48 protein-coding genes and 1 pseudogene (1 of these 49 cut by a window edge) are annotated in these 54,177 nt (G+C 66.9%); 28 read left to right on the top strand and 21 right to left on the bottom strand.

Annotated features, from left to right (window positions below):
* Positions 1–128 precede the first annotated feature (128 nt).
* A pseudogene (locus P2PM1_RS25495) lies at positions 129–672 on the bottom strand (transposase); the annotation flags it as partial.
* A gap of 227 nt (positions 673–899) precedes the next feature.
* Positions 900–1,904 carry an AraC family transcriptional regulator gene (locus P2PM1_RS13810; RefSeq protein WP_186399429.1) on the bottom strand — a complete coding sequence of 335 codons (1,005 nt, stop codon included), beginning with the start codon at positions 1,902–1,904 and terminating at the stop codon, positions 900–902.
* Positions 1,905–2,400: 496 nt separating this feature from the next.
* Here P2PM1_RS13810 and P2PM1_RS13805 point away from each other — a divergent pair, with 496 nt between their 5' ends.
* The 3 genes from P2PM1_RS13805 to P2PM1_RS13795 are packed head-to-tail and all read left to right on the top strand — an operon-like array spanning position 2,401 to position 6,846.
* Positions 2,401–3,666 (top strand): MFS transporter, encoded by a 1,266-nt coding sequence (locus tag P2PM1_RS13805; RefSeq protein WP_186399428.1) that lies wholly within the window; start codon positions 2,401–2,403, stop codon positions 3,664–3,666.
* Positions 3,663–5,681 (top strand): TonB-dependent receptor, encoded by a 2,019-nt coding sequence (locus P2PM1_RS13800; protein ID WP_186399427.1) that lies wholly within the window; start codon positions 3,663–3,665, stop codon positions 5,679–5,681. Before P2PM1_RS13805 ends, P2PM1_RS13800 begins: the two co-directional genes overlap by 4 nt.
* Positions 5,682–5,691: 10 nt before the next feature.
* Positions 5,692–6,846 carry an FAD-dependent monooxygenase gene (locus P2PM1_RS13795; protein WP_186399426.1) on the top strand — a complete coding sequence of 385 codons (1,155 nt, stop codon included), beginning with the start codon at positions 5,692–5,694 and terminating at the stop codon, positions 6,844–6,846.
* A gap of 621 nt (positions 6,847–7,467) precedes the next feature.
* Here P2PM1_RS13795 and P2PM1_RS13790 read toward each other — a convergent pair.
* The gene (locus P2PM1_RS13790; protein WP_186386125.1) at positions 7,468–8,472 is read right to left on the bottom strand and encodes a sugar-binding transcriptional regulator; all 1,005 of its coding nucleotides are present in this window, start codon (positions 8,470–8,472) and stop codon (positions 7,468–7,470) included.
* Positions 8,473–8,651: 179 nt separating this feature from the next.
* Between P2PM1_RS13790 and P2PM1_RS13785 the strand changes: the two genes are divergently transcribed.
* From P2PM1_RS13785 to P2PM1_RS13740, 10 genes are all read left to right on the top strand, one after another.
* Complete coding sequence (locus P2PM1_RS13785) at positions 8,652–9,992, top strand: sn-glycerol-1-phosphate dehydrogenase (protein WP_186386124.1); 1,341 nt, start codon at positions 8,652–8,654, stop codon at positions 9,990–9,992.
* Entirely contained in the window at positions 9,992–10,819 is an 828-nt protein-coding gene (locus P2PM1_RS13780) for an HAD-IIB family hydrolase (RefSeq protein ID WP_186399425.1), read from the top strand. Before P2PM1_RS13785 ends, P2PM1_RS13780 begins: the two co-directional genes overlap by 1 nt.
* Positions 10,812–12,350 (top strand): glycerol-3-phosphate dehydrogenase, encoded by a 1,539-nt coding sequence (glpD, locus tag P2PM1_RS13775; protein ID WP_186399424.1) that lies wholly within the window; start codon positions 10,812–10,814, stop codon positions 12,348–12,350. Before P2PM1_RS13780 ends, glpD begins: the two co-directional genes overlap by 8 nt.
* The gene (xylB, locus tag P2PM1_RS13770; RefSeq protein WP_371636724.1) at positions 12,322–13,905 is read left to right on the top strand and encodes a xylulokinase; all 1,584 of its coding nucleotides are present in this window, start codon (positions 12,322–12,324) and stop codon (positions 13,903–13,905) included. The genes glpD and xylB overlap by 29 nt, the downstream gene beginning before the upstream one ends.
* A 140-nt stretch (positions 13,906–14,045) precedes the next feature.
* Entirely contained in the window at positions 14,046–15,008 is a 963-nt protein-coding gene (locus tag P2PM1_RS13765; protein WP_244301504.1) for a sugar ABC transporter substrate-binding protein, read from the top strand.
* Between the two features lie 62 nt (positions 15,009–15,070).
* The gene (locus P2PM1_RS13760; protein ID WP_186399423.1) at positions 15,071–16,588 is read left to right on the top strand and encodes a sugar ABC transporter ATP-binding protein; all 1,518 of its coding nucleotides are present in this window, start codon (positions 15,071–15,073) and stop codon (positions 16,586–16,588) included.
* Positions 16,585–17,598, top strand: coding sequence for an ABC transporter permease (locus P2PM1_RS13755; RefSeq protein WP_186399422.1), 1,014 nt, complete (start codon positions 16,585–16,587; stop codon positions 17,596–17,598). The genes P2PM1_RS13760 and P2PM1_RS13755 overlap by 4 nt, the downstream gene beginning before the upstream one ends.
* The gene (locus P2PM1_RS13750) at positions 17,595–18,605 is read left to right on the top strand and encodes an ABC transporter permease (protein WP_186399421.1); all 1,011 of its coding nucleotides are present in this window, start codon (positions 17,595–17,597) and stop codon (positions 18,603–18,605) included. The genes P2PM1_RS13755 and P2PM1_RS13750 overlap by 4 nt, the downstream gene beginning before the upstream one ends.
* Positions 18,602–20,149 carry a ribulokinase gene (locus P2PM1_RS13745; protein ID WP_186399420.1) on the top strand — a complete coding sequence of 516 codons (1,548 nt, stop codon included), beginning with the start codon at positions 18,602–18,604 and terminating at the stop codon, positions 20,147–20,149. The genes P2PM1_RS13750 and P2PM1_RS13745 overlap by 4 nt, the downstream gene beginning before the upstream one ends.
* A 109-nt stretch (positions 20,150–20,258) precedes the next feature.
* A complete protein-coding gene (locus P2PM1_RS13740) occupies positions 20,259–22,070 on the top strand; it encodes a thiamine pyrophosphate-binding protein (RefSeq protein WP_208985270.1) in 1,812 nt (603 codons plus the stop codon).
* 254 nt (positions 22,071–22,324) lie between these two features.
* Here P2PM1_RS13740 and P2PM1_RS13735 read toward each other — a convergent pair whose 3' ends face one another.
* From P2PM1_RS13735 to P2PM1_RS13725, 3 genes are read right to left on the bottom strand one after another with little or no spacing between them, the layout of a single operon-like run.
* Positions 22,325–23,284, bottom strand: a complete 960-nt coding sequence (locus P2PM1_RS13735; RefSeq protein WP_186399419.1) for a hypothetical protein — start codon at positions 23,282–23,284, stop codon at positions 22,325–22,327.
* A 21-nt stretch (positions 23,285–23,305) separates the two neighbouring features.
* Positions 23,306–23,665: a DUF995 domain-containing protein gene (locus P2PM1_RS13730; protein ID WP_186399418.1), complete on the bottom strand. Its 360-nt coding sequence runs from the start codon at positions 23,663–23,665 to the stop codon at positions 23,306–23,308.
* Positions 23,666–23,668: 3 nt separating this feature from the next.
* Positions 23,669–23,839, bottom strand: a complete 171-nt coding sequence (locus tag P2PM1_RS13725) for a hypothetical protein (RefSeq protein ID WP_186386114.1) — start codon at positions 23,837–23,839, stop codon at positions 23,669–23,671.
* Positions 23,840–24,284: 445 nt separating this feature from the next.
* Here P2PM1_RS13725 and P2PM1_RS13720 point away from each other — a divergent pair, with 445 nt between their 5' ends.
* From P2PM1_RS13720 to P2PM1_RS13690, 7 genes are all read left to right on the top strand, one after another.
* Complete coding sequence (locus P2PM1_RS13720; protein WP_186399417.1) at positions 24,285–25,037, top strand: hypothetical protein; 753 nt, start codon at positions 24,285–24,287, stop codon at positions 25,035–25,037.
* Positions 25,038–25,373: 336 nt separating this feature from the next.
* On the top strand, positions 25,374–26,948 hold the full coding sequence (locus P2PM1_RS13715; protein WP_186399416.1) for an ABC transporter substrate-binding protein: 1,575 nt from the start codon (positions 25,374–25,376) through the stop codon (positions 26,946–26,948).
* A gap of 10 nt (positions 26,949–26,958) precedes the next feature.
* Positions 26,959–27,936, top strand: coding sequence for an ABC transporter permease (locus tag P2PM1_RS13710; protein ID WP_186399415.1), 978 nt, complete (start codon positions 26,959–26,961; stop codon positions 27,934–27,936).
* Between the two features lie 90 nt (positions 27,937–28,026).
* Complete coding sequence (locus tag P2PM1_RS13705) at positions 28,027–28,806, top strand: ABC transporter permease (protein WP_186399414.1); 780 nt, start codon at positions 28,027–28,029, stop codon at positions 28,804–28,806.
* Complete coding sequence (locus P2PM1_RS13700) at positions 28,803–30,368, top strand: ABC transporter ATP-binding protein (RefSeq protein ID WP_186399413.1); 1,566 nt, start codon at positions 28,803–28,805, stop codon at positions 30,366–30,368. The genes P2PM1_RS13705 and P2PM1_RS13700 overlap by 4 nt, the downstream gene beginning before the upstream one ends.
* A gap of 90 nt (positions 30,369–30,458) precedes the next feature.
* Positions 30,459–31,517, top strand: a complete 1,059-nt coding sequence (locus tag P2PM1_RS13695; protein WP_186399412.1) for an NAD-dependent epimerase/dehydratase family protein — start codon at positions 30,459–30,461, stop codon at positions 31,515–31,517.
* Positions 31,495–32,736 (top strand): MalY/PatB family protein, encoded by a 1,242-nt coding sequence (locus tag P2PM1_RS13690; RefSeq protein WP_186399411.1) that lies wholly within the window; start codon positions 31,495–31,497, stop codon positions 32,734–32,736. The genes P2PM1_RS13695 and P2PM1_RS13690 overlap by 23 nt, the downstream gene beginning before the upstream one ends.
* A gap of 27 nt (positions 32,737–32,763) precedes the next feature.
* On the opposite strand, the gene P2PM1_RS13685 is transcribed toward P2PM1_RS13690, so the two are convergent.
* The 9 genes from P2PM1_RS13685 to P2PM1_RS13645 form a co-directional block, all read right to left on the bottom strand.
* Complete coding sequence (locus tag P2PM1_RS13685) at positions 32,764–33,471, bottom strand: glutathione S-transferase family protein (protein ID WP_186399410.1); 708 nt, start codon at positions 33,469–33,471, stop codon at positions 32,764–32,766.
* A 26-nt stretch (positions 33,472–33,497) separates the two neighbouring features.
* The gene (locus tag P2PM1_RS13680; RefSeq protein WP_186399409.1) at positions 33,498–34,112 is read right to left on the bottom strand and encodes a flavoprotein; all 615 of its coding nucleotides are present in this window, start codon (positions 34,110–34,112) and stop codon (positions 33,498–33,500) included.
* Positions 34,109–35,098: a glutathione synthase gene (gene gshB / locus P2PM1_RS13675; RefSeq protein WP_186399408.1), complete on the bottom strand. Its 990-nt coding sequence runs from the start codon at positions 35,096–35,098 to the stop codon at positions 34,109–34,111. The genes P2PM1_RS13680 and gshB overlap by 4 nt, the downstream gene beginning before the upstream one ends.
* Positions 35,095–35,916 (bottom strand): glutamine amidotransferase, encoded by an 822-nt coding sequence (locus P2PM1_RS13670; RefSeq protein WP_186399407.1) that lies wholly within the window; start codon positions 35,914–35,916, stop codon positions 35,095–35,097. Before P2PM1_RS13670 ends, gshB begins: the two co-directional genes overlap by 4 nt.
* A gap of 66 nt (positions 35,917–35,982) precedes the next feature.
* Complete coding sequence (locus P2PM1_RS13665) at positions 35,983–36,660, bottom strand: M23 family metallopeptidase (protein WP_208985269.1); 678 nt, start codon at positions 36,658–36,660, stop codon at positions 35,983–35,985.
* Entirely contained in the window at positions 36,657–37,196 is a 540-nt protein-coding gene (locus P2PM1_RS13660) for a hypothetical protein (protein WP_186399406.1), read from the bottom strand. Before P2PM1_RS13660 ends, P2PM1_RS13665 begins: the two co-directional genes overlap by 4 nt.
* A gap of 45 nt (positions 37,197–37,241) precedes the next feature.
* Positions 37,242–38,459 (bottom strand): acyl-CoA dehydrogenase family protein, encoded by a 1,218-nt coding sequence (locus P2PM1_RS13655; RefSeq protein WP_186399405.1) that lies wholly within the window; start codon positions 38,457–38,459, stop codon positions 37,242–37,244.
* 18 nt (positions 38,460–38,477) lie between these two features.
* Positions 38,478–38,894, bottom strand: coding sequence for a thioesterase family protein (locus P2PM1_RS13650; protein WP_186385995.1), 417 nt, complete (start codon positions 38,892–38,894; stop codon positions 38,478–38,480).
* Positions 38,895–38,905: 11 nt separating this feature from the next.
* Positions 38,906–39,565 (bottom strand): prephenate dehydratase, encoded by a 660-nt coding sequence (locus tag P2PM1_RS13645; protein WP_186399404.1) that lies wholly within the window; start codon positions 39,563–39,565, stop codon positions 38,906–38,908.
* A 357-nt stretch (positions 39,566–39,922) separates the two neighbouring features.
* Here P2PM1_RS13645 and P2PM1_RS13640 point away from each other — a divergent pair, with 357 nt between their 5' ends.
* A complete protein-coding gene (locus P2PM1_RS13640; protein ID WP_186399403.1) occupies positions 39,923–41,401 on the top strand; it encodes an SLC13 family permease in 1,479 nt (492 codons plus the stop codon).
* Positions 41,402–41,708: 307 nt separating this feature from the next.
* On the top strand, positions 41,709–42,572 hold the full coding sequence (locus P2PM1_RS13635; RefSeq protein WP_186399402.1) for a LysR family transcriptional regulator: 864 nt from the start codon (positions 41,709–41,711) through the stop codon (positions 42,570–42,572).
* A 132-nt stretch (positions 42,573–42,704) separates the two neighbouring features.
* Here the strand turns inward: P2PM1_RS13635 and P2PM1_RS13630 are convergent, their stop codons facing one another.
* The 5 genes from P2PM1_RS13630 to P2PM1_RS13610 form a co-directional block, all read right to left on the bottom strand.
* Positions 42,705–43,988, bottom strand: coding sequence for a vanadium-dependent haloperoxidase (locus P2PM1_RS13630; protein ID WP_186399401.1), 1,284 nt, complete (start codon positions 43,986–43,988; stop codon positions 42,705–42,707).
* 80 nt (positions 43,989–44,068) lie between these two features.
* On the bottom strand, positions 44,069–45,493 hold the full coding sequence (locus P2PM1_RS13625; protein WP_244301503.1) for an MFS transporter: 1,425 nt from the start codon (positions 45,491–45,493) through the stop codon (positions 44,069–44,071).
* A gap of 19 nt (positions 45,494–45,512) precedes the next feature.
* A complete protein-coding gene (locus P2PM1_RS13620; protein WP_186386001.1) occupies positions 45,513–45,746 on the bottom strand; it encodes a DUF2798 domain-containing protein in 234 nt (77 codons plus the stop codon).
* A complete protein-coding gene (locus tag P2PM1_RS13615) occupies positions 45,743–46,309 on the bottom strand; it encodes a DUF2938 domain-containing protein (protein ID WP_186399400.1) in 567 nt (188 codons plus the stop codon). Before P2PM1_RS13615 ends, P2PM1_RS13620 begins: the two co-directional genes overlap by 4 nt.
* On the bottom strand, positions 46,306–46,920 hold the full coding sequence (locus P2PM1_RS13610) for a bifunctional 2-polyprenyl-6-hydroxyphenol methylase/3-demethylubiquinol 3-O-methyltransferase UbiG (protein WP_186399399.1): 615 nt from the start codon (positions 46,918–46,920) through the stop codon (positions 46,306–46,308). The genes P2PM1_RS13615 and P2PM1_RS13610 overlap by 4 nt, the downstream gene beginning before the upstream one ends.
* A 182-nt stretch (positions 46,921–47,102) precedes the next feature.
* Here P2PM1_RS13610 and P2PM1_RS13605 point away from each other — a divergent pair, with 182 nt between their 5' ends.
* Positions 47,103–48,050: a LysR family transcriptional regulator gene (locus P2PM1_RS13605; RefSeq protein WP_186399398.1), complete on the top strand. Its 948-nt coding sequence runs from the start codon at positions 47,103–47,105 to the stop codon at positions 48,048–48,050.
* 20 nt (positions 48,051–48,070) lie between these two features.
* On the opposite strand, the gene P2PM1_RS13600 is transcribed toward P2PM1_RS13605, so the two are convergent.
* Positions 48,071–49,288 carry a LysR substrate-binding domain-containing protein gene (locus P2PM1_RS13600; protein ID WP_186399397.1) on the bottom strand — a complete coding sequence of 406 codons (1,218 nt, stop codon included), beginning with the start codon at positions 49,286–49,288 and terminating at the stop codon, positions 48,071–48,073.
* A gap of 132 nt (positions 49,289–49,420) precedes the next feature.
* Here P2PM1_RS13600 and P2PM1_RS13595 point away from each other — a divergent pair, with 132 nt between their 5' ends.
* The 5 genes from P2PM1_RS13595 to P2PM1_RS13575 all read left to right on the top strand — a co-directional run.
* Complete coding sequence (locus P2PM1_RS13595; protein ID WP_186386092.1) at positions 49,421–50,155, top strand: PIG-L deacetylase family protein; 735 nt, start codon at positions 49,421–49,423, stop codon at positions 50,153–50,155.
* Positions 50,152–50,823: a 4-carboxy-4-hydroxy-2-oxoadipate aldolase/oxaloacetate decarboxylase gene (locus tag P2PM1_RS13590; protein WP_186399396.1), complete on the top strand. Its 672-nt coding sequence runs from the start codon at positions 50,152–50,154 to the stop codon at positions 50,821–50,823. Before P2PM1_RS13595 ends, P2PM1_RS13590 begins: the two co-directional genes overlap by 4 nt.
* Before the next feature lie 199 nt (positions 50,824–51,022).
* On the top strand, positions 51,023–51,925 hold the full coding sequence (locus P2PM1_RS13585) for an NAD(P)-dependent oxidoreductase (protein ID WP_186399395.1): 903 nt from the start codon (positions 51,023–51,025) through the stop codon (positions 51,923–51,925).
* A 1-nt stretch (position 51,926) separates the two neighbouring features.
* Positions 51,927–53,414, top strand: coding sequence for a tripartite tricarboxylate transporter permease (locus tag P2PM1_RS13580; protein WP_186399394.1), 1,488 nt, complete (start codon positions 51,927–51,929; stop codon positions 53,412–53,414).
* 36 nt (positions 53,415–53,450) lie between these two features.
* A protein-coding gene (locus P2PM1_RS13575; protein ID WP_371636730.1) for a tripartite tricarboxylate transporter substrate binding protein crosses the window boundary here: on the top strand, positions 53,451–54,177 show its 5' portion. 233 nt of this gene lie beyond the right edge of the window; only the first 727 of its 960 coding nucleotides appear in the window; its start codon is at positions 53,451–53,453; its stop codon lies beyond the right edge, outside the window.

The raw sequence follows: 54,177 nt of genomic DNA, 5'->3' as shown, positions 1-54,177 counted from the left end.
ATAATCTCAACCGACCGCACACGAGCCTCGACGGCCTCACCCCGAACGAATTTGCAACCCGGTCCGAAAGGGACCACAACCTGAACAGGGCTAACTTATAGACGCGGACAAAACGGGGAGCAGGTCAAGACGACAAATGACGGCTTGCCACCGCTGCTGCCTGGCCGACGTTGTAGCCGATCTGGGCCTTGATGCCTGCCAAACTGGCGAGATGCGCAACGCGGTTCGGGCAGATCGTCTCGCCCTGATCCAGAAGGTTATCGTGGAGCTTGCGATAGCCATACACCTTGCCGCTGTCCTTCCATGCTGTCCGGAGGAGCTCGGTCTGGCGAGCGTCTTCCTTCGCTCGTTTGCTCAGCAAGTTCTTCAGCCAGGCGTAAAAACCACTGGGATGGATGCGGAGACACCGACACATCGTCCGCACAGAACAGCGGACGATGCTCGGCGACGAACGCGTATCTCACTTTGCATCCTTGGCGAAATACGCGTTGGTTTTTTGGATGTCGCGCTGCCTAGCTGACCCTCGCCAGATCGCGCTCAACTGCCTGATCTCGGCATCCTTGTCGTCTTGGCCGGGTGGCTGCAAAATTTCCTCTTCCACGCGTGGAGAGAGTGCGGACTGATGCCCTGCCGCTTCGAAACCTCCGCGACCGGATAGCCTCGCTCGGTGATCTACGCCACCGCGTCTCGTTTGAAATCGTCGCTGAGATTGGCCTTGCCCATCATGACCTCCTTGCCTCAAAAATACGGAAGGAGGCGCCCAGAAATCTAGGGGTTATTCAGACAGTCATCAGTCATTCCCGGCTGAAACCATCATTGATGCAAACAGTTCGGAGGTGCCGCCCCTCGCCGCTGCGATCCATCTCGTTGCCGAGCGGGCTTGATACCGGTCATCCCTTCTATGTGCCGGATGCCTCCAGCCGCTTGCCGCGGACGAAGTCGGAGGGCGTCATGCCGTATTCGCGCAGGAACAGCTGCGAGAAGCGGCTGGGATTCGCATAGCCGACCGCCAGCGCCGTTTCGGTCACCGTCGCCCCGTCGCGCGCCAGCAGCATGCGTGCCTCCTCCATCCGCGACTTCTGCAGGAAGCTGTAGACCGGCAGGCCGAATTGCTGGCGGAAGCCGTCCTTCAGCCGCTTGTCGCTGAGGCCGACGCAGGTGGCGAGGTCGTGGATCGTCCAACTCCGGTCGAGCTGGCGCAGCAGCGTGTTCTTGGCGTCGTTGAGCTTGCGCGAGTCGCGCAGGATCTTGGTCCTGTGGCAGAGCAGCGGCTCGCGCACCATCGAGATGGCGGCGGTGAGCAGGTCGAGGCAGCGCGCCTCGATGGCGAGATCCTCGCAGCAGCGGTCGAGCCCGCTGGCGACCAGGCCGGCGGCGAGCGCGTCGATCATCTCCGTTGCCGGGAACCGCCCGACCCAGAACGAGCCGGTGGCCGCGACGGTGAGCGGATGCCCGCCGAGCGCCTGTTCGAACAGTGCCGTCGCGTCGAGCCGGCGCAGGAACGCCTCGCTGGCGCGGATCTCGATGCCGCGGAACCGCGTGTCCGCCGGCACGTCGTAGACTCCGCAGATCGGTGTCCTGGAGAAGATCATCAGCGCCGAGCGCGGGTCGTAGTCCAGCCGCACGGCGCGTGGATCGCCGTCCAGCGCCTTGAGGATGCTGCTGCCGGTGGCGTGTTGCAGAAGGACGATGGTCAGGCCCGGCGCCATGTTGGCCGTCCGGCGGAAGCGGTCCTGCAACTGCAGGTCATAGACGGACAGTTCCAGCCCGAGGCGGATGCCGAAGCGGCGGAAGTCTCCGTCGATCGCCGTTTCCGTCAGGCCGCTGTGGCTTGGCTGCCGGGCCGCGAGATCGAGCTCGCTGGCAGCCTGGCTCAAAGGGCGCTCTTCGATGTTCAGAGCCATTCGAACCTCTCCCGGGGCTGTGCACCAGAAAAGTGCCTAGTGTGGTGAATTTGAAATACGCCTCACTTCGGCAGCACGCCCAGAGCGTATTTCAGATTCGAAAACCACACTAGAAACATAGACTTGCTGGTCACCCTTTTTTGAATCTGAAGTTCGTTCGGAGCATGCCGCCAAAGGTGACGACCTTCAGATTCGGGTGACCAGGGCGGCAGGTGCACGCGAAAATAAGTACCGATTGGGGGCCTGCGGACCCTGATCGGGGTAGCGGACACGTCCATGATCTCCAATTCTTGACTGAAAAAGTCAACATTTAATCGCGCGTCCCCGAAACCCGCCTGTTCCACCAAATGCGCCATGCGGGATTGGCGTGACATGCGGGCAACGGTTCGCACGAGGGGACACGAAAGGCCCCGATCAGGGCTGAAGCAGGGCCGATCCGGGTGGCAGACCTTGCGAGGGGCAATTAAGGCCGAACTGTGGTCGGGGTAAGCACTTTATGACATCGCATCCGCGCGCTTCAGGCGCCTTCACCTTCAGGGTCGTCAGCCTGTTCATCGGGCTCTACGCGGCGCAGGCCATCACCGGCAGCCTCGTGCAGACCGGTCTTCCGACCGTGCTGCGGGAGGAGGGGATGGGGCTCGACCGCATCGGCCTGCTGTCGCTGCTGTTCCTGCCCTGGGCGCTGAAATTCCTGTGGGCGCCGCTGGTCGACCGTTTCTGCGTCGTCCGCCTCGGCCGCCGGCGGTCCTGGCTGTTGCTGTGCCAGTCCCTGATCGTCGCAAGTTTTCTCGTCCTGTCGCAGGTATCCCCGGCCGACCATTTCGAGCTGATGCTCTGCGTTCTTCTGGCCGTTGCCGTCTTCGCGGCGACCCAGGACATCGCCACCGATGCGCTGGCGGTCGAGGCGGTCGACGAAAGCCGCCGCGCCACCGTCAGCAGCGCCGGGGTCTTCGGCGGCTATGTCGGCTTCCTTCTCGGCGTCGGGGCGTGGCTGCCGGTCTATGCCGCGTTCGGCTGGCAGGCCTCGATGCTGTTCATGGCGGGCGTCGTCGCGGTGCTGACGATCCCGGCCGTCGCAGCGCGGGGGATCGAGGCCGGCGCGCCGGTGCCGGTTGCGGCGGGGCTGTCGCGTCCGCGCCTGTCGGCGTCGTTTCGCAGGATGGAGTATCGCCGCGGCCTCGGCTTCATGCTGGTCTATCAGTCGGGCCTGCGGCTCGGCATCGCCTTGATCGGGCCGTTCCTCGTCGATGCCGGGCTGACGCTTGCCGAGATCGGCTGGCTCAAGGGGGCGGGCGGCGCCGCCGCCGGGCTCGCCGCCGCGCTGGCGATGATGGCGGTGCTGCGGCGTCCTTCCGCGCGTGCCCTGATGCTCGCCGCCCTCGCCAACGCGGCGCTGTTCCTGGCGCTCGCGGGCGTGTGGAGCGGTATCGTCCCCAAGGATCTCGTCGCGCCGCTGATCCTGGCCCAGTCCGCCGCCGCGGCGACGTCGATGATCGCGCTTTACGCTGTGATGATCGGCTGGTGCTCGCCGCGTCAGGCCGGCACCGATTTCGCCCTGCTGCAGAGCGCCGACGCGGTGATGGCCATCGCCTTCGGCATTGCCGCCGGCTTCATCGGCCAGACCTTCGGGCATGCTGCCGTCTTTGCCCTTGCCGCTGTTCTGCTTCTCGTCGGTGCGGGTCTCGCCCGGCGCCTCTCGATTGCTTCGGAACCGCCTCTGTCTGTCGACGGGGCGCTGGAAATACAAGGAAATCAACAATGAGAAGCCGTGCTCTGCTGGGTGTTTCCCTCGTCGCGCTGATCGCCGTCCTGCGACCGTTCCCTTCGCACGCCCAGGAGGGTGCCGCGTCCGGCGAACCGACGGCGCTTCCCCGCATTCTCGTCTCGGCCACCAAGCGCTTGCAGGAGGCCTTCGAGGCGATCGGCGAGATCGCGACCGTTGAAGCGGATGAACTCGAGGAGCGCGGTTTCACCACCATCGACCGGATCGACCGGGTGTTCCCGGACGTGCTGGTCCGTCAGCGTTCGAGCCGGGCCTATTCCGGCATCACCGTGCGCGGCCAGTCGTCGGTCGACTTCTACAATCCGGCGACCCAGCTCTATGTCGACGGGCTGCCGCAGGACCAGGCGCTGTTCAGCCAGTTGCTGCCGCAAACCCTGGAGCGGGTCGAACTGCTCTACGGCCCGCAAGGCACGCTCTATGGCCGCAACGCCATCGGCGGCGTGATCAACGTCGTCACCCGCAAGCCGGGCAACGACTATTTCCTCAGCCCGGTCCTGAACGTGACCAATCTCGGCGCGCTTGGCGGCGTCGCCTTCGGCGGCGCGCTGATCGAGGACGTGCTCTACGGCGATGCCTGGTTCAGCGCCGAACACGAGGACGGCGAGATGCGCGACATGTTCACCGGCGAGCGCACCGGCGACAGCGAGACGCTGGCCGGCCAGGCCCGACTGCGCTACGCCCCCGTCGGCAGCCCGCTCGACATCATGCTCTCCTACGGCCGCAGCCAGCGCACGTCCGACGAGGAACGTTTCGTGATGCAGTCGATGCTGGACAGCCGCATCTCGCTGCCGGTGCCCTCGCACTACGAATTGACGACGGACAGCTACGGCCTGACCGCCTCCTACGACCTGGGTCCGGCGACGATCACCGCGCTGACCGGCTATCAGGACCGCTCGCTGCTGCGGACGATCTTCGGTTCCTACACGCCCGAATGGCAGAAGACGTTCAACCAGGAACTGCGCATCGCCTCCAACCCGGAGGAGGGCGCGATGTTCGACTATGTCGCCGGCCTCTACTTCCAGGATCTCGACTTCCGCCGCGAGGTGCCGGCCGCAACCCTCGCCTCGCATCAGGAAATCCGCTCCTACGCGGCCTTCGGCGAAGTCACCTGGCATGCGAGCGAGCGGATCGACCTGACCGGCGGACTGCGCTTCGATTATGAGCAGGTCGATGCCGCCACGACGCTGGCCGGTATCCGGCAGACCAACAGCGCCAATTTCTCGGCGCTCTCGCCCAAGGTGGGCGCCAGCTACAAGGTCACCGACGATGTGCTCGTCTACGCGCTGTTCAGCACGGGCTTCAAGGCCGGCGGCTTCACGCGCGCGGTGACCCCGGCCAATATCGGTTTCTCCTACCAGCCGCAGCACAGCTACAACTATGAGGCCGGCATCAAGGCGGGTCTCTTCGACGACACGCTGGAGCTTGGCTCCTCCGTCTATTTCACGATGACGGACGACTACCAGCTTTCCGTCGGCCCGGTCACCGGCCAGTATCTGCAGAATGTCGGCAAGGTGGAGAGCAAGGGCGTCAGCCTGACGGCCCGCTGGCAGCCGGTGCAGCCGTTCTCGCTGTCGGGCGGGATCGCCTTCAACGACACCTATTTCAGCCGCTACCGGAACCCCGCCAATCCGGGCGTCAACCTCACCGGCAACAAGGTGCCCTACGCGCCGGATGTCACGGCCAACCTGACCGCGGCCTATACGTTCGGCCTGCCGGGCGACTTCGGCGACCTGACCGCGCGCGCCGGCGTTTCCTATGTCGGCAAGACCTGGTTCGACGAAGCCAACACCGTGGGGCAGGGCGCCTACGCGCTGTTCGACGCGGGGGTGTCGTGGAAGCATGGCGAGAATGTCGTCGCCGACTTCTACGTCGATAACATCGCCGACAAGACCTATACGGTCTATGGGTTCGATGCGAGCTCCAGCGGCTTCGGCAATGTCTACCAACTGGGCAAGGGCCGCACCATCGGCGGCCGCCTCAAGATCACCTTCTGAGGCGGCAGGCATGCGGATCCTGATCTCCGGCGCCGGCCCGGCGGGCCTTGCGCTTGCCAACTGCCTGCTCGACGCCGGCATGGCGCCGGTCATCGTCGAGAAGGCACCGGCGCTGCGCACCGCCGGCTATGCGGTCGGCCTGCATCTTGGCGGCTGGGAGGTCGCCGAGCGGCTCGGCCTGATCGATGCCCTGAAGGCCCGGGCCATCTCGATCCAGCAGGCCGACTATCGGGACGCGCGAGGCCGCAAGCTGTTCTCCTACAATTATCGCCATCTGTCGGGGGCCTGCGGCGAGCGCATGCTGGTGATCCTGCGCGATGCCTTGCAGGAGGTTCTGGTCGAGCGACTGGCGGGCCGGGTGCCGATCCGCTATGGCACCACCATCACCGCCCTTGCCGACGAGGGCGAGGCGGTGGAGGTGGGGTTCTCGGACGGGTCGAGCGAGCATTTCGACCTTGTGGTGGCGGCTGACGGCTATCGCAGCGGCGTGCGGGAGCTGCAGTTTGGCCCACATTCCGAGTTCCTGAAACCGCTCGGCTATCGCAGCGCCGCGTGGCGCTTGCCCTCGTCGCAGGCGATGGACTGCGACTATGCCGCCTTCATGGATATCGACCTGCAGGCCGGTCTCTACCAGGTCGGCGACGGCACGGTGTCGACCCTGTTCTGCTGGCGCGACGAGGAGATCTCCCGCGTGCCTGCGGATCAGCGCACGGCCCAGATCGCCAGCCGGTTCTCGCACTGGCCGGCGCTGATTTCCGACACGTTCCGGGAGAATGTCGACTGGTCGAACGGCTTCTTCGACACGATCTGTCAGGTCGAGGTGCCGCAATGGTCGCGCGGCCGGGTGGTTCTGATTGGCGATGCGGCGCATTGCATGACCTTCCTGTCGGGGCAGGGCACCTCCACGGCCGTCGTCGGGGCCTATGTGCTGGCGGCCGAACTGGCGTCGCGGCCGCCGGCCGAGGCGCTGGCTGCCTATGAGGCGCGGCTGCGCCCCGTGGCGACGAGGCTGCAGAAGCAGTCGGAGAAGATCGGCGGGCATTACGTGCCGCGCAGCCGCTTCGGCCTTGCGGTCCAGTCCTGGGTCATTCCGGCGTTGATGCGTCCGCCGCTGGTCCGCCTGATGGCGCGCAAGATGCAGGCGTCCGCGCCCTCGATTGCGTGAGGACCTGCCCGCACGTGTTCGGCTACCAGCACCATCTTGCGATTTTCTGCAGGAGTGCAATCGACCCTTTACCCGTCGACAGCTGAAGTTCTTTGTTTGCTGACTTGACCCCAATCGACAATGATCGTCGTCGAAGCATAGGTACGCCGATAAAAGCACAACTCGACATGTGGGATCATTGAGTCTGTTCCCTACGCTGCTGTGCGAAATAATTCTCCAAGGAGCGCCGTGTCCATCTGGAGCAGCGTGGCGTGAAGAGGGGAGGGCGGTCGCAAGTAATGATGATTGCACGCCCCCGCAACCAGAATACCTAAGAAAATCAACGTTTCAGACGAAAGCCCCGATCCTCACGGACGGGGCTTTCGTCGTTTTTGGCACAAATTTAGAACAAAGAATGAACTGAGAAAGCCCTGCCGGATGCGCCGCCTCAGCCCGTTCGACATTGAGGACATCGACACGCCCGACGCCGACCGCTGTGGCGTTGTGATCGGTGCCCCGGGGGCAGTTCGCTTCGGCCGGCCAATGATAATCGGCCACTGATAATCGGCCATTGTCACGGCAGTTGGACCGCCTCTTCACCGCCGCCCTCGACATCGAGGTGTGAAAAGGTTCTGGTCCCCTTTAAAGACTGAGGATGCCCAAGGCTGTGGCTTCATCGGTAACGAGGATGCTGGCAAGGCGGGACTGGAGCATGGCGTGGATGGCCTCGATTTTTTCCGGGCCGCCTCCCACACAGATGCGCTCGGGCACGTTGCACATTTCCTCCTCGTCCATGGTGATGTGCCGTTCATCGAACTCGCTGATCACGATCTCTCCATCGCGATTGAAGAAATAGCCGGAGGCGAAGCCGACCGCGCCAAGGTCGAGATAGCACTGGATTTCCTCCTGGGTCATGAAACCGCCCTGCACCAACAGGGTGGGGCCGGTCAACTGGGTCACGCCAAAAAGGATCTTGCTGCAGTGTCGCAGCATTTCGAAATGCTCGCGTATGGCCGGTTCCGCCATGAGGATATCTTTCACGTGCGGTGACGACACCACGCCCGGCGCATGCAGGTTGACGGCGCGAGCATTCAGCTTTGCTGCGATGTTGGACGTGCACAGAACCGGTGAGAAGTCGAAGGTCGCCGCAGAACTGCCGGTGGTCTGGGCGACTGTGATACCCGGGAAGCGGCCTGGGGTCAGGGTGCGGGACAGGCTCAGCACAGTGCGGCCCCAGGCAACGCCGATAGTGTCGTCCGGCTGCAGGCGGGTTTCCAGAACCCGGGCGCCGAGCTGGCCGATCAGCTCTGTCAGCGGCGCGGCCCCGCCCGCATGCGGCAGCAGATAGCACTCGTTGAGCCCCGTCTTTTCGCACAGCTTCTGCGCCATCTCGATCCGCGCCATGCGGGTCGGGTCGATGGCGATTGTCACAACGCCCTCATCCTTGGCCCGTTGCAGCAGATTGAACACCGAAGCGCGGGATATGCGCAGCTCCTCGGCAATCTGGTCCTGCTTGTAGCCCTGCTCATAGTAGAGCCAGGCCGCCCACAGCACCTCGTCCATGGCGAATTGCGAGGGCACTGCCCGTCGTGGTGCGCCGCCGCGGACCTCCGCCGTGCTCTTCCCCTGATTGTACTTCTTCGACATGCAGGCTCCTTCCGTCCTGAGCCGTCCTTGGCAGATTTTCGCGCCGGTTTCCATTGTTTAGAGCGGCCTCCCGCATTTTTTGGCATATGCCACATAATTCTGAAATACGTCATTGACATATGCCAACTAGAACTGGCAACTTTCATACAAGAGGCAGGGTTCAAGCTTGGGAGGGGTGAATGAACGTGCCGCGCATGACAGGCCATGCGCTGAGCGGGGGCTGGAACGCCCTTATCGGCGACGTGACGCAAGGCCGGTGGCGTGACCCGGACACGGGCGCTCCCGTTTCCGTTCCCTTCCGCCACATCGACATTGGTGACGGGTTCGCCGAGGCCGCGCCGGACATGCTGAACAGCGTGATGCCGGCGGAAAGCTATGCGGTGGTCTGTGACAGCCATACGGCCGATGCCATGGGCTCGCGCATTGCCAGCCGTATCGGCAACCGGGCCGAGCTTGTGCTTCTCGACCATCCCCATGCAGACATGGCTTGTGTCCGCGCCCTTCAGGAGCGGACGAAGAAGCACGCGGCGCTGGTGGCTGTCGGGTCCGGCACGATCAACGACCTTTGCAAATACGCGACCTATCTCGACGGCCGGTCCTACAGCGTGTTCGGCACCGCGCCCTCCATGAACGGATACACCTCATCCACGGCCTCGATCACGCTCGATTCCGGCCTGAAGACCACTCGCAACGCCCATGCGGCCAAGGGGGTTTTCATCGACATCGCTGTGTCCGCCGGAGCGCCGCAATATCTGATCGGGGCAGGGCTGGGCGACAGCCTGTGCCGGCCGACAGCCCAGGTAGACTGGTATTTCTCTCATGTCATGCTCAGCACACGCTATGCCACTGCACCCTATGTGTTGCAGCAGGACGATGAGCGGGCGGTGCTGGAGCGCACCGCCGGACTTGGTGCACGGGACCACGAGGCCATCGGCTATCTGCAGCGCTTGCTGACCCTCGGCGGCCTCGGCATTGCAGTGGTGGGCATGAGCCATCCGGGCTCCATGGGCGAGCACCAGATTTCCCATTGGATCGACAGTTTCGCAGGCAGCCGTCATCCAGGCACCGTGCATGGACAGCAGGTGGGGGTCGCCTCCATCACCATGGCCCGTTTGCAAGACCGGATCCTGTCCAGGGACGAAGCGCCCCGAGTGAAGCCCTGGCAGCCGGATGAGGCCGCCATCCGCGCCCGCTATCCCGACGCGGCCGTCGAAGACTGCCTTGAGGCCAGCCGGGCCAAGGCGATGGACGAGGCAGCAGCGGCAGCCTTCAACACGCGCCTTGCGGAGCTCTGGCCGGAGCTGCGCCGGACCCTGCGCGCAATGATGCTGGATGCGGACGAAATGGCCGCGCATCTGAGAGCGGCCGGCGGCGGGGCAACGCCCCAGGAAATCGGTCTCGACCGGCAGCTTTATGCGGATGCCCTGCGCTATTGCCGCGAAATGCGCGACCGCTACTCCCTGCTCGATATGGCTGCGGACATGGGCATTCTGGAAGATTTCATTGAGGAAACCGTCTGATGAAACCCCTGCGCGACATGGATGACCGGGCACTGGCGCGCTGCGTGGCCGTGCTGACCGACATCGACGACACGCTGACCACCGATGGCCAACTGCCCGCCGCCGCCTACCAGGCGCTGGAAAAGCTGGCTCAGGCGGGGCTTGCGGTGGTGCCGATCACGGGCCGCCCCGCAGGATGGTGCGACATGATTGCCCGCTTCTGGCCTGTGGCCGGTGTGGTGGGTGAAAATGGCGCCTTCTATTTCTCGTATGACCGGGATGCCCGTGTCATGCGCCAGAAGTTCTTTGCGTCAGGTGAAGAACGGCGGGCCAACAGGGCCAAGCTCGAAGCCCTTCGTGAGAAGATCCTGAGAGAGGTTCCCGGTGCGGGCATTGCCTCCGACCAGCTTTACCGCGAGGCGGATCTGGCCATCGACTTTTGCGAGGACGTTCCCCCGCTGCCGGAAGATCAGGTCCAGCGCATTCTTGATATCTTCGCCGAGGCCGGCGCGGTGGCCAAACTGTCGTCCATCCATGTGAACGGCTGGTTCGGCAACTACGACAAGCTGTCCATGACCCGGATCTTTGCCAAGGACATTCTCGGTCTCGATATCGACCGGGACGGGGACCGGATCGTCTTTGCGGGCGATAGCCCGAACGACGGGCCGATGTTCGGTTTCTTCGTCAATTCCTGTGGCGTCGCGAATGTCCGGGACTTTGATCCGGCCAGCTTCAACCCGCCTGCCTATGTGGCGGATGCCGAAGGCGGCGGTGGCTTCGTGCAGATCGCCGAGCGCATTCTTGAAGCGCGTGGCTCCCTGCGGATAGCGGAGCTGAACCATGCCTGAGACGCGCTACGATCTGGCCATCATCGGCGGCGGCATCAATGGCTGCGGCATCGCCCGCGACGCGGTGGGCAGGGGGTATTCCGTCTTTCTGTGCGAGCAGGGGGACCTGGGCGGAGCGACGTCTTCCGCCTCGACCAAGCTGCTTCACGGCGGCCTGCGCTATCTGGAGCATTACGAATTCCGCCTGGTGCGTGAAGCCTTGGTCGAGCGGGAGGTTCTGTGGGGCATCGCGCCGCATTTCGTCCGGCCCCTGCGCTTCGTGCTGCCGCACGCCAAGGGCATGCGCCCCGCCTGGCTGCTACGCCTCGGCCTCTTCATCTACGATCACCTGGGCGGGCGGAAGCTGCTGCCGGGCACTTCGAAGGTAGAGTTCAAGCGGTCCCCGCTGGGAGAGGGTTTGCGGGACGATCTGACCCTTGGCTTTGAATATTCGGACTGCTGGGTGGAGGACAACCGGCTGGTGGTGTTGAACGCCCGCGATGCCCATGAGCGCGGCGCGGTGATCCGCTCGCGCACCCGCTGCACCAGCGCCAAACCGCTGCCGGGCGGTGGCTGGCGGGTGACGACCCGTGACCTGCTGACCGGACGGGAAGAGACCCTCACCGCCCGCATGCTGATCAACGCGGGCGGCCCCTGGGCGAATGCCGTTGCGCGGGAGATTGCGGGGACACCGCCGAAAGGTCGGATCCGCCAGGTGCAGGGCTCGCATATCGTGGTGCCCAAGCTCTACAGCCATGACCGCTGTTTCATCTTTCAAAATGCGGATGGGCGGATCGTCTTCACCATTCCCTATGAAGATGACTTCACGCTGATCGGCACCACGGACCGGGACTATCCGGGCGATCCGGCCAAGGTGGCGGCCTCGGAGGAGGAGATCGCCTATCTGTGCGGTCTGGCAAGCAGCTACTTCAAGACGCCGGTCACGCCCGCGGACGTGGTCTGGACCTACAGCGGCGTGCGTCCGCTTTATGACGACGGCAGCTCGGAAGCCCAAAAAGCAACCCGGGATTACGTGCTGGAGGTGGACGGCCGCGAGGAGGCGCCCGCTCTCTCTGTTTTCGGCGGGAAAATCACAACTTACAGACGGCTGGCAGAGGCTGCGATGGAGCATATCGTCTCCCGTATCGGCCAACCTGCCAGGGGCGGTCTCGCTGCGGGCTGGACTGGCCGGTTTCCGCTGCCAGGGGGCGGCTTTGCGCCCGGAGAGTTCGATGCGGTGGTGGACAAGTTCCAGAAGGATCACCCGTTCCTGAGCAGGGCTGAGACCGTGCGGCTGGTGCGCCAGTACGGGACCCGTGCGGGAGCCGCCATCGGAGATGCCCGGTCCCGTGAGGAGATGGGACAGGCATTCGGTGCGGGCCTGCACGAGGCGGAGGTCCGCTACCTGCAGGAGGCTGAATGGGCTGTCAGCGCCGAGGATATCGTCTTCCGGCGCAGCAAGCTGGGTCTGCGCATGCGCCCTGACGAGATCGAAGCGCTGGATCACTTCCTGGAGGAGACGGGTGCGGGAGCAGCCGCGCGCAGGGCCTGAGCAATCAGGAAGACAAGGGGGAAGACAGGGGGACTGGCAGACAAGAGAAGCAGCAAGGGACATGAGAGTTCACCTGCCGTGGGGGCGGCGGGAACTGGGAGGAGACATCATGTTTTTAGGCATCGACCTTGGCACGTCCGGGGTGAAGTCGATCTTGATCGACGGGGAGCAGAAACTGGTGGCCGAAGCGGCATCGCGCCCGCTCTCCGTCACTCGCGCCCATCCGGGCTGGTCCGAGCAGGATCCGTCCCTGTGGTGGGACGCCGTCACCGAGACGCTGGATGCTCTGGCCGCCAGCCATCCTGACAAGCTCGCCGCCGTGGAAGGCATCGGATTGTCCGGCCAAATGTATGGCGCAACGGTCCTGGGCGAGGACGGCAAGCCGCTGCGGCAGGCGATCCTTTGGAACGACACCCGCACCGGCGCAGAATGCCGGGAGCTGGAAGCCGCGGTCCCCGACCTTCTGGACCGGGTCGGGCGCAAGCCAACCCCCGGCGTCACCGCCTCCAAGCTTCTCTGGCTGCGCCGCCACGAGCCCGAGCTGTTCGCCCGTATCCATAAGGTGCTGCTCCCAAAGGACTATATCCGCCTGCGGCTGACAGGGGAGATGGTGTCGGACATGGCCGATGCCAGCGGGACCATGTGGGTCGACCTTGCCCGCCGGGATTGGTCGGACGCGATGCTGGCGGCCTGTGGCCTTGACCGGTCGCACATGCCGCGTCTTTGCGAAGGAACAGCGGTTTCCGGGGTGCTTCTGCCCGAACTTGCCAGCCGCTGGGGCATGCACCGGCGGCCCGTGATCGCGGGAGGAGGCGGCGACAATGCCTGCGGCGCCTGCGGCACCGGTGTCATCGAGGATGGTGAGGGCACAGTTTCGCTCGGCACCTCCGGGGTTCTGTTCGTCGCTAACAACACGCCGCGCAATGCCGGCGGAGCGGCCATCGAGTCCCTGTGCCATGCGGTCCCTGACCGCTGGCATCAGATGTCGGTGGTCCTGTCGGCAACATCCTGCCTGACCTGGCTGTCCGCCCGGCTGAAGAAGAGCCCGGCGGAACTTGCAGCCCTTGTCGGTGACAAGCCGCGCCCGGCAACGGATCTGCTCTTTGTCCCCTTTCTGGATGGCTGCTGGTCACCACGGGACGACGCGGCAATCCGGGGCGGTTTTCTCGGCCTGGCCCATCAGCATGACGATGCGGCGATGGCCCAGGCGGTGATGCAGGGAGTGGCCTTTGCGGTGCTGGAATGCGCCAACGCCTTCCGTGCCAGCGGCACGGACCTGAAGCGGCTGCTCGCCATCGGCGGCGGGTCCCGGTCCCGTGTCTGGATGTCGATGCTGGCTACGAGCCTTGGTGTCGAACTGGACCTGCCGGAAGCCAGCGAACTTGGCGCGGCCTTTGGCGCGGCCCGGCTGGGCATGATCGCCGCCAGCAACATGCCGCCGGAAGCGATTCTCAAGCGTCCCGCCATCCGGGGTGTCGTTGAGCCGGAAGCGGCCTTTGCGGCCAGCTATGCGCAAGCCTTTGAACGCTGGGAGGCGTTTACCGGGCTTTGCTGAGGAAGGCTGCCTCCGGGAGGAGACGGATGCAGCGGGAGGAAGGCCCGGCGCGGCGAAATGCGCGGGCGGGCAAAAGTGGAGGAGGATCAGGAATGACCGAGGAAAAGACAGTATCCGGTTTCGACCGCAGGACCTTCATGATGGGCACCGCGGCGCTTGCCGGTGCGGCTGCCTTGTGGCCGAAGGGCCTCAGAGCGGAAGGGGCGAATCCGAACTTTGCCGCCGCTTTGGGCTGGACCACCTATGACTCCGGCCGCCACCTGCAGGACGGGTTCCGGGCCGCCGTTGCCGACCTGGGCGGTACGTTGAATGCGACCGACGCCGGGTTTGATGCCCGCGTCCAGTCCGACCAGATCGACTCGCTGGTGGCAACCAAGCCCGACGCCCTGTTCATCACTCCGGCGGATGCGGCCGCCATTGCCCCGGCTGTCAAGCGGGCGATTGCCGCCGGTATCCCGGTCTTCTGCGCGGACAGCGCGGTGCCGGGCGCGGAAGTGGTGACCACGGCCATGTCGAACAACTTCGGCATGGGACAATATTCCTGCGAGTACATCTGCAAGGCCCTGAACGGCAAGGGCCGGATTGCCCGTGTGATGCTGCCGCAGAACGAGAGCTGGGATCAGCGCACCCTGGGCATGGAATGGACCCTGCGCCGCTATCCGGACATCAAGGTGGTGGCCGAATGGGCTTTTGCGCTGGCAGGCAACATTTCGCCCCGGCAGGCCGTGGACAACATCCTCACCTCCAATCCGGACGTGGATGCCATCTGGTGCGCCTGGGACGGGGCGGCCGTGGAAGGCACGCTGGCGGCTCGCGCCGCAGGCCGCAACGATCTGATCATCACCGGTATCGACGGCGGATCGCAGGCCTTCAACTATATCGCGGGCGGCACGCCGCTGAAGCTCTCCATGGCGCAGAGCTTCTACGAAATGGCCTATGCCTGCGTGTTCTACGCCCATGAGAAGCTCGCCGGGCGCAACACGCCCCGCCTGGTGATCACCCCGACCTACGCCGTGACGCAGGAAATGCTGACCAACGGTATTCCGGACGATTTCGACGTGCCGGGCCGTGCGGCCGAGCTGGGCTGGACCCGCGCTCTGTGACGGAAAAGTCCGCGGGGCCATTGCTGGCTCCGCGGATTCTCGAACGAAAGGGAGCAAGGCTCATGGGAACGCCTATCCTTCAGGCGTCCGGCGTGTCCAAGAGGTTCGGTCCGGTCATGGCCCTCACCGGCGTGGATTTCCGCGTCGAGGCAGGCGAGATCCACGCGCTTCTGGGCATCAACGGCGCAGGCAAATCCACATTCATCAAGATCCTCTCGGGGATCATCCAGAAAGATAGCGGCAGCATCCGCATCGCTGGCAAGAATGTGCACTTCCGCGGGCCGAACGACGCCATCGGCGCGGGCATTGCGACGGTGCAGCAGCATCCCGAGCTGGTGCCGGACATGAGCGGTCTCGACAATATCTTTCTGGGCCGGGAAAGCGCCGGCCGCAGCCTGTTTGCCCGGGTCGACCGTCAGGCGCTGGAAAAGCGCGCCAAGGCGCTGCTGGCCCGGTTCTCCGTGCCGCTGGATCTGTCCAAGCCCGTGGCCCAGATGCCCGCCGTCGAGCGCGAGGCCGTGGCCGTGCTTCAGGCGATCGCCAGTGATGACATCAAGGTTCTGATCCTCGACGAGCCGACCTCGACCCTGACAGAGGTGGAGCGGGAGGACCTGTTCAAGCTCATGCGCCAACTGCGCGCCCAGGGCATTTCGATGATCTACATCACCCATCAGTTGGAAGAGGTGTTCGCCATCGCAGACAGCTTCTCCGTCTTCCGCAACGGCACCTGCGTTGCGCGGATGAGCGTAGAGGAGGCCTGGCGGCAGGACCAGTCTCTGGCGACGCTGATGCTGGGGGAGGAAATCGGCGATGTGTTCCCGGCCCGCCCGGAGGGGCTGGAGATTGGCGAGACCGTCCTCAGTCTGAAGGGGTTTGGCAGTGCGGGCGCTTTTCGCAACGTTCACCTTGAAGCCCGCAAGGGCGAGGTGGTCGGCATCTTCGGGCTGGTCGGCTCGGGCGCGGAAGAACTGGCGAAAGCGGTTTACGGCGTTCAGTCTGCGGAAGAAGGCGAGATGGTGCTGAAGGGCAGGACCCTGGCGCCGAAATCTCCCCGTGAAGCGCTTGATGCGGGCATTTTCCTCGTGCCCGGCGACCGGCGCACGGAAGGGCTGACGCTCACCCGCTCGCCCCTGTTCAACGTGCCGCTGGCCAATCTCAAGCGCGCCAGCGGCGGCGGCTGGATGCTGCGCCGCAGGCAGGTGCGCCAGGACGCCAGCGAGATCACCCGCGCCATGGCCCTGCATCCGCCGAGCCTGACCACGGCGGCCAGCGACTTTTCCGGGGGCAACCAGCAGAAGCTCGTTTTGGCCAAGGGCCTCTACAGGGAAGCGGATCTTTACATTTTTGTGGAGCCGACGGTCGGTGTCGACATTGGCGCAAGGGCCAAGATCTACGCGCTGATCCGGGAGCTGTCCTTACGGGCGGCGGTGATCGTGTTCTCCAGCGACTGCGACGAGGTCAACGGCGTCGCCGACCGGACCATCGCCATGCACAAGGGCCGTCAGGTCGACCCGGGGCCGGAAGGTTTCACCCGCGACCAATTGCTGATGGCCGGCATCATGGGGGAACTCCACGCATGAAACTTCTGTCTCCCCTTCCCTCCATCTGGGGCCGGGCGCTCGTCTTCCTGCTGCTGGTGGTGCTGGTGGCTGCCGGGTTCACCATCGCCGAGCCGCGTTACCTGTCTCACGCCAGCCTCTCCGGCATCGCCCGCCACATGGCGGCCAACGGCCTTGCGGCCCTCGGCCTGACCTTCGTGGTGGTGGTCCGCAAGTTCGACCTGTCGATTGCCGGGGTCGCAGCTTTCACCGCCATGACCATGGGGGCGGTCATTGCGGCGGGCTATCCGCTCTGGGCCGCTGTCGCCATAGGCATTGTGACCGGCGGTCTGATCGGCATGGTCTCCGGCGTTGCCATCAGCCGTTTCGGCATGCCCGATATCGTGACGACCATCGCCACCGGCTCTGTCTGCGCTGGCCTTGCCTTTCTCTACACGGGCGGCCGGTCGATCTTTCAGAACTTCTTCACCAGCGGCATCACCGACTTGAACGATGCTCGCTTCCTGGGGCTGGGCGTGTCGCTGTGGTTCCTGGTCGTGGTCTATGCGGCGGCCTGGTTCGTCATGCACCGCACCCGAACGGGCCATGCTTTTTATGCGGCCGGCGAAAACCCCGTGGCAGCCCATTACTCCGGCATCCAGGTGAAGAACTACGTGGTTCTGGCCTATGTGCTTTGCGCCATCTGCACTGTGCTGGCCGTGCTGCTGATCCTGGCGGAAAGCGGCAATGCGGAGACCAACAAGGGCGCCAACCTGATGATGCCGGCCTATGCGGGCGTCTTCCTGGGCGCGGCCATGATGGCCGGCACCTCCGTGCTGGCGACGTTCGCGGGCATCTTGCTCATCACCATGCTGCTCGACGGCTTCTCGCTTCTGGGCGTGCCCTACTACTACAGCGACGGCGTGGTCAGCCTCATCCTGCTCATGGGTGTGGTGGCGTTCTCCGGTTTCGCCCGCAACTGGGCCAGCTCCTTTGCGGTGTTCTTCCGGGGCAGCGGCAGGACCAACAACAAGAGGGAGTGGCAGGAATGACCATGGCCTATCCGGACCCCGCCTTTCGACGCCCGCGTGCGCGCAAGCTTGCCCGAACAATAACAAACCTCTGGCTTGTCGCCGTGCTCGTGCTGCTGACGCTGGCCATTTCCTCGGTGCGACCGCAACTGGTGGAAAGCACCAACATGATTTCCATGCTGCGCTCCTTTTCCATCATGGCCGTAATGGTGCTGGGACTGACCTGGGTGATCGCGGCAGGACAGATTGACGTCAGCTTCATGCAGGTCGCAGCTCTCGCCAACATGATGACGGCAGCGCTGCTCGCTCATGGCTACGGCTGGAGCGTAGCGATAGCCGTTGCCCTTGGAACCGGCGTGCTGGCGGGGCTGATCAATGGCTGGCTCGTTGCCGCATTGCGGCTGCCCGCCCTGATCGTGACCATCGCCACGGCGGGCATCTGCGCTTCGGCCGCCGCCGCTTTGGGCAAGGGCACCGTGATCCGCATCGCCGATGCGGGGCCGTTGGGCTGGATGCTCAATACCCCTGTCCTGTCAATCGTGCCGGTAATCGTGCTGCCGGTGGCGGTGCTGGCTCTGGCGGCCTGGTACATTCAGGAGCGGCTGACGCTTGGACGCTACATCTATGCCATGGCCCAGAACGAGGCGGCTGTCCGCTCGGTCGGCGTGCCGGTGACCCGGCTGATGATCTTGCTTTTTACCCTGTCCGGCCTTTGCGCGGCCATGGCCGGGGTGATGCTTGCGGCCAGCCTGTCTTCCGGCCAGCCCACCATCGGCGGCCCCTTTCTGATCAACGGCCTGACCGTGGTGCTGCTGGGTGGAATGATGGTGCATGTCGGCAAACCGAACATTCTCGGCACCCTGACCGCGACCCTGTTTCTCGGGGTTCTGTTTAGTGGCGCGGCTCTGCTCGGCCTGCCGGACTATCAGCGCCAGATCATTCAAGGCGTTCTGCTGGCGCTTGGCCTCGGTGTTGCCACATGGGCCGGCCGCCATCATGGCAGCCGCGGCGGGGAGAGCGAAAAATGAGCGGATCGTCTGATGTGTTCATCGGACTGGACTGTGGCACCGGCGGCGCCCGTGCTCTGATCTGCGGCGTGGACGGAAAGCTCCTTGCCGTCGCCAGCAAGGACTATCCCACCCGGTTTCCCCAGCCGGGCCGGGCCGAACAGACCCCGGAAGGCTGGTGGCAGGCAGCCTGCCTCGCCGTCCGGGAGGCTGTTGCGGAAGCGGGCGTCAGCCCCGCCAGCGTGCGCGCCATCTGCGCGGATGGCACCTCCAGCACGCTTGTCGCTCTGGACGAAAATTTGTCCCCTATTGGCGAGGCGATCTTGTGGATGGACAACCGGGCGTCCCCGCAGGCGCACCAGATCCAAGCCAGCGGCCATCCGGCCCTGCGCCGGTCACGGGGCGGTGTCAGCGCGGAAACCGCCCTGCCGAAGATTCTCTGGATCAAGCAGCAGGAACCAGAGCGCTATGCCCGCACCCGCTGGTTCGTCGAGATGGCCGACTACATGGCGCTGCGTCTGTCCGGCCAACTGACCCTTGGCCTCAATCACACGATCAACCGCTGGTTCTACGATCCGCGCCAGGGAGGCTGGCCGCTGAGCCTGTTCGAGGCTGTGGGGCTGGAGGGAATCGAGAGCCGCTTTCCTCCTTGGATGCTGCCCTTCGGCGCGCCCATCAGCCCCTTGAGCGCGGAAGCGGCGGAGGCTCTGGGCCTGACTACCTCGACCCTGACGGTTTGCGGGGGAACCGACGCCTATGTTGCCATGGCCGGGCTCAACACCCTGCGCGACGGCGAGACGGCGCTGATCACCGGCACGTCCCATCTGGTGCTGCCGATGACAGACGCCGACACCGAGGTGGAAGGCATCTTCGGGCCGCATCCCGATTGTGTGGTGCCGGATCTCTTCGTCATGGAAGGCGGGCAGGTGTCCTCCGGCGGCATTTTGCGCTGGTGGCAGGAAGTGGCCTTTGGCCGTGAGAAAAGCGATTTCGAGCGCATGATGCGTGAGGCGGAGGAGGTGCCGCTCGGTGCCAATGGCCTGATCGCGCTGGATTTCTGGCAGGGCAACCGCAATCCCTACATCGACTACGACCTGCAGGGCGCGGTCTGGGGCCTGACCATGAAGCATGGCGCCGCAGACATCACACGGGCGCTGATGGAATCCGTGGTGCTTGGCACGGCCAATATTATCGAGCGCCTGACCGCCAACGGCATTTCCATTGGCAGCATGACCGTGGCCGGGGGCTGTTTGCGCACGCCTTACTGGCTGCAGATGCATGCGGATGCGACCAACCTGACGCTGAGAATCCCCGAGGTGGGCGATGCAACCGCCTTGGGCGCGGCAATCGGCGCCTCTGTCGGAGCTGGCGCTTATGACAGCCTGCAGAGCGCAGCGCGCCAGATGGTCAGGATCAACCGGGAAATCCGGCCCGATCCGTCGCGGCATGCCTCCTACCGCGATCTGCTGGCCCTCTACCGGGAAACCCACGAAGCCCTGAGGCCCCTGATGCACCGTATGGCGGAGCGGACCCGGACAATGCGGCCTGACACCCTGGGCCCTTGAGCCTGATTGCTCAAGGACCAGGCCGCCACCAAGAACAGCCCAAATAGACGGGCCTCTAGCGTGAACCCAAAGGACCCTCCGCCTCGACTGGCGGCGGAATGGTCAAGCTTTGTCAAATGACAGGAAAGGAATGACAATGGCACCACATATCGGAGATCTGGTTGCGGAAATGCTGGCGCGATCCGGAGTCGAGTATGTTTTCGGCATGCCCGGCGGGCAAACCACAGCTTTGCATGACGGGATTTCCCGGCGCTCCGACCGTATCCGCCATATCCTCATGCGCGATGAGCGCAACGCCGCCTATGCGGCAGATGCCTATGCCCGCCTGACCGGCAAGCCGGGCATTTGCGACGTGACCGTCGGTCCCGGCGCCAATCTGCTGCCCGCAGGCTTTCTGGAGGCGCTGAATGCCTCGATTCCCTTGGTCGGCATTATTGGGGAATTGCCGCTCGACTGGCTGCCGCTGAAGGAAAAGGGCATCGCCAGCCAGGGTTTCGACCAGTTGGCCTTCTTCAAGACCTGCTCGAAGGAAGCCTTCCTGGTGCCGTCGGTTGCTGCGCTGCCGGAGTTGATCCGCACCTCCATGCGCATTGCCACCGCCCCGCGGCCTGGTCCGGTCGCCCTGATCATTCCCCATGATATCTTCGATGCGGACTGGGACATGGACACGCTTCTGGCGACCGTCGATGATCGCAGCGTACGCATTCCCTATCTGCGCTCGACCGCGCCCGATGGCGATATTGCCGCCGCAACCGCCTTGATCCGCAAGGCCAAGCGCCCCGCGCTGGTCTGTGGCGGCGGCGTGCATGGCTCGGATGCAGCAAAGGAAGTCACCGCCTTCGCCGACCGTCTCGGGGCGCTGGTGGTCACCAGCCTGTCGGGAAAGGGCTCCGTGCCTGAAACCCGGAGCTACGCGGCGGGGGTGCTCAATCCGCTCGGCTCGAAAGCCGCCATCGATCTCATTCAGGAGGCTGATCTGGTGATCTGGTGCGGCTCCAAGGTCAGCCAGAACACGGGCATGAACTGGACCCTGCCCAAGCCGGACCAGGCGACGATCACCATCGACTTTGATCCGCTCGAACACGGTCGCACTTTCCGCCCCACCGTGCCGCTGTTGGGCGATGTGCGCGAAATCATTACCGCGCTGGATGCAGCTCTTGGCGAGAGCATGGCGGACAGCCGCCCGGACTGGATGGCCCGGATTGCCGAGGCGAAGGCCGAGTGCGACGCGGCGAAGGCGGAGGAAATGCGCTCCGACCAGATCCCGGTTCTGCCGCCGCGCGTCATGGCGGAAATCGACAAGCGCCTGGGGGACAAGGATATTGTCGTCTCCGATGCGTCATTTTCGGCAGGCTGGATCTCCGGCTATATTCCGGCGCGCGAACCGGGGCGCAAGTTCCTCTTTGCCCGCGGGCAGGGCGGTCTTGGTTATTCGGTTCCCGGCGCGATTGGCGCGGCGGCCATTGCCCCGGAGGGGGCGCGGGTGGTCACGGTCGCGGGCGATGGCGCGTTCTCCTATACCATCGGCGAACTGGCCACCCAGGCCCAGTACAACCAGCGCGTGGTCAATGTGGTGATCAACAACGGCAAGCTCGGCTGGATTCAGCTGTGGCAGGAGATCTTCTTCAAGAATGTCCTGTCCTGCGAGTTGGAAAGCCAGAGCAGCGTTCCAGGGTATGCCGCTGCGGCGGCGGGCCTTGGGCTCAAGGGCATCTATGTGGAGAAGCCTGAGGACATTGGTGCGGCCCTCGACGAGGCCTTCGCCCATGACGGGCCGTCGGTGGTGGAGGTGCGCATCGATGACCGGGCAACTCCTATCCACTCTTTCAAGCGGCGCATGCGCGAAACCGAGGACAAGCCCCGTCCACGCCCGGGCACGGTCTACAAGCTGCGTGACTGGAAGATCTCTCCGGATCTTTGATCGGGATCCGGCTGTTTAAAGCTCCCGGAGTTCCGGAGCCCCTGACCCAGCCCTCTGTCCCGGAACCAACTGCGGGTCACGTCTCACACCAACGTGGCCCGCTTTTTTCTCTACCGGGAAGCGGTCATTTGCGCCCGCCTCCTGCTCCTCGTCGAAACGGCTGCACTACAGTTCTGGTCCTTTCGATACGGCCAGAACGAACCTCGAGCTGGATTGGCAGGAAAGGGCAAGGTCAAACCACCATCGCCTCATGGCTATTCCGGCAATCCTAGAGAAAATCGGCTTGCCGCGGCGGAGCATTGTCCGTCAAAATTCGCGTTCCTGCAGGTTATTCCATCTATCCCATGACCCAATATGGTTCCGTCATACCTTTGGAAGGCAACGCCAGACCCTCTTGGATTTGCAATCCACGCAGTTTCCACCATTGACAGCGTCTTGTCATCGGCCTTGCCATCCAGCGCCAAGATGGCACCGGACTGCCATGTCATACGCGCTTTGAAGGTGCCGCTTGCTGCATCGTAGTCGCTAAAAGACACTTCGATCTGGTGCCGTTGGCGACTTAACGTGCCCTCGTCAATATAGATACCTTGAAGGACAACCCCGCTCGTAAGAACGCGTTCCACCGATGAAAAATGTTCGGCGACCCGTTTCCTTTGCGCAGCTTCGGCTTCCTCCCACGCCTTCCTTTCCTCTGCAGCCCTCTTCCGCTCCGCCTCCAATGCGGCTTGCCGCTCTTGCTCGATACGGGCCGCAAGAGCCGTATGCTCGTCCGAGCCTTGCACCACGGCAAGGCCAGAGAAGGCGCCGCGAGGCTCCCCAACAGCGGCGAAGGGCGATCCCTGCAGATCGAATGCGAACACCCATTGCCCTTGATTGAGCGTTGCGGACGAAATGCCATAGACCTTGACGGCGTGGCCCGCCGGAAGCACCTGACGCAACACTAAGACATCTCCCAGCCGCCCCAGCGGCTCGAATGTATCTTCCTTGACTTCAATAGACGCGTTGAACCGGCTCTTGTACAGCGGTTCAATGTTGCTTCCGAAGTTTTGCGTTGCTTCGACCTTGAAGTCTCTAACGTCCCACACCGGCGGAATATCGAACGTGAATGCGTTTCTTATCTGCCTCTCACTTGGCTCGGCGGCGAACGCGGATCCGCTGACGAGCGCCGCGAAGATCGCCGCAACGACGGGAACCGCCAGGAAGACGTTTTTCATTGCTCTCCTCCTGAACGTGGATCAACGAAGATAGGCAGGCCAGTACCGGCGCTCGCGGTCGTGCCAGTACCGGTATCCATTGCCGTCGCGGTAGAAGGTGTAGCAAGTCCGCACGCCCGAATGGCTGTTGGTCGCACACAGGACGCCGTTGTCGTTCATCTGCCAGGTGCCCTGGGCGGTCATCCGGCTGTCGGCATAGCGATAGGTGCCGTCTCTGGAGAACAGGAAGGTGCCCTGGCCTTGGCTCCATTCGCGGCCGATGAAGGCGCTGCGCACCTGTTCGGCGGTGAGGCGGTTGCCGTTATCGGCCGCCGCGGTCTGACAGGCCATCAGGCTCAGCGCGAAAAGCACGGCGAAGCGTGACAGTCTCGGGAACATCATCGCTTACCTCGGCAGCGCGGCTTTGATGCGGTCGAGGATCTTCAGCGACTCCCGCATGGCACCCGCGTCATTCTGCCGATGGGCGCGGTCGTGCAGGACGCGGCCCTCTTCCAGTTGCCGCGTCAGCTCGGCCTTGCGCTTGGCGGCCAGTGAAGCGGCGGCAAGCTGCTGCAAGACCGCGGGGTATTCTGCCGTACCCCGGCAGGCGAGTGCGCTGGACGTCCCCGCCGCCGTGACGAGAAGGCCACCCAGGAGAAGAGCGGCAGGCCGTAGAAAAGATCTGTGTCGGCTGGTCATGGAGGTTCCCGGTTTCCGTATGGATTGTCCAAGCCGCCCACCCTCAACCTGTAAGCAGGCGCCCAGCAACAGCCCGTGTGACGGGCTGCCCGACCATGCTCTTAGGGAGGACTGCATTCGGCGTCATCTACCAACTTGGAAGGCTTGGAAAAATCGGAAGACAAGGAAATTAAACGATAATTATCAACATGTTGACCGGTTTCAGCGTGCTGGCTAAAAAGGACGGACGAGGGTCAGGCCTGGGGGCTGCATGGGGCGCAGACTTGAGAGCATTGAAGAATGGCACAGGCTATTCGATGCCTTGTGCATGGAGCGGGGGCACGTGGACAACGGCAGCCTCGCCAGCGACTACTGTGCCCTCACCAGGAAGAGGACGGACGGGGCCCACGAAACGGCGCTCAAGAGCCTGAACAACTGGCGTCAGGGTGTCCATGTTCCCAATCGCCGCAATTTCCGGCTTCTGACCCTGTTGCTCCAGATCGAGGACGGCGACGATATCCTGCCGCATTGGCATCGGCTTTACGAAGAGGCTCAACGGCGCAAGCCCTCCAATGAGCAGGGTAACGACAAGAACGGCGACGCCACGGACTTGCAGGAGCTTGCGCCGCGGATCACCGTCGGCGCGTCCCGTCGCTCGCGCCGCTGGCCGATTGCCGCTGTAATCGCCGTTGCGATTGTCTTGGTGGGCGGCATGGGGATCGGATTGATCGGTTGGCAGAAACCGGAGCCTCAAGTCGCCGTGCGGAAGAAGCCGGAGGCCGGCGAGCCGGTCATCGACATGACCGGTGAGCGCATTTACTGGCGCGAGCTTTCCGAGGTGAGGGTTGGCGAGTCGGTCGTGATCCATGCCAAGCGCGGACGCTGCGGCGAACAGCCACCATCTTGGGAAGAGACGTTCGAGTACCTTCCGGAACTCGCCACGGGCATTTGGTCGGACGGAGGCGTCGGGTTCCGGATCAGCCGATCCTGCGGCGGCGCGACGCCGGCACGGGCGGTCGTGTTCACCGCCACGCGGCCCGGCGAAGAGCGGTTCATGCTCTACGAGGACCAGATCACGATCCGCGTGGACGAGTAGGGGGCTGTCGCCGAAGTCAGCGGAAGTCAGCCGAATCCGGCTCTCGGGCCGGATCGTTCCGGAGCGGCAGGCCATGCCCTCGGTTTTTGCGAGGGCTGTCCTCATCTCATCCGACTGGTCCCCTCGGGTTCGAGGCGCTAATCAAAACCAGCTTTCGGGCGCAGTCCCGGCCGGCATGCAGACCTGCTGCGCGCCGCCGCCCGCTGCCCAGCCAGTCGATCCCTCGCGATCATCGCCAGCCAGACCGAAGCGACAGATTGCTGCGCGCGACCCGGCCTCCCGCCGCGGTTCCGACGCGCCTGCGCCCGTCCACGGGCGCGACGGGGGCCATTTGCGATGTTCAAACCACTCGCCGGTATTCTTCTGACACTTGTCGCAAGCCTTGCCCTGCCAGCGGGGCCGTCGGCGCTGCGCGCCGAGCCGGAGGCGCCGCTCGTCATCGCCGATCCACGCGGCGATCGCGGCCTGCTCGCGCCCTTCGCCCATCGGCGCGACGGCATGGGCTATATCTACACCGGGTTCCTCTTCGACACGCTGGTGGAGAAGGACGAGACCGGCGCCTTCGTGCCCGGCCTTGCGCTGCACTGGCAGGCCAGCGGCGACGGGCTCGTCTACGACATCGATCTCGACCCCTCGGCGCGCTGGCAGGACGGACATCCGCTCACCGCGCAGGACGTCGCCTTCACGGTGGACTATCTGCGCCGGCACCGGCACGGCTTCGTCTCCGTCGAGGCGATCGGCGAGGCGGTGGCGCTGGACGAGGCCCGGCTCCGCCTGAGGCTCACGCGCCCGGATGCCGGCTTTGTCGGCGAGGTGCTCGCCGGCATGCCGGTCCTGCCCGCCCATGTCTATCGCGACATCGAGGATCCGCAGCGGTTCGCCAGCCTGGAGGCGGCGGCCGGCAGCGGACCGTACCGGCTGGCGACTTTCGACAAGGCGCAGGGGCGCTACCGGCTGGAGGCGGTTGCCGGCCACCGGGCGGGGCCGCCGCGCTTCAGCACGGTCGTCATCACCAGGCTCGCGCCCGAGGCGGCGGCGCTGGCGCTGATCCGCGGCGAGGCGGACATCGTGCCGAACCTGATGCCGGCGAAAGCGGCGGAGGTCGCGGCGGCCGGCAAGCTGGTGATCGAAACCTCGAGCGGGCATCCGGTGCGCCTGCTGTTCAACCACCGCAATCCGGTTCTGGCCCCGCTCGCGGTGCGGCGCGCGCTGGCTCACGCGCTCGACCGGCAGGCGCTCGCCGACATTGCCTATCAGGGCCATGCGCAGGTCGCCGAGGCCGGCTATTTCCAGAAAGGCTCGCGCTGGCTTCGGGATGGCGGGCTGCCTGGCTACGCGTTCGATCCGCAGCAGGCCGAGCGTCTCCTGACGGAGGCCGGCTGGACGCGCGATGCGGCTGGCAATTGGCAGACGGAGGGCGCGCCCGACACGTTGCGGCTCGTGGTCGGCGAGGACATGCGCCGACTGGCGGTGACGCTGGCCGACCAGTTCGCAAGATTCGGGCTGAAGGTCGCCCTCTCGGTGTTGGAGCAAGGCGCCCTGCAGGACCGCCTGGCCTCCGATGAGTTCGACCTCGCCCTTGCGTCGACCAGCACGCTCGGCGATCCCAACGGGATCGGCCGGCGGATCGTCGGTGACGACTGGCGCCACGACCGCTTTCCCGGCGATCAGAACTTGCGCGACCTGCTCCGGCGCCAGTCGGAGGCGCTCGATGCGGACGAGCGGCAGCGCCTCCTGTGGCAGTTCGAGGATCTCTATCTCGCCCAGCTTCCCTCCTTGATGCTGGTCGATCCCGTGTGGATGACGGGGCACTCGCCGCGCGTTGTGCCGGTGATGCCGGCCGATGGCGTCGCCATCGGCATTCCGAGCCCGCTGCACAGGTCGCTGTTCTACCGTCCCGGCGCGCTCTAGGGAGGCCGAGGTGGCGGCAGGCTTCCCGTCTCGTGCCGGCCGAATGGTCCTCGACCGGGCCCTCGCCCTGCTGCTGGTCGTTGCCCTCGGCTTCCTGCTGCCGCGCTTCATGCCGGGCGATCCGGTCGAGTTGCAGCGGGCCTCGGACCTCGATCTCGGCCTTGCGGCTGCGCAGCGCGAGACGCTGAGGCAGGTGATGGGCCTCGGTGGATCGCTCGGCGAGCAGTTTCTGACCTATTGCGCCGCGCTCCTGTCCGGCGATCTCGGCTTTTCGGTGGCCCATGCCGCGCCGGTGTCGCAGGTCGTGGCGGGTGCCCTTGCGTGGACGAGCCTGCTCGTGCTGCTCGCCTTTCCGATCTATCTGCTGATCGGGCCCTGGCTCGGCATCGAGTCGGGCCTTGCCCCGGAGCGACCGCTCGGCCGAGGCCTTCTCGTCGGCCTGTCGGCGCTGGGCAGCGTGCCGCCCTACGCCGTCTCGATCCTGCTGCTGTGGCTTCTTGCGGTCGCGGTCCCGTTGTTTCCGCTGGGCGGGGCGGAGGCGCTGCTTCCCCCCGCCGATCCCCTCGTCAGGATTGCCGGGGTGCTGCATCATGCGGCCTTGCCGGCGCTGGCGCTTGCCACCCACGAGATCGTCCGCTTTTTCTTTCTGAGCCGCGGCGCGACTCTTGCCCTGTCGCTGCGGCCCTTCGTGATCAACGCCCGGGCGCGGGGCATCGCCGGCTGGCGGCTGCGCGTCACCTATCTCGCCCGCAGCCTAGCGCCGGTGCTGGCAGGGCGTCTCGGCGACACGCTGGCCGGCCAGTTCTCCGTCGTCCTGTTCGTGGAGATCGTGTTCTCCTATCCCGGCATCGGCCTGGTGATCCATGAGGCGATCCGCGCCCGCGACCTTGCGCTTCTGCAGGGAGCGGTGATCTGTCTCGCCGCAGCGATCCTGGTCCTGAACGCGCTGCTCGACGGACTGGCCGGCCGGCTGGCGCGCAGGGGCTGAGCCATGGTCTGCAGCGTTCCGGCCCCTGGCCGCCAGCGAAATTCGCCGAAGCGCGGCCCGGCCGGCCGCCGACCGGCGCTTCGCCGCCTGTTGGGCCGAGGCCTTGGTCTCGCCATCGCGGTCGTTCTGCTGGTGTCCGGCATCGGCCTGCCGCCGCCGGCGACCGGGCCCGATATCCTCATGGCGCCCGGCTTCGCCCATCCTCTCGGCACCAACGATATCGGCCAGGACGTGCTGGCCGGCCTGCTGGCGGCAACGCCGAACTCGATCGCCATCGCGTTCCTGGCTGCGGCGGCGACGCTGGCGCTCGCGATCCTCGGCGGTCTTGCCGCAGCGTGCGGCGGCCGGATCGTCCAGGCGCTGGTGTTGCGTCTGGTCGACATCCTGCAGATCCTGCCCTCGATCCTGATCCTGCTGGTGGTGGCCGCCTCGCTCGAGCCGGGCCTCGTCACCCTCGTGCTGCTGCTCGCCCTGACCAACTGGCACGACGACGTGCGGGTGGTGCGCGCCCTGATCCTGCGCGAACTCACCCGCGAGAGCCTGCAGCAGGCACGGCTGGTCGGGTATGGCTGGTCCTACCTGTCGGTCCGGCACCTGTTGCCGCCGATCGCCCCGGAACTGCGGGCGTTGGCGCTTGAGAGCGTCCGGCGGGCGGCGCTCAAGACCGCCGGACTGGGCTTTCTGGGACTTGTCGATCCGCAACTGCCGACCTGGGGCGGGATGATGCAGGACGCCCTTGGCCACCTCACCACGCCGGCCTGGGCCTGGCTGATGCTGCCTCCGGCGGTGACGCTGGCCCTGTTCCTGCTGACGATACAGCGCCTCTCCGGCGACCCGTCGGGCCGCACCGCCGCCGAGGCAGAAGCATGATCGAGGTAACCGACCTGTCGCTCGCCATCGGCGGACGCCTGCTGCTCGACCGCGTCGACCTGCGGGTCTCGCCCGGCGAGACCTATGCCCTGCTCGGGCCGTCCGGCTGCGGCAAGAGCAGTCTCGCCCGGCTGCTCACCGGGCTTCTGCCGGGCAGGCCCGCCGCGCGCGAAACGCTTGCCGGCCGGCCGGCCGCCGGGGCCCGCTGGGCCGGCGCGGCCCGCGTCTGCGACACGGACATGCTCGCCGCCGGACCCCGCCGCCTGCGCCGCCTCTACGGGCGCGCCATCGGCCTTGTGGTGCAGGGGCTCGGCGATGCGCTCAATCCGCATCTGACGGTTGCCGGCCACGTTGCCGAAATGCTCGCGGTGCATGGCAGCGATGGGCGGAGCGTGCGCGAGATCTGCCTGGACTACGATCTTCCCGAGGTGCTTCACGACCGATATCCAGCCCATCTCAGCGGTGGTGAAATCCAGCGCGTGCTGCTTGCCCTCGCGCTCATCCCGCGGCCGCGGGTGCTGATCCTCGACGAGCCGACGGCCTCGCTCGACCCCGCCAGCCGCGACCGCGCGCTGCGCAGCCTCGCCAGGCGGGCGGAGGAGCGGGCGCAGATCCTCATCACCCATGATCGCGATCTCGCCGCTCGCTTTGCCGCACGCGCCGGCTGGCTCGAGAACGGTCGATTGCAGCCGGGCCTGCCCGCTCGGCGTCCTCCGGCAACGGTGCTGCGGGATGTCGCCGGATCCGCCCCATGCCGGGCAGGCGCGACCGCGCGGCTGCGGCTGCAGGCGGTCAGCCACGCGGTTGGCAACCGCTGCCTGTTCGACGGGGTGTCGATCACCATCGCGTCCGGCGGCTGCGCCACGGTGTGCGGTCCGAGCGGCAGCGGCAAGTCGACGCTGGCGCGGCTGGCTGCCGGGCTGATCGCGCCGCAGCAGGGCGAGGTTACGGTCCTGGAAGGGGAAGAGGGCAGCGGCAAGGGCCGGCATCTCGCGCTGCCTCGCGCTGCCTGCGCCCTGGTCAGCCAGCATCCGCACCGCGCGATGGCGCCGCATTTCACGGTGCGCGAGGTGCTCGCCGAGGTGCTGCAGGCCCCGGAGCGGCGGCCGGCGCGGGTCTGGCCCTGGCCGAGCCGCGCCGCGCGCGCGGCGACGGATGATCGGATCGAGCGTCTTTTGACGCAGGTCGGACTGCCGGTGGCGGCGGATTTCCTTGGCCGACGGGTCGCCGTGCTGTCCGGCGGCGAGGCGCAGCGCCTCGCGATCGCCCGCGCGCTGGCGCGCGCGCCGGCGTTTCTGGTGGCCGACGAGCCGACCGCGGCGCTCGATGCGGACACCCGTGACCAGATCGTGCGGCTGCTTGCGGACCTCGTGCGCCGGGGCGCGGGCTTGCTGCTCGTCACCCATGATCCGGCCGTCGCGGCGACGCTCGGCGGCGCGCGGCACACGCTTGCCGGGGGTGTGCTGATGCGACTGCCTGACGGGGAGCGCCGGGGCCCGGCGCCGGCGTCGCGCCCTGGAGCCGGAGCCGGGGTCGCGAGCGGGCGTGCGGAGCACGGATGAAATGCACGCAGCGCCTCTGGTCCGACGGGTCCGGAGCGGCACACTGGATCACGCGCGGAGCCGATGCCTTCGCCCCTTGTGGGAGCCGAGATGACGAAACGCCCTCCCCTGCGTCTGTGCGTTGCCGGCGGAACCGGCTTCGTCGGCGCCCATGTGGTGCGCGCCGCGCTGGCACGCGGCGACGAGGTGGCCGCCACCTGGCACGCGGCGGAGGAGCCCTCCCGCCTCTACGCCCTTCCCGGCGCGGCGCAGCGGCTGCGGCTGCATCCGGCCGACACGACGGACCCGGCGTCCTTCGATCCGGCCTTGTGCGGGGCGGATGCCCTGTGCATCGCCTGTTTCCCGACGCGGCGACAGGCGGCGGACGGAACCCCTGAGGCGGAGCTCGATCCGCGGCGCGGCGCCGCCGAACTCGTGCAGCCGCTCGAACAGGCCTGCCTCGGCCTGATGGCGGCGGCGCATCGTCATGGGATCCGCCGCGTCGTGCTGTGCTCCAGCACGGCCAGCGCCGATCCGCAGGACCCGGCTGTCGTCCGGAACGAGATCGATCACGTATCCGATCTTGCGGCGCAGCTTGCCGCCCGCCGCTTCGGAGCGGCGCAGAAGACGGCGATGGAGCAGGCCGCCCAGCGTTTCGCGCAAGCGGCCGGGATCCGTCTGTCGATCCTGCTGGCGAGCATGGTGGTCGGGCCGCCGCTGCTGCCCGGGCACGTCGAGGGTCATGTCCTCGCGATGCTGCGCGATCTCGCCGCCGGCCGGCCCGGCTGGCATCGGCAGGTCCCGGCGGGCTCCATGTCGCTTACCGATCCGGACGCCCTGGCGCGGATGGTGCTGGCAGCTCTCGATCAGCCGCAGGCAAGCGGCCGCTATTTCGCGATCACCGAGAGCCGGACCTGGCAGGACCTCTATGGGATCATGGCCCGGCATGTGCCGGCCTCCGCGCTGCCCGCGCCCCCCGCCGGACCTCCCGAACCGCCGACCCGGTTCGACTTCACCCGCCGCGAGTCGCTCGGCGTTGCCATGCCGCCCGTCGAGGAGATGGTCGCCCGCACCTTCGCGGCGCTCGCTCCGGGTCGGTCTGCGGAGGCGCTGCCCTCTTCCCTGTCCACCGATCGAGGCGACCACCATGCACCCGACAGCACCGCGTGAGGACGCGCCGCCCAGCCCGCCCTTCGCCCCGCTCGGGGAGGCGCTCCTGCCCCCCGAAAGCCGGCTCTCGCCGGCCGCGCTGCGCCAGCGCAGGTCGATGAAATGGGCCACCCATGGCGCCGATGTGCTGCCGGCCTTCGTCGCCGAGATGGATCTCGCGCCGCCGCTTTGCGTGCAAGAGGCGATTGCCGACGTCGCCGCCCGCGGGGACTACGGCTACCCGCCGCATCTTGCGACCGGCGCGCCGCACCCGCTGGCGCTTGCCCATGCCGCCCGGATGGTGGCGCTTTACGGGTTCGAGCCCGAGCCGGACCTCGTGGTGCCTGTCGCCGACCTGGTGCAGGCGCTCTATCTCTGTGTCGCCGCCTTCACCGATCCCGGCGACTGCGTGCTGATCCAGGAGCCGATCTACCCGCCGATCCGGGCAGCCGTGCTCGACCAGGGGCGCCAGGTCGCGACGCTGCCGATGCGCGCCGACGGCCAGGGTCCGGCGCTCTCGGCGGCCGAGCTCGACGCCCGCCTGCCGAACCGCACGCGCCTCCTGCTCCTGTGCAACCCGCACAATCCGACCGGCCATGTCGCGACGCGCCCGCAGCTCGACGCGCTCGCCAGCCTGTGCCTTTCGCGCGACATGGTCGTCGTCAGCGACGAGATCCATGCCGACCTGGTGTTCGACGGACGCGCGCATGTACCTCTCGCCGCGCTGGGCGCGGAGATCGGCGCGTGCACCGTCACGCTCGTCTCCGGGACGAAGGCGTTCAACATTCCGGCGCTTTCGACCGGGCTGATGCAGTTCGGCTCGGGCGGGCTGAAGCAGCGGTTCGCGGCGCGGATCCCGCTCAAGGGGCTCGGCCTGGCGAATGCCTTTGGTGTGGCGGCGACGCTTGCCGGCTGGGCGCGGGGCGATGAATGGCTCGACCGCCTGCGGATCTACCTGCAGGCGGCGCGCGACCATGTGCAGCGGCGCCTCGCCGCCGAGGCACCCGGCATCGGCTTCGCCGCCCCGCAGGCGACCTATATGGCCTGGCTGGATCTCTCGGCGCTGGACCTGCCCGGACCGGCCGCCTCCGTGCTGCTCGAGCGGGGCCGGATCGCGCTCAGTGCGGGCGAGCGCTTCCTGCCGGGCGGAACGGCTTTCGCGCGGTTCAACTTCGCGGCGGCGCCGGAGCTTCTCGATCCGCTGGTCGATGCCCTCGTTGCCGCCTGCCGGACCCGGTGAGGCCGGCAGGCCGCGAGGCAGCCGGCCTCATGCCGCGGTGGCGGCCTCGGCTTCGGGCACCGACCGGCCGACCGCGCCGTGCAGGTCGAGACACCGCTCGAACCAGTCATGCACGGGGTCGCCCGGCGACAACACTGGCTCGGGCGTGCAGACACGGGCCCACTGGAACACGCCGAACAGGATGTAGTCGGCAAAGAGCGGCCTCTCGCCGCCGAACCAGGGCTGCAGGGCCAGCACCGCCCGCAAGGGGGCGAGCCGGGCCGGCAGGTCGGCGAGCGCGGCATGGCGGGTCTCGAACAGGGCCTCGAGCGTCTTGCCGAACCGCTTCTCCCGCGCGGCGCGGAAATAGGCCTGGTCGGCGGGAGACATCATCGCGTGCATGTCGAGCATCGCCGCGGCGGAGATCGGCGGGTGCAGCATCTCCTTGCTGAACGCCTCGAGGAAACGGGCCATGGCGATGCCGCCGGCGCCGCCGAACAGGCTCGGCCGGTCGGCATAGCGCTGCTCCAGGTAGAGGGCGATGGCGAAGCTGTCGCCCTCGATATGGCCGCGGTCGTTGAGGACCGGAACGCTGCGGAAGGACCCGTCCTCGATCCCGGCGATGCCATCGAAGCTCACCGCCCGCAGCTCGAACTCCAGACCCTTGTGCAGCAGGGCCAGGATGATCTTCCACACATGCGGCGAATAGTGCCGGCGGGTGTCGGCTCCGGTGAGGCTGTAGAGAATTGTCTGCATGGCAGGTTTCCCGTTTGGCATGCCGGTCAGCGCAGCAGGGCGGCGCGCGGCGTCCCGGCCGTGACCTGCGCGAGCAGGCCGCGCACCACCGCCACCACGTCATCGGGATCGGGCAGGGAGAAATGGCCGTGCATCTTGTCCATCAGCGGGTCGAAGTGCTCGCGCCAGACGGGCTCGATCACCGCGTAGCCGTCCTCGCGCATCCGTGCCACGTTGCGCCGCACCGCCGGCTTTTCCCACATCGGGCCGCCCATGACGGGGAAGAACGCGACCGGGAAGGTTGCCGCGAGAATGACGGTCGTCAGCCGGTTCAGCGAACTGCCGTTGGCGACGGCGGAGAGCGTATTGGCCGTCGCCGGCAGGACGATCAGCAGGTCGTGATCGAGTACGATCCGGCCAGGCTTGTCGGTCGGCCAGTCCTTCGGATCGTCGCCGCAGATCAGCCGGTCGACGAAAAGCGCCGTGCTCGCCGGGTTGATGAACTTCGTCGCGGTCGGCGTCAGCAGCGCGGTGATGCTGCAGGCCATCGCCTCGCGGATCGCGCGCAGGTAACCGGGCAGCAGCGTCGAGTCGAGCGAGCCGGACACCCCGACAAGGAGACGCGGCGCGGGCTGGAGCGGGGAATTCGGCGACTGTGTCATGCGGGCACCCTTTCCGGTTGGGAGAACGAAGGAGATGGCATCTGCCCGGCCCGCTTGGCCTCGACCACGTCCCAGACCCGGGCGGCGATGTCGGGTCCGCCGAGGCGGGCGACGGCGCGGATGCCGGTCGGGGCGGTGACGTTGATCTCCGTCAGATAGCCGCCGATGACGTCGATGCCGACGAGGATCAGGCCCTTCTCGCGCAGCGCCGGGCCCAGCCTTGCGCAGATCTCGCGCTCGCGCGGGGTGAGGTCGGCCTCGCGCGCCGCCCCGCCGCGCACCATGTTGGAGCGCAGGTCCCCCTCCTGCGGCACCCGGTTGACCGCCCCGGCGAACTCGCCGTCGACGAGAAGGATGCGCTTGTCGCCCTTGGAGACCTCCGGCAGGAAGCGCTGGATCACCCAGGGCTCGCGGAAGGTGACGGCGAAGAAGTCGTAGAGCGAGCCGTAATTGAGATCGTCCGAGGTGATGCGGAACACCGCCGCCCCGCCATGGCCGAACAGCGGCTTCATGACGATGTCGCCATGCTCGGCGCGGAAGGCGTCGATGGCGGCGCGGTCGCGGGTGATCAGGGTTTCCGGCATCAGGTCGGGGAACTCGGTGACGAAGAGCTTTTCCGGCGCGTTGCGCACCGAGGCCGGGTCGTTCACCACCAGCGTCCTCGGGTGGATCTTCTCCAGCATGTGCGTTGCCGCGACATAGGCCATGTCGAAGGGCGGGTCCTGCCGCATCAGGATCACGTCCATCTCGGCAAGGTCGGTCAGTTTCCGCTCGCCGAGGGTGAAGTGGTTGCCCGGCTCGTCGCGCACGGTGACCGGCTCCAGCGCGGCGGTGACCGCGTCGCCGGTCATCGCCAGCCGGTCGGGCGTGTAGTGGAAGAGCGCGTGGCCGCGCGCCTGCGCCTCCAGCATCATCGCGAAGGCGCTGTCGCCGGCGATGTTGATCGAGGAGATGTGGTCCATCTGGACCGCGACCTTGAGCGTCATGACCGCCTCCCGCGCGCGGATGCGAGACCGGGTCGCGTCGCCATGGCCTCCGCACGGGCAGGCGTCGGATCGCCGGTGAAGACGAGGCCGAGAAACCGGTCGAACCAGTCGACAAAGGGCGGATCGTGGACGAAGCGGCCCGCGATATGCGCCCGGCCCGGCTGGGCGTCGGGCAGATCGAACCAGCGCGCGCCCTTGACCGCCCAGCGATGCATCATCGCCAGCGTCAGTTCCGGGTGGAATTGCAGGCCCCAGGCGTTCTCCCCATGCCGGAAGGCCTGGTTCGGGTAGACCTCGCCTTCGGCCAGGCGAAGCGATCCGCTCGGCAGGTCGCATCCCTCGCGGTGGAAATGATAGACCTGTCGCGGCCAGTCCGGCAGCAGGGCCTCGCCCTCCTGGGTGGGGGCGATCGGATACCAGCCGATCTCGACCCGGCCGTCCTCGCGGCCCGCCACCGTGCCGCCGAGCTGCTTCACCAGCAATTGCGCGCCGAGGCAGATGCCGAGATAGGGCCGGTTCTCGGCCAGCGGCACCGCAAGCCAGTCGATCTCCCGGCGCACGAACGGGTCCGGGTCGTTGGCGCTCATCGGACCGCCGAACACGATCGCTCCGGCATGCCGGTCGAGCGTATCGGGGAGCGGATCGCCGAGCGGCGGCCGGCGGATGTCGAGGCGAAAGCCCCGCGCCTCAAGAAGGTAGCCGGCCCGCCCGGCGGTCGAGCGCTCCTGGTGCAGGACGATAAGCACCGGCCTGTCGTCAGTGGGGGCGCCGGCCGCCGCCCGGGGGCGACGCGGCCGCGTGTCGGATGTCTGCCTCATGTTCGATCCTGTCCGCTTGCGGGGTCGGGTCGCCGTCTCGATGCCGGCAGGGGCACCGGGCCGGCCCTACTGCTCCAGCCGCCCGTAGGCGCGCACCAGGCTCGAATAGGGCGGGACGAACACGATCCGCGTGGCGTCGCCGATCCGCACCGTGTCCTTCACATCGAAATGCAGATGGACCGGGAGCCAAGTCAGCCAGTCGTTCGAGACCTTGCCGATGCGGTCACCTGCCTTGACCGTGTCGAGCTCGGCCACCGCCAGTTCGTCCATCGCCAGATGGACATAGCGGAACAGCGTCCCGTCCCGGCTCTGCAGCGTGATGCTGAAGCGGCCGACATGCGCGATCACGCCATCGGCTGCCGCGACGGCCCAATGGGTGTTGTCCTCGCAGGTCTTCGGACGCAGGTCCTGGCCGAAATGGCCTCCCGCGACGCACAGGGCGATGTCGGAGCGGCGGAGCTCGCAGAAATTGTCGCGCCAGGGATAGGAATAGTTGACGGCGTCGCATTCCTCGCCGCCGCCGCCGTGCGCCCCGCCGGGGCCGAAGGTCGGCGAATTGGCATAGGCGGGGCCTTCCTCGAGCGGGAAGCGCAGGTCCGGGTAGAGGATCGCGGTGACCGCGATGCCCTCGCCCGAGCCCGGCAGCAGATCGCCGGGCGGCAGGAAACGGTCGTCGGCACGCGCGGCGGCGCCGGCCACAAGCAGGAGGCCAAGGATCAGCAGCGGGATGGGACGGGACATCATTTCTCGGAGCCTCCGGCAGAAACGAGCGCCGCGGCGGCCCCGGACAGGAAGGCCGGCTCGATGCAGCGCGGATCGGTGAGCGGTTCGTCGCAGGTCAGGCGCAGCACATAGGACGCCCCGTGGCGGACGAGACTGTAGTCGGCGCCGTCGCCGATGGACTCGTAGCCCTGCACGTCATGGTGAAGGGTGAGCGCCCCGCTCGCCTCGATGGCCGAGCGCCAGCCCAGCACGCTGAGCTGCGCGCCCTCGAGCCGGTACGCCGCCGCATAGGCCTGTGTCTGGTGGACGAAGCGCGGCATGCCCCATTCCTCCACCGGCAGCAGCAGGACGGGAAGACGGACGCCGTTCGCTCCCGCTGCCTGGGCGAACGCATCGGCGGTGGCGCGGGCCTGCGGCGCGGCGGCGGCCTCTGCCTGCGCGGACGGCCAGTCGATGGCGACCTCGGTCCGCGACAGGACCTCGTTCGCCGCGGCGGGCAAGGGAAGGGCGGGGCCGGCAAGCGCCAGCAGCGCGGCGAGCAGTCGGTGCGGGGTCATTTCGGTCTCCTGGGGGATACAGGTGGGGACGGGCGCCCGCCGGCGTCAGTCGCCGGCGGCGGCGAGGGGGGCCGGCGCGGCGCGCAGCAGAGGGGGAACCGCGGTGCGGGCGGCGGGCACTTCGGCGCGCCGGTGCAGCCGGGTCATCTGGTTCACGATGTTGCGGCGATGCATCTCGTCGGTGCCGCCGACGCTGCAAAAGGCGAGGGCGTCGCGCAGGAAGTCGGACACCTCGCCCGCCTGATATCCCTTGCTGCCATAGAGCCGCAGCAGGTGGAGCGCGCCGGCGACAGCGCTGTCGGCGCCGAGGATCTTGGCGACCGAGCACAGCATCACCGCCTCGTCCTCTCCGCGCAGCAGCCGATCGAGCGCGGCATAGGACGTCCAGCGCGCGGCCTCCATGCCGATGCGGATGTCGACAAGGCGGCGCTGCACGTGCTGGTGATCGAGGATCGGCACGCCGAAGGTCTCGCGGTCGGTGGCATAGTCAACGGCGCGCGCGAGCATCGGCTCCAGGCACCACGCGGCAACGAGGCCGTAATAGATCCGCCCGAGCGAGACGATGTCGATCAGGTTGCGCAGCCCCCGGCCGGCCTCGCCGAGGAGGTGGCCGTAGTCGAGCCGGACATCGTCGAAGGTGATCCAACTCGTCGGCAGATCGTGATTGCCGAGCTTGGCGTCCGGCGCCCCGACGCGGATGCCGGGCAGGTCCGCATCGATCAGAACGAGGCTGATGCCCTCTCGCCCCTCGCCGGCCAGCTTGCACACCACCAGCATGAACCCGCATTCCGGCGCATGGGCGATGTTGTACTTGGCGCCGTCGAGGCGGAAGGTCTCGTTCGCCTGCGCGGTGAGGAGGGTCGACGTCGAGCGGACATCGGTTCCCGTATCCGGGTCGGCAATGCCGGTCGCGCCCAGTTCGCCGGCAAGCAGGCGCGGGAAGAACCGCGCCCGCTGGGCGCTGGTGCCGTGGCGCTCAAGGGCGCGGACGAGCCCGGCCTGGGCGATGACCGACAGCAGCAGTCCGGGCGCCCGGCCGCTGGCGGCGAGCCCTTCGAGGGCCGCCGTGAAGGCCCACCAGCCGGCGCCGTCGCCGCCATGTTCCTTCGGCACGATCAGGCGCCACAGGCCGGCCTCGCCCAACAGGTGCCAGGTCTCGGTGTCGAACGCGCCGGGTCGCGGCCGGTCGAGGGTGCTGCGGGCGCCGATATCGTGAAACAGCGCCCGCGTGGCGCGCTGCTCCGGGGTCCATTGCAGGTGCATGGCGATCTCCGCTCGGGCTTAGACGGTTTTCTGGAAGTCGAGCACGCCGCGCCGGAAGTCCTCCGGGATCGGGTAGGTCTGCTGGCGCTCGTAGTCGAACATCACGTGGACCGACTCCCCGCGCGCGACCACCTCGGCATCCGCGTCGTTGAGATGCATGACATGCTCCATCTCGAAGCTCTTGGTGCCGAACTTCTTGATGTGACTGAGCACGATCAGCCGGTCGCCATATCTTGCCTGCGAGACGTAGTCGCAGGAGGTCTTGACCATGATATGCGGAAGCTTCTTGTCCTTGGGGATGCCCAGCAAGCTGTGCATGTATTCCAGATAGGCGGACTGGATGTATTCGTAATAGACGGGACTGCTGACATGGCCCATGGAATCGGTATCGCGATAGCGGATCGCCATCTCCGTCTGGAAGTACTGCTTCGTCATCTTCACCTCCGTTACAGGGGATGGATCGCGGCGGGTGCGGTCGCAACGTCCGACGCCGGTGCGGCAAAGGACGCGAACGGACGGACGCTGCGCGGTCCGTGGATCGTGAAAGCCATCGGGATGCAGCCGTAGTTGTGCAGGACCGAGAGGCCGTGGACGCGGGCGGCGCAGAGCGTCGTCACGCAGCCGTCGGCCTGTCCGCTGACGCAGTCCTGCGCGGCCAGGACATTGCTCGCCACATAGCGGCGCTCGATGCTTGGGGGCAGCAGGTGCTCGGGCGCGGGATGGGTGGCGCAGACCTTGGGCAAGGCGCCGCTGGAGGAGGCCAGCACCATCTCGTCGGTGTCCATGATGAAGGCTTCGAGGATCTGCAGCCGCTCGATCCGGCTGTAGATCAGTGTGTGAAGCTGCGGATAGGCCGCTACACCGACGAGAACGGCGTCGTTCCGGCCGAGCACGGCGTCGGCGGCCGCCTCCAGCGTCGGATGCAGCTCGACCCAGGCATTCGGGCAGCGGTTGGTGCGCCACAGAAGGGCCGCGCGCTCGCAATTGGTTCCCGCCGGTCCGAGCGTGTGCAGGGACCGCACCCAGGCACAGTCCGATGTGGTGCGCGCCGGGGTCTCGAAGGCGGGGTCGGTTGGCCGTTCCGGCCTGTACAAGGGATCGCCCATGGTCACTCCGTCATGGCGGGAACCCCTTCCCCAGGGCATCGCCCCGGCGCCTGTGTCGTCCCTGTCGGGGACCGGGCGCGGGGAACGGGGTCCTCTACCTTCGTGATATGCGTGCAAAAAAATCCCTCTAAGGTTGTGAAACAAGTAAACATCAGAGCGAGATCGGCGATCAAATCGTTATTCGTGAAGTCAGACCTCGGGCCCGGCGAGCTCGTGATAAATCATGATGGAAATCACAACGGTGGCAGCCCTCGGCCTTTTCGAGGGCAGACCACGGCACGAACGAATGGATTGGCTGGCGTGCTTTCAGGCAAGTGTCGACATCGGGCGAGGTCGGCCCGGCCGGAGGCGCACTGCATGGGGAACGTCGAAGGAGCAGGAGCAACCGGACGGGCGCTGGAGCTTGCGCGCCGGCTCGGAGGGACCGGTGCGAGCCGTCGCGTGGGGGCCGGTCTCGCAGCCGCCGGCCTTGTCGGCGTCGCCCTTTTCGGCCTGCTGCCGGCGCCGATGGCGCTCGTGGCGTGCCTCGCCGTTGCGGCCATGGCGGCGTGGGCGACCAATCTCGTGCCGCCGCACTGGCCTGCGCTTGCCGTGTTCACGCTGGCCGCCACGCTGATTCCGGGCTCGGCGCCGGTGGTCTTTTCCGGCTTCCAGTCCTCGACCTACTGGCTGCTGTTTGCCGGCTTCGTGCTCGGCAGCGCGATCCGCCATGTCGGGCTTGGCGCACGCATCGCGCAGCCGCTTGCACGATGCCTTGCCGGCAGCTATCGGCGATCGGCCTACGGGATTGCCGGGGCCTGTCTCCTGCTCGGCTTCGTCATGCCCTCGGGCATGGGGCGGATCGTATTGATGCTGCCGATCGTCATGGCCGTCGCGGAGGATCTCGGTTACCCGCAAGGATCGGACGGCTGGATCGGACTGGTCGCGATCGCCGCCTTCTCCTGCTTCCTGCCGGCCTTTGCCATTCTGCCGTCGAATGCGCCGAACATGATCCTCGCTGGCCTCGCCGAGACCGTCTATGGCCATCGGATCGGCTACTTCCGATACCTCTGGATGCATTTTCCGGTGCTTGGTCTCCTCAAGACCGTCGTGCTGGTCGAACTGTCGCTGCGCCTCTTCCCGGTCGCGGCGCCTGTGCCTGCGCCGGCCTCGGCGCGCCGGAGCGCCGACACCCCGGCGGGCCCCTGGACCCTCGCGCAGACCGCGCTGGCGCTGCTGCTGGCCCTGTGCCTCGTCCTGTGGATGACCGACGCGCTGCACGGCATCGCCGCCGGCTGGGTCGGGCTTGCCGCCGCGCTCGTCTGCCTGTTTCCACCCGCCCGCCTGACCCCGGCGGACTGTGTCGCGCGCGAGGTTCAGCACGGGACGCTGCTGTTCGTTGCCGGGGTCATGGGCCTCGGCGCCCTCATTTCCGCAAGCGGATTGGGGGCGACGCTGGTCGATGGGCTTGCCCAAGCAACGGGCCTCGCTGCGCCGCCCGACGCCGGCGACGGGCGGGAGCCCGGCCCGGTCGGCACGCTGGCACTCCTTGCCATGATGTCCACGGCCGCCGCCGTTCTCGCCAATCTGGCCGGAGTGCCGGCGATCCTCACGCCGCTTGCAGGCGAAACCGCCCGGCTCACGGGTCTGGAGCTCGACCTGGTGTTGATGACCCAGGTGCCCGGCTTCTCGAATGTCCTGCTGCCCTACCAGGCGCCGCCGCTGATCTATGCGATCCAGGTGGCCGGCCTGCCGTTCGGCCGGATGACGCGCCTGTGCCTGCTGCTGTTCGCGGCAAGCCTCGTCTTCCTGCTGCCGCTCGAGCTGCTTTGGTGGCGACTGATCGGCGCTGTCTGAGCGGTCCGCATGTGGCTTGTGCGATGCACAATATTTCAGTGTGCGCTTGCGAGTAATGCAATCTCTGGTATAGTCACCCCGTCGGACAGGTCCGACTGACCGGCGTCCCCACCAAGACGTGCCCTCTCCGTGGTTGGACCACGGCTGAGGTGCCCCAGGCCGGAACGCCGCCCGCAAGCGCTGTTGGCGGTCCCGTCCGCGACGGGGCCGTGCGAGTTTCCCAGCCAGTGGGCGCCAAGCGCCTGAGCAAGACTGTGCCGCGCCGACGGCGCCCTCTCCTGTGTTCAATAGGGGCGTGAAGCACGTTATGGAGTTCCATCAACTGAAGACATTCGTCGCCGTGGCCCGGGAAGGCAGCATCACCCGTGCCTCCGAGCGGCTCCATCTCAGCCAGCCGGCGGTCAGCGCCCATATCAAGTCGATCGAAGACCGCTACGACCTCTCGCTGTTCGAGCGGACGTCGCGAGGAATGACGCTGACCGGCGACGGCCTGCGCCTTCTCGCCAAGGCGGAAAGGGCGCTGGAGGCGCATGGCGAGGTCCTGTCCGAGGCGAGCCGGCTTCGCGGCACGTTGACCGGCCGCATCCGCATCGGTGTCGGCAGCAACGCCTGCAATCCGTTGCTTGAGACCCTGCTGATCCGCCTTGCCGACAGCTATCCGGATGTGGAGATCCGCACCCAGCATGCCTCCGGTCGCGAGACGGTTGCCGCCTTGCGCGGCGGCGCGATCGACGCCTGCTTCTTCAACAGCGTCGACGATCCGGAACCGGACATCTCGGCAATCGACGTCGACCAGTTCAGCATCTTCCTCGCCGCCGCGCCCGGAACCGTACCCTGCACGCAGCCGCTCGACTGGGCGCGTGTCGCCGACCTGCCCTGGATCTATCCCCAATGCAGCAGTTGCTGCGGCCGGGCGACGGACACCCTGTTCCTGCGCCATCGGTTCCGCCCCAAGCGGGTGATCAGCGTCGACCGGGAAGGGATCACGCGCTCCCTCATCGTCGGCGGCATCGGCATCGGCCTGCTGCATGCGGAAACGGCACGCGAGGCGGAAGCCCGTGGCGAGGTCGAATTGCTGCATGAACTGTCGCAGCCCGTGCGGGTGTTCTTCGCCCATCTGGCGAGCCGCGACAACGACCCGATCCTCGCCCTGTTGCGGGGCTTGCTCTAACGTCCTCCCGCTTCGGGCGGAAGGCGGAAGGCGGAAGGCGGACGCCGGCCGGACCCTTGTCCGCCCGGTGCCCGTCGCAGTCTGTCGCAGTTCATCGCAGGGCGGGCCGTCGCACCGCCGCCGCCGGCTCCCTCACTGCCTGGCGAGGCAGCCGCTCGCGGTAAGGTCCGTGATGGGCGCCGCGCCGGGGTGCGGGGCGAAGGCCGCCACCACCTTCGCCGCCACCTGGGCGCCAAGCGCGCTGCCCGCCACGTTCGACCAGCGGAAATGAGCCCCGCCATAGATGCGCGACTGCGCCTCTTCCTCGGCAAAGGCCCGCAGGCTCGTATAGTCGCCTGTCAGCCCGCGGTCGCCGGCAAAGGTGAAGTGCACCGGTCCGGTTCCGAACACCGCCTCCAGCGCCCCTTGCGCCGCCGAGCCGTTCGCGCAGTGCTGGCAGGGATACTCCGGGTGGCGCGGCGTCTCCAGCACCGGTGCCCAACTCGTGTCCGGGGCGATGTCGGGCCGGCCGAATCCGGCGCCGCCCTCGTGGATGACGGTGATCGGCCGCCAGAAGTTGTAGCGGTACTTGGCCGTCATGCCGGATATCAGCGTGTCCGACATGGCCAGGGTGAGCAGCGCGAGCGCACGGGCCTCCTCGACCACGGGCAGATCGCAGCGGGAGAGCAGACCCTCGCCGATCTGGATCCATGCGGCGGCGCCGGAGCCGGCGTGAAGCCGGGCGATCATCACCTTTTCCGGATCGGTCTGGCTTTCGAGGCCGCCACTCTCACGGACTTCCGCGAGGTCGCGCTGGAACTGGGCGCTGTCGAGCGACGGCGGCGGCGGCGGGAGCAGGGCGTCCGGTGCGGCGAGCACATAGGGACGCATGGCGGAGATGTTGGGCAGCACCATCGGCTTGTCGGAGGTCCGCCGATAGACGCCCGGAGCCTGCGGCGGCTCGGTATAGTCGCCGCCGAAGTCGGCGCCGTCCGCCGCGCGGGCGGCCAGCACCGCCTCCGCCGCGCGCTCGCCGAGTGCAAGGCTCGCCGACAAATCGCCGGAGCCCGCATGGCGGGCCAGCAGATTGTCGCGGCGGGCGGCCAGGGCCTGCACCTGGTCGGGCAGGAAGACGCTCAGGATGCGGAACGCCGCCTCGGACGCGGCCGCCGCCTCCGAACCGCCGGCAAGCGGCTCGTCGGTCAGCGCATAGGCGGAAAAGCGGCCGGCCACGCCATTGGCCGCATCGAACAGGGCAATGTTGAGGATCGTCAGTCCGCGCAACTGTTCGTGGGGCGACCAGTTGCTCTCGCGCATCGCCGTGCGGGCGATGTCCTGCCAGTCGAGCGCCACGCCGGCATCCGCCGGATCGGTGGTTGCGAGGGCCGCCGCGAAAGCGGCGGGCAAAAGGCCAGTCAGGATTGCCGTGGATCGCATCAAGGGTCCTCCGATGGGAATTCCGCAACCTTAGGAGGAAGTTCATCTTTGATGTAGAGCCCTGGATGTGATGGCGATCCTCAGGTTCGCCGAGGGCCGGCCGCCACCGCGGGCGCCCGCGTCGCGGCCACGAGCGCCATGGCGGCGAGGCTCGCAGCCAGGGCAAAGGTCGCCTGCATCGCGCTGGCGATCTGGTCCGGGCCGGCGGCCTGGAGCGTGTCGACGCCGGTCGCCAGCGCAAAGATCGTCCCCATCACCGAGGCCCCGGTGACGAGGCCGAGATTGCGCGACAGGTTGAGCATCGCCGAGGTGACGCCGAGCGTGTCGGCCGGCACGTCTTGCAGCACGGCGGTGTTGTTCGCCGCCTGGAACAGCGCGTAGCCCGAGGTCATCACGGCAAGCGGCAGCACATAGGCGGCAACGCCGAGGCTCGCCGGCAGCAGGGACAGCAGGAGCGCGCCGGCGCAGAGCGCGACGAGGCCGGCGACGCTCGTCGTTTGCGCCCCGACCCGATCAACGAGGCGTCCCGAGGGAACCCCGGCAATCGCGGCCACCGCCGGGCCGACGGACATCGCCAGGCCGATCGCGGTCGGGCCGAGCCCGAGCCCCCCGGCCAGATAGAACGGGCCGACAACGAGGGTGGCCATCATGATCGTCGAGACCAGCACGTTCATCACCAGCCCGCTTGCAAGTCGCCCCCTCGCAAGGAGGCCGATGCGGATGAGCGGGGCGGCAACCCGGCTCTCGACGGCGAGGAAGACGGCCGCGCCGGCAAGGGCTATGCCGAACAGGGCGGGCGAGACTGCTACGCGGGTGCTCGTCATCGACAGCGCATAGGCGGCAAGGGTTGCGCCGAGCAGAAACGTGCCGGCAAGATCGAAGCGTGGCCGGCCGGCCGCAGCGTCCCGGGGCGGATCGGCGGGCAGCGCGACGGCGGTGAGCGCGACCGCACCAAGCCCGAGCGGTACCATGACCAGGAACACCGCGGGCCAGCCGGCCGCCTCGATCAGTGCCCCTCCGAACGAGGGGCCGAGCGCCGTGCCGACGGCCGACAGGCTGCCGAGCAGGCCCATCGCGCCGCCCGTCCGCTCGCGAGGCACGACCTGTCCGACCATGGCCATGGCGAGCGCCATCATGGCGGCGGAGCCGGCGCCCTGCAGCGCCCGGGCGGCGATCAGGACCGGCAGCGACGGGGCCAACGCACACAGCAGCGAGGACGCCGAAAACAGTGTCAACCCGGCAAGAAGCAACCGGCGGCGCCCGAACATATCGCCGAGCCGGCCGATGCTGACGATCAGCGTGGTGACGGCCAGCAGATAGGCGATCACCACCCATTGCACCTGCGCGAAAGGAGCATCGAAGGCCTCCGCCAGCATCGGCAGGGCCACGTTGGCGATGCTGACGCCGATGGCGGAGAGCAGGGCCGACAGGCCAAGTGCCGCGACGGCAAAGCGCGGCGCGCCGATAGAACCTGTTTCGGAGAGGGTGGTACGGCCTTCGCTCACGATATCGGCCTCCTGCAGGTCACGCCCGCTGCGGGGGAAACAGTCGGTTGACGGCCCGCCGCGCCAGCGGGGCAACCACCAGCACGACCGGGAAGGCGACAACCCACGACGACAGCCAGCCGCCAAGCCAGATCGGCACGAAACCGTCGTCAAGGCCGATGGCACGGGCTGTGGCGATGCCGGAGACGATGAGCGACATCATCCCGGACAAGAGAAAACCGAAAGCGATCGGTGCAAGGCGGTGCTGGGTCATGAGGCGCGATCTTCGTGTGTTGAGGGCGATGTCGGAGTGATGGGAGCGGCCGCGGCGGCCAGGCCCCAATGGCTGCGGGCCTGGCAGACGAGCCAGCCGGCGGCGAACAGGCCGAGGCCGAAAACGGCGTGTCCGGACAGGCTGCGCATGCGGCCGGCGAAGGGATCGGGCGTCAGGCTCGCGGCAATGCCCGAGCCCATGGCCGGCTGCATCAGCAGGAACGGCGCGACGACGGACGCCACGCCGAAGGCGAGGGCCGGCAGCAGGGTCGGCCGGGCCAGCCATCCCCGACCGGCGAGGGCGATAAACAGCACGCCGAAGACAGCCCCGACCAGATAGTGGGCGCTCCAGCCGATCGCCACCTCGCCGGCGACGGGCGCGCTGGTGCGGATCGAGTCATGGAGGAACTGCCCCTCGCTCATATGGCCGATCCAGCGGCCGACCGGCGCCATGCTCGCCGGCCGCATGCCGAACAGGGTCGATCCGATCAGCGTCCACAGGTCAAGGACGGCGGTCGCGGCAAGGCCGAGTCTGACCGCGGCGGCGACATCCCGGGCATTCATGCCGCCGCCTCCGCGCTCGTGGCGCGCCTTGCGCGCACCACGCAATCGATCGCGGTGCCCGCGTGCGCGTGACGCTCGACCGTTCCGGCGGTCTCGATCAGGAGCCCGCCGTCCAGTGCGGCCGTGACATCATCGGCGGAGTAGAGCACGGCCGGGTCACGCGGGCCGCCGGAGCCATGCGTCAGGTTGCTCGTGTCGTGGCCGACGAGCAGCAGCGTACCGCCGGGCGCGGTCGCTGTGGCCGCCCGTTGCAGGATCGGGCCGAGCTCGAATTGCGGGATCTGCAGATAGGCGATCAGGACGAGATCATAGGCACCCGAGTGCGGCTCGAACTGGCGCAGGTCCGCGCTCTCGAACCGCACGTGCTCGCCGACGCCGTGGTGGGCTGCGGCCGCTTCGGCCTTGGCCAGTGCGACGTCCGAGAAGTCGACCGCGTGTACTTTCCAGCCGCGCCCGGCGAGCCAGAGGGCATTGCGCCCTTCGCCGGCGGCGAGATCGAGCGCACGACCTGGAAGAAGCCCGGCAGCCTCGCCCGCGACCCAGGCATTCGGCTCCAGCGTCCAGATGAACTCGCTCGTGTCATAGCGTCTGTTCCAGTCCTCGCGTTCCATGCCGCGCGCCTCCGTGGTCTTGCTCAGCGGCGCCAGCCGCTATGGCTCGCCGGATCGGGGCTGGCCTTCGCGGCCGGCTTCCGTCATCAATAGAGCGCAGCGATGACTGGCGGAACGCGCAAGGATCTCAGGTCATCATTGCATCTGACGCCATGTTCTCGCAGAGCTTGCGGAGCGACGCCGTGTTCCGTCCGGACCTGAACCTGCTTGTGACGCTTGACGTCCTCCTGTCGGAGGGCAGCGTCGCGGCCGCGGCGAAGCGGCTGCGGCTCAGCCCCTCGGCGATGAGCCGGCAGCTCGCACGGCTGCGCGAGGTCACGGGGGATCCGCTTCTGGTGCGCGCTGGGCGCGGCCTGGTTCCGACACCGCGGGCGATCGAGCTCGCACCTCTTGCGGCCACTCTGGTGCGCGATGCCGAGGAGATGCTGCGCCCCGCGCAGCGCCTCGACCTCGCCGGGCTGGTGCGGCGGTTCACCTTGCGCGTGACGGATGGGTTCCTGGAGAATTTCGGGCCGGCCCTGATCGCGCGCGTCGAGGCGCAGGCGCCCGGCGTCCGGTTGCGCTTCGTGCAGAAGACGGACCGGGACAGCGCCCCTTTGCGCGACGGCTCCGTGGATCTGGAGACCGGCGTCGTCGGGCGTCACCATGGCCCCGAACTCATGACCCAGGCGCTGTTTCGCGACCGCTTCGTCGCGGTGGTGCGCCCGGGCCATCCTCTCGCGGACGGTATTGTGACACCGGAGTGCTATGCTGCGGCCCGTCATGTTCTGGTCTCGCGCAAGGGCGTGGAGCGCACCCATGTGGACGAGGTGCTCGCGACACTCGGCCTGACGCGGGCGATCGCGACGGTGGTGGGGAGCTTCTCGGCGGCGCTCGCCCTTGCTGGCGCGACCGACCTTGTCGCCACCGTGCCGGAGCGCCACACCGGCTCCTTGCGCGATCGGCTGATCACGTTCTCTCTTCCCGTCGCTCTGCCGGAGATCACCGTTTCGCTGCTTTGGCATCCGCGTCACGATGCCGATCTCGCCCACCGCTGGCTGCGTGGCTGCGTGCGGGAAATATGCTCTAGCGGTGCGGTCCCGGAGGCAGACCCCGCCCCCGAGGCGCCGGTTGGGGTATCCCGGGCGTAGACCGCCTCTCGCCAGAATTCTCAGGCCACGACCTGGCTCTCTTGCCGGCAGGAGGCCTTCAGGAAGGTCAGGAATGCCTTCTGGACAGGCCCCGGCTGCCAATCGGCTCTCGTGGTCACGCCGATCGACCGGCTGGTCTCGGGCAGCGGGAACGGAACCACCTTCAGCAGGTTCAAGCGCTCGTCGATCACGATCTGGCGCAGCGACAGCAATGTCAGCCGATCGCTCTCGGCAAGGATGCCGCGCGTGGCCACCAGCGAGCTGGTTTCGATATTCGCGCGGGGACGGCAAGGCGTGTCGGCAAACAGCATGTCGAAGGCGCGCCGTACGGGCGTCCCCGCGCGGGGGATCACCCAGTCGTATTGCGAGAGCATCTCCCGGGTGACGTGCGGCGCGTTCAGCAATGGATGGCCGGCACGGGCGATGATCGCATAAGGGTCGGAAAAGAGGGGTTCTTCGACGACGTCCGTCGCCGGTGGCGGCTGGCGGAGGGCACCGAGAAGGAAATCCACGGTGCCATGACGAAGGTCGTTGAGGACGGTCTCATAGGGGCCGTCGATGACTTCCACCTTCGCTTCCGGGTGCTGTTTCAACAGGCTGTTGATCGCCCGCGGGAGAATGAGCGTGCGTGACAGCGGCAGGGACGCGACGGCAACGCGCCCGGCAACCTGTCCCTTGAGCGCATCGATCTCCTCCGCAGCGAGGTCCAGTTCACGCAAGGCGACACGAAGCCGGCGCGCGAGTTCCTGTCCGACGCGGTTTGCGCTCACGCCCAATGACGACCGCACGAAGAGCCGCCTGCCGACAATCTTCTCCAGATCGCGCGCCGACCGATTGAGGGACGGTTCGGCGATCTGCAGCCGGCGCGCGGCGACGCTGAACGATCCGGCTTCGGCAACCGCAATGAACGCCCGCATCTGGGGATAGGTGAGACGGTTCAGGACCGCGGCGGCAACCTCCGGGTTGCGCCCTCCGGCAGCGCCCATGCCCTGCGAGATTGCCGTTACGCTTTGCCGGAAGAAGCGGGTCACCCGGGCTTCGAGCGCTGTCCCCGCATCCGTCGCATAGGTCCCGTTCGCCCGCCTCGTCAGCAGCGACGCGTCGAAGTGCTTCTCCAACTGCTTCATCGCCTGGGTGACGGCAGGCTGGGTGAGGCTGACCGCCTGGGCGGCGAGATTGATGCTGTTGTGCCTGAACACGGCCTCGAAGGCGCGCAGGTGGCGCAAATTCGGGATCACCCTCGTTCTCCAGCGTTTTCTCGCAACCGCACTTCGCAATTTCTTATATCCCTTACCACGCCTTTGATTAGCGAGGCTCCCTTTTTCCTGTCAGGTCATGTGCAGATGACAGCAAGGGAAAATCGCGGTCTGATGAGCAAGAAAACGGCTTTGGTGGTGAGTGCCCATTCCGCAGACTTCGTGTGGCGCGCAGGCGGTGCGATCGCGCTTCATGCCCGAAAGGGTTATGAGGTGACGGTGGTCTGCCTGTCCTTCGGCGAGCGCGGTGAATCGGCCAAGCTCTGGAAGGTGCCGGGTTTCACGGTCGAGGCGGTGAAGGAGAACCGCAAGCGGGAGGCGGAGAGAGCCGCCGACGCGCTCGGCGTTGCGGATATTCAGTTCTACGATCTCGGCGACTATCCGCTGACCATTCCCGACGAAGCGTTCCACAGGCTCGTCGATCTCTACCGCGCCATCAGGCCGGAATTCGTCCTGACGCATTCGCGCAAGGACCCTTATAACTTTGACCATCCGCTGACGACGGAGTTTGCCCAGCATGCGCGCGTCATTGCCCAGGCGCATGGCCATAAGCCGGGTGAAAAGGTCCTGGGCGCGCCGCCGGTCTATCTCTTCGAGCCGCACCAGCCCGAGCAATGCGACTGGAAGCCCAACTTCCTGCTCGACATCACGCAGGTCTGGGACAGGAAGCGGGCCGCCATCGAATGTATGGAAGGCCAGGAACACTTGTGGGAATATTATACCCGCGTCGCGCTTCAGCGGGGTGTCCAGGCCTCCCGCAATTCCGACTACAAGATCGCATACGGGGAAGGCTACGAAGCGGTCTTCCCGCATGTGACGGGCGAACTCGGTCACGGGGCGGTGGCATGAGCGTCGTCGTCACCTCCGTGGAGCGCCCACCCCTTACGGTGGTGGACGCGCTTGCCGAGCCAGGCGTTGCCACCGTGCACGAGGCGCAGGGACGCATCGGCCTCCTGCAGTCTCACATGCGCCCGATCTATCGCGGCGCGCGCGTGGCGGGAACCGCCGTCACGGTCTCGATCCCACCCGCCGACAACTGGATGCTGCATGTGGCGGTGGAGCAATGCAGCGAAGGCGACATTCTCGTGGTGTCGCCGACATCGCCCTGCGATGCCGGCTATTTCGGCGAACTGCTCGCCTGCTCGCTCAAGGTGCGCGGCGTGCGCGGGCTGATCATCGAGGCGGGCGTGCGGGACGTGCGCGAGCTCGAGGAGGCCGGGTTCCCCGTCTGGTCGAAGGCGATCTCCGCCCAGGGAACGGTCAAGGAAACGCTCGGCTCGATCAACATACCGATCGTGTGTGCCGGTCAGACGATCGAGCCGGGCGACGTGATCGTGGCCGACGATGACGGTGTCGTCGTGGTCCGCCGGCAGGAAGCCGAGGACGTGCTGCAGAAGAGCAAGGCGCGCCTGGAGAAGGAAGCCGAAACCCGCAAGCGGCTGCTGGCCGGCGAGTTGGGGCTCGATATCTACGGCATGCGCCAACGGCTGAAGGAAAAGGGGCTGCAGTATCGCTGACGCTGGTGTGGTGGATTTGACAGACGCCTCGTTCCGGTGGCGACCGCCCGAGCGTCTTTCAGATTCGAAAACCACATTGGAAACATAAACTTGCCAGTCATCTCCTGAATCTGAGTTCGTACAGGGCATGCCGCCAGGTGTGACGAACTTCAGCTTCGGGTGACTGGGGCGGCGCCTGCGGCCGGGAGGACAGACTGTCGTGACCATCATCGCGTTCATCGGTTTCGGCGAGGCCGCTCAAGCCATCGCCGCGGATCTCAACAAGGCTGACGGCGTCTCCCGCCTGCTCGCCTATGACCTTCGTTTCGCGAACGCGGCGGGGGATCTGCAAGAGGCAGCCCTGGCTCGCGGTGTCGAGCCGCTGGCGGATATCGCCGGCATCGGGGAGGCCGAGATCGTGCTGTCGCTCGTGGTCGGCGCGGCCGCGATACCCGTTGCCCGCAGCGCGGCTCCCCACCTGCGGGAGGGGCAGGTCTATGTCGATCTCAACTCGATCGGCCCGCAGGCCAAGGCGCAGGTCGGTGAGGCGCTGGCCAAGGCTGGAGGGGGCGTCTTCGTCGAGGGCGCGGTGATGGCGCGCGTCCCGCCCTTTGGCAGCCGCGTTCCGATCCTGGTTGCGGGGCGCTGCGCGGCGGATGTCGCCGAACGGCTCAATGCGATCGGCATGTGCTGCGAGGCCGTGGGCGAGCGGATCGGTCAGGCTTCGGCCGTCAAGATGATCCGCTCCGTCATGATCAAGGGGGTGGAGGCACTCCTGATCGAGAGCCTGACGGCCGCCGAGCGGGCCGGGGTCACCGAGCGCATCCTGGAGTCGATCGCCGAGACCTTTCCGGGCATCGATTGGCGCGAGACCGCCACCTATTATATCGGCCGCACGCACCAGCATGGCGCCCGCCGCGTCACGGAAATGAACGAATCCGCCGAGACCCTGCGGGGCCTGGGTGTGGAGCCGGTCCTGTCGAACGCCATCGCAGCCACCATCGCGAACGCCCATGCGCGGCTTGCTTCGGCCGCGCTGCCGCCGAACACCCACTACGGGGCTTTGCTGCATGTTCTTGCGCAGGACAGCGTGGCGGCAATGGTCTCGGACGGGGGACGGTGACATGGGCGGCATGATCGAGGCCCTGGGCACCATCTTCAGTATGTGGGGACTTGCCTGCCTCCTCGCGGGGACCGCGATCGGCATCATCGTCGGCGCCCTGCCGGGGCTGGGTCCCTCCATCGGCATCAGCCTGCTGATCCCTTTCACATATACGCTCTCCCCGGAACTCAGCATGCTGCTGCTCGTGTCGCTCTACATGGGCGCCGAGTATGGCGGTTCGGTCAGTGCGATCCTTCTCTCCACCCCTGGGACCGCGGCCGCGGCATCGACCGCGCTCGACGGCTATGCGATGACGCGACAGGGGCGGGCGAACGAGGCCCTGGCGATTTCGCTCGGCTCGTCCGCTGTTGGCGGCGTGATCGGCGGACTGGCCTTGCTGGTCCTTGCCGGGCCGCTTGCCTCGCTGGCATTGAAGTTCGGTCCCGCGGGCTATTTCGCTGTCGGCCTCTTCGGCCTGACGTCGGTTGCCGCACTCTCCGGCGGCTCGCTGGTAAAAGGCCTTCTTGGCGCGGCATTCGGCCTTGCCATTGCCACGGTCGGCATCGATCCGATCGCCGGCGTCCCGCGCTTCACCTTCGGTTTCATCGAGCTTTATGAAGGTGTGCCTTTCCTCACCGCGCTGATCGGCTTGTTTGCCGTGTCGGAAGCGCTCGTCCTTGCCGAAAAGGGCATCCGGTCCTCGGCAGACGGTCAGGGTCCGGTGCGCAGTGTGCTGCTGCGCGCCAGGCAGTGGCGGGACCTGTTCCCGACGATGCTGTCCGGCTCCGTCATCGGCACGCTGCTCGGCATCCTGCCGGGCGTCGGCGGCAACATCGCCTGCTGGATCGCACGAGATTTCGCGCGCCGACGCGACAAGGATCCCGACAGCTTCGGGCACGGCGCGGAAAAGGGCGTCGCCGCTCCCGAAGCCGCGAACAATGCAACCGTCGGCGGCGCGCTGATCCCGCTCCTGTCGCTGGGTGTCCCGGGTTCGCCCACGACGGCCGTACTTGTCGGGGCGCTGATCCTGCATGGCCTGCGGCCGGGTCCGCAGCTCTTCTCGGAGGCGCCCGCGCTCGTCTATTCGATCCTGATCGGGGTGATCGTCAGCGCGCTTGCCATGTTCGCCGTCGGAACGCTGTGCCTGCCGATCTGGGCGAGGGCCATCAGACTGCCGCGTTCGGTCATCGCCACCGGCATCATGGCTTTTGCGGTTCTCGGCGCCTTCGCCCTGCGCAACCTCGTCTTCGACGTCTCGATGATGCTTCTGTTCGGTCTGCTGGGATATGTGCTGAAGAAGCTCCGCTTCTCCGTCGCGCCCATCGTGCTGGCGATGGTTCTTGGGTATCTCGTGGAATCCAATTACCGCACGGCGCTCGTCACATCGCAGGGCAGCTATTCCATCTTCGTGACGGACCCGATCAGCGTCACGTTCCTGATCCTGAGCGCAGTCAGCCTCATACTGCCGATCCTGCGCAGCCTTCGCAGCCGACGGAGATCGGCGCTCTAATCCTGACAACTGGGAGGAAAAACGATGTTCAGACTGATGCGACATGCGAAAAAGGTCGTGGCGACGATCGCCCTTGGCACGGCCTTCGCCTTTCCTGCGGCGCAAGCTGCGGAGTTTCCCGAAAAGCCGGTGACGCTCGTGGTGTGGTCGGGCGCGGGCGGCGCGCTCGACGTCTACGGCCGTAAACTCGCCGAACTCCTGGAGAAGCAGGCGGGATGGACCGTCAAGGTGGAGAACAGGCCGGGCGGAACCGGCGCCGTCGGCATGTCCGCCGTGCTCACGCAGCCGGCGGATGGCTACAACATCCTCGTCCACACCGGCGCGCTGACCTTCGGCATCGCGCAGGGCCTGATCCCCTTCAAGCTGGAGGATCTTCGCTTCCTGCGGGCGATGCAGTCCGAGCCGTCATCGCTTGCGGTGAGAGCCGATAGCCCGTTCCAGAGCGCGGAGGAGTTCATCGCCCACATGAAGGCCAACCCCAATGGGTTGAGAGTAGGTGGCCACGCGCCGGGCGGCTTCCACCAGTACATGCTCTACCAGCTCATGCAGCAGGGCGAATTCGAGAGCGGCTGGATACCGCATGATGCGTCGGGCAAGGTGGCCCTGGCGCTGATGGGCGGTCATATCGATGCGGCGATGATGACCCCGTCCAGCGGACTGGCGCAGGTCGAGGCCGGCCAGATCAGGCTGCTTGGCATCTCGACCGAAGAGCGCTCGGATTATTTCCCTGATACGCCCACGTTCAAGGAACAGGGCTATGACC

It is taken from the genome of Stappia sp. P2PMeth1 (genome assembly GCF_900185735.1).
GTDB lineage: Bacteria > Pseudomonadota > Alphaproteobacteria > Rhizobiales > Stappiaceae > Stappia.
Note: the sequence above shows the minus strand (reverse complement) of the source record. Positions and strands in the feature narration are given on the sequence as shown.

Excerpts from the sequence above, each read along its gene's own strand:
- P2PM1_RS13790 (WP_186386125.1), bottom strand. The coding sequence starts at position 8,472 with ATGTCGAAGAAGTACAATCAGGGGAAGAGCACGGCGGAGGTCCGCGGC.
- P2PM1_RS13780 (WP_186399425.1), top strand. The coding sequence starts at position 9,992 with ATGAAACCCCTGCGCGACATGGATGACCGGGCACTGGCGCGCTGCGTG.
- P2PM1_RS13745 (WP_186399420.1), top strand. The coding sequence starts at position 18,602 with ATGAGCGGATCGTCTGATGTGTTCATCGGACTGGACTGTGGCACCGGC.
- P2PM1_RS13580 (WP_186399394.1), top strand. The coding sequence starts at position 51,927 with ATGGGCGGCATGATCGAGGCCCTGGGCACCATCTTCAGTATGTGGGGA.
- P2PM1_RS13630 (WP_186399401.1), bottom strand. The coding sequence starts at position 43,988 with ATGCGATCCACGGCAATCCTGACTGGCCTTTTGCCCGCCGCTTTCGCG.
- P2PM1_RS13755 (WP_186399422.1), top strand. The coding sequence starts at position 16,585 with ATGAAACTTCTGTCTCCCCTTCCCTCCATCTGGGGCCGGGCGCTCGTC.
- P2PM1_RS13615 (WP_186399400.1), bottom strand. The coding sequence starts at position 46,309 with ATGAATGCCCGGGATGTCGCCGCCGCGGTCAGACTCGGCCTTGCCGCG.
- P2PM1_RS13685 (WP_186399410.1), bottom strand. The coding sequence starts at position 33,471 with ATGCAGACAATTCTCTACAGCCTCACCGGAGCCGACACCCGCCGGCAC.
- P2PM1_RS13800 (WP_186399427.1), top strand. The coding sequence starts at position 3,663 with ATGAGAAGCCGTGCTCTGCTGGGTGTTTCCCTCGTCGCGCTGATCGCC.
- P2PM1_RS13690 (WP_186399411.1), top strand. The coding sequence starts at position 31,495 with ATGCACCCGACAGCACCGCGTGAGGACGCGCCGCCCAGCCCGCCCTTC.
- P2PM1_RS13660 (WP_186399406.1), bottom strand. The coding sequence starts at position 37,196 with ATGACCCCGCACCGACTGCTCGCCGCGCTGCTGGCGCTTGCCGGCCCC.
- P2PM1_RS13735 (WP_186399419.1), bottom strand. The coding sequence starts at position 23,284 with ATGAAAAACGTCTTCCTGGCGGTTCCCGTCGTTGCGGCGATCTTCGCG.
- P2PM1_RS13715 (WP_186399416.1), top strand. The coding sequence starts at position 25,374 with ATGTTCAAACCACTCGCCGGTATTCTTCTGACACTTGTCGCAAGCCTT.
- P2PM1_RS13750 (WP_186399421.1), top strand. The coding sequence starts at position 17,595 with ATGACCATGGCCTATCCGGACCCCGCCTTTCGACGCCCGCGTGCGCGC.
- P2PM1_RS13650 (WP_186385995.1), bottom strand. The coding sequence starts at position 38,894 with ATGACGAAGCAGTACTTCCAGACGGAGATGGCGATCCGCTATCGCGAT.
- P2PM1_RS13700 (WP_186399413.1), top strand. The coding sequence starts at position 28,803 with ATGATCGAGGTAACCGACCTGTCGCTCGCCATCGGCGGACGCCTGCTG.
- P2PM1_RS13805 (WP_186399428.1), top strand. The coding sequence starts at position 2,401 with ATGACATCGCATCCGCGCGCTTCAGGCGCCTTCACCTTCAGGGTCGTC.
- P2PM1_RS13610 (WP_186399399.1), bottom strand. The coding sequence starts at position 46,920 with ATGGAACGCGAGGACTGGAACAGACGCTATGACACGAGCGAGTTCATC.
- P2PM1_RS13670 (WP_186399407.1), bottom strand. The coding sequence starts at position 35,916 with ATGAGGCAGACATCCGACACGCGGCCGCGTCGCCCCCGGGCGGCGGCC.
- gshB (WP_186399408.1), bottom strand. The coding sequence starts at position 35,098 with ATGACGCTCAAGGTCGCGGTCCAGATGGACCACATCTCCTCGATCAAC.
- P2PM1_RS13645 (WP_186399404.1), bottom strand. The coding sequence starts at position 39,565 with ATGGGCGATCCCTTGTACAGGCCGGAACGGCCAACCGACCCCGCCTTC.
- P2PM1_RS13810 (WP_186399429.1), bottom strand. The coding sequence starts at position 1,904 with ATGGCTCTGAACATCGAAGAGCGCCCTTTGAGCCAGGCTGCCAGCGAG.
- P2PM1_RS13635 (WP_186399402.1), top strand. The coding sequence starts at position 41,709 with ATGGAGTTCCATCAACTGAAGACATTCGTCGCCGTGGCCCGGGAAGGC.
- P2PM1_RS13590 (WP_186399396.1), top strand. The coding sequence starts at position 50,152 with ATGAGCGTCGTCGTCACCTCCGTGGAGCGCCCACCCCTTACGGTGGTG.
- P2PM1_RS13730 (WP_186399418.1), bottom strand. The coding sequence starts at position 23,665 with ATGATGTTCCCGAGACTGTCACGCTTCGCCGTGCTTTTCGCGCTGAGC.
- P2PM1_RS13795 (WP_186399426.1), top strand. The coding sequence starts at position 5,692 with ATGCGGATCCTGATCTCCGGCGCCGGCCCGGCGGGCCTTGCGCTTGCC.
- P2PM1_RS13765 (WP_244301504.1), top strand. The coding sequence starts at position 14,046 with ATGGGCACCGCGGCGCTTGCCGGTGCGGCTGCCTTGTGGCCGAAGGGC.
- glpD (WP_186399424.1), top strand. The coding sequence starts at position 10,812 with ATGCCTGAGACGCGCTACGATCTGGCCATCATCGGCGGCGGCATCAAT.
- P2PM1_RS13785 (WP_186386124.1), top strand. The coding sequence starts at position 8,652 with ATGAACGTGCCGCGCATGACAGGCCATGCGCTGAGCGGGGGCTGGAAC.
- P2PM1_RS13695 (WP_186399412.1), top strand. The coding sequence starts at position 30,459 with ATGACGAAACGCCCTCCCCTGCGTCTGTGCGTTGCCGGCGGAACCGGC.
- P2PM1_RS13655 (WP_186399405.1), bottom strand. The coding sequence starts at position 38,459 with ATGCACCTGCAATGGACCCCGGAGCAGCGCGCCACGCGGGCGCTGTTT.
- P2PM1_RS13595 (WP_186386092.1), top strand. The coding sequence starts at position 49,421 with ATGAGCAAGAAAACGGCTTTGGTGGTGAGTGCCCATTCCGCAGACTTC.
- P2PM1_RS13620 (WP_186386001.1), bottom strand. The coding sequence starts at position 45,746 with ATGACCCAGCACCGCCTTGCACCGATCGCTTTCGGTTTTCTCTTGTCC.
- P2PM1_RS13665 (WP_208985269.1), bottom strand. The coding sequence starts at position 36,660 with ATGATGTCCCGTCCCATCCCGCTGCTGATCCTTGGCCTCCTGCTTGTG.
- P2PM1_RS13640 (WP_186399403.1), top strand. The coding sequence starts at position 39,923 with ATGGGGAACGTCGAAGGAGCAGGAGCAACCGGACGGGCGCTGGAGCTT.
- P2PM1_RS13680 (WP_186399409.1), bottom strand. The coding sequence starts at position 34,112 with ATGACACAGTCGCCGAATTCCCCGCTCCAGCCCGCGCCGCGTCTCCTT.
- P2PM1_RS13760 (WP_186399423.1), top strand. The coding sequence starts at position 15,071 with ATGGGAACGCCTATCCTTCAGGCGTCCGGCGTGTCCAAGAGGTTCGGT.